We start from the raw sequence: 45,370 nt of genomic DNA on the forward strand, positions 1-45,370 counted from the left end.
CGCCCTGAGTGTGGTGCGGGAGAAAGAACTGGGGTCGATTATCAACCTTTATGTCACCCCGGTGACCAAAACAGAGTTTCTGATAGGCAAGCAGGTGCCTTATATCCTGTTGGGGATGTTTAACTTTTTCCTGCTCTGCGCCCTCTCGGTCTGGGTATTCGGTGTGCCGTTTAAGGGCAGTCTGCTGACGGTGACACTCGCGGCGTTCTGCTATATCACCATTGCCACCAGTATGGGGCTGCTGATTTCCTGCTTTATGAAGAGTCAGATTGCTGCGATTTTCGGGACTGCAATTATCACTCTGATCCCGGCCACCCAATTTTCCGGCATGATTGACCCGGTTTCATCACTGGAAGGTATGGGTTACTGGATAGGACATATCTATCCGACGGCCCATTTCCTGACCATCACCCGGGGAACCTTCTCCAAAGGGCTGGGGCTTATCGATCTGTATCAGGCCTTTATTCCGCTGCTGATCACCATCCCGGTTGTTCTCGGGTGCAGCATCTTTTTCCTGAAAAAGCAGGAGGGATAACATGCGGACACTGAAGAATATTATCTATCTCGGGATGAAAGAGCTGCGCAGCCTGATGCGGGATAAAGCAATGCTCGCGCTGATTGTATTTGCCTTCACAGTATCCATCTATTCCTCCGCAACGGTAACGTCCGGCTCGCTGCATCTGGCGCCGATTGCGATTGCGGATCAGGATCGCTCACAGCTCAGTGAACGTATTATCAACAGCTTTTATGAACCCTATTTTCTGCCTCCGGCCGATATTGATATCAGTCAGATGGACGGCCTGATGGACAGCGGTACCTACACGTTTACCATGGATATTCCGCCGGACTTTCAGCGTGATGTGCTGGCCGGACGCCGCCCTGCTATTCAGCTGAACGTCGATGCCACCCGCATGAGCCAGGCGTTTCTCGGCAACAGTTATATTCAGAATATTGTTACCGGGGAGGTGAATACGTTTCTGGCTAAAAACCGGCAAAACAGTGTGTTGCCGGTAGATCTGGATATCCGCGCCCGTTTTAACCCGAACCTGAATCAGATGTGGTTCGGGTCGGTGATGGCGATTATCAACAATATCACGATGCTGTCGATTGTCCTGACCGGGGCGGCACTGATCCGTGAGCGGGAGCACGGCACAATTGAGCATCTGCTGGTGATGCCGGTGACACCGTTTGAGATCATGATGTCTAAAGTCTGGTCGATGGGACTGGTGGTACTGCTCGCCTCGCTCTGCTCACTGCTGCTGATTGTCCGCTTTCTGTTACAGGTGCCGATAGAGGGCTCAATTACGCTGTTTATGTGCGGGGTGGCGCTGAGTTTGTTTGCCACCACCTCCATCGGAATTTTTATGGGGACGATCGCCCGTTCGATGCCGCAGTTCGGGCTGCTGATGATTATGGTGCTGCTGCCGCTGAATATGTTATCAGGCGGGATGACCTCACGGGAAAGTATGCCGCAGTTTGTGCAGGATATTATGCAAACCATGCCGACGACACACTTTGTCAGTCTGGCACAGGCGATTCTTTACCGGGGCGCAGATTTTCTGATCGTCTGGCCGCAGTTTATGTATCTGATCATCATCGGCGGGGCGTTTTTCGGTGCCGCGCTGTTACGCTTCCGCAAAACCATCAGTGCGATGGCATAACCCGGTCAATTCCGATGCCGCAGGCGACGGGGGCATTATAGGCTGTCAGTTCAGTGAATAACGGATAATGCAGGGATACGGATATGATTAACATTCTGCTGATGAGTGATACGGGGATTTCCCCGCAGATGCTGGCGCAAAAAATGCGTGATGAGGCACAGGTACGCGGTATTGATGCCAGCATTGAGTGCCGTTCTGTTTTTGATTACCGCGAATGCGCGGCAGAGTATGACGCCGCTCTGCTTGCCCCTCAGTCCCGCCATCACCTGCGCGAGTGTCAGCAAAGCGCGGCAGCTGCCGGAAAACCGCTGGCCTGTATCGATCCGGATATGTTTTGGGATCTGCAAAGCGCTGCGGTATTGGATTTGGCGTTGTCGTTACTGAAAAATCCGTGAAGCTGTAAGCAACTAAACTATCTTCTTTCAAACCCGGGCAGCGGGATAACCAGCAAAGCGGAAAGTCGCTGACACGTCCCTGTTCGCGGAATCTGCTGAATCATCCGGTTTGTGGCAAGGCGGCAAGGGAAGGATTCCGGGAAACCTATTTTGCCACAGTGCTTCGACTGATACCGTACAGAACGAAAAGGCGCTGTCACATCCCTGTTCGCTCGGGTCGCGCCATCCCTGGCGCTCTACGCTTTTCGCTCTTCTGTACGGCATCTGCCGTGTACATAAAGTCTGGCGTAAATAAAAACAGATTTTCTGAGCGCAGCCAACACAGCCACAGAGTGGAGGATGACGCAGATCCGCTAAATCATTTCGTTTGTGGCATGCGGCGAAGTGAGGATATCCCCAGGAGCATACACCAGTATGTGACCGGGGTGGACGAACGAAACCAACACAGCCACAGAGTGGAGGATGACGCAGATTCAGGATTTGAGGAGACCGCGCACAACCACCTTGCTCGCCGGGGCGCTGCGATCCGTCGCCCGCCGCACTGCCATGTTAATGGCCTGCCAGGCAATTTCCTGTAAATCATGAGAAATGCACGGAAAATTGAATCCGTAGATATCGGCATGAGAGACTTCATCGATACTGAACAGCGAGACATCTTTTTGCGGGATCAAATTGTGGCGGATACAGGCTTTGATAATCCCCAGTGAGATCTGGTTATTACAGCCGACAAAATAATCCGGTGCGGAATGGTATTTCAGGTAATGGTCGGTAACTTTGAAGGCTTCATCCATCAGGAAGTCCGCATGCAGTACATTGACACTGCTGACCTGACCGTGCAGACCAGCCACCATGCCGGTTACGCGATCCTGGGCCACGTTGGAATCCTCCGGGCCGGAGACAATCACCACATTATCCGCTTTTTGTGACAGCAGATAGCGCCCTGCCTGCAATCCGCAATCGAGGTTATCGATGTAAACGCCGCTGCATGCCTTGGCATCCAGCTCACGGTCAACCAGGATCACCGGAATATTAAGCAGCTCCAGTTGTTTCATGTACGCGGGGCGGTACACCCGCTCGGCAGAGACAACGGACAGGATGATAGCATCCACGTTGTAACCAATCAGCTTATCAATGATACGCGCTTCATTTTCACGGGATTCATAGGAGTCAAACATCAGGGTGTCATACCCGGCGTTATAGGCTTCCAGGGTGATGCGTTTAGCCAGCCCGCCGAAAAACGGGTTACTCATGTCCGGGCTGACAATGCCGATGGTACGGGTGGATTTCGCGCGCAGGCTGCGTGCCGCCGCATTCACCACATAACCGATTTTATCGGCAGCGTCGAGAATACGCCTGAGAGTTTCCGGGTGAACCTTATCCGGCTGCGAAAATGCGCGGGATGCGGTGATCTTACTGACATTCGCAATAGCGGCCACATTTTCCAGTGTGACTTTCTGTGTCCGGGGTTCCGCCAATTTTCTCTCCTTAGCAGCAACGTATCATTTTATACCATTATAATATCATCTAAATCGATTCAGTCACGTGAAAAACACGCTTTTTATCACTTAAACCGACACTAACAACTTTTTAACACGCGAGTCTTTTTATCCGCGGATCGGTAAAAATGTCGTATTCATCGGTGTTTTCTGTGGAGAACTCCGACACCACCGCGCCCTGCGGCCCGGCTTTAAACCAGTGGCGGGTATCCGGCATAATGGTGTATTGCTCTCCCGGGCGCAGCAGAATAAAGCGATCACAGGTGTACCATTCCTCATCCCCCTGCGGCGGGCGGCAGACCGGATTGCCTTGTGCATCCTGATTCAGTGTCAGCGCGGGATCATCCACAAACAGATACACCTCACCCCAGCGGCAACGGAAGGTTTCCTGCTTGCCCGGCCGGTCTTTGTACGGCGGATGGCGGTGCTCCGGACAGGTCTGGTCAGCAAAGAGAACCAGCTCTTTGGCGCAGTACAGCGGACTGTTGCAGTAAGTAAGCAGTTGCAGACCCGAGCGCGGGTAATCCGGCAGATTAAAGTGAGCAATTTCAATATGCTGCTTTTCCGCTTCTGTCAGAACGATATGTGCCTGTTCCAGAACCGCCAGTGATTCCGCGATGTACGGCTGTTTATTCATCTGCCTCTCTCCTGAATGATATCGTTATCATTATAGCCTTGTCACAGACAGCAAAAATGTGACCTGAAAGACCCTTTACCCAATACTACATGAGTAGATCAGACTTTATTTAATAAAAGTTTAACCATCATCACATAATTATAATAAACATTGCTCTATTATCCGCATCATAGTAATGATATCGATATCATTTTAATGAAAGGAAATGATCATGAAGGCATTAGTATTAGAGAAAGCAGGGAAAATCGCCATTCAGGATTGGCAGAGTAATGAAGTACTGGGCGACGACGATGTTGAGATTAAAATCCACACCGTCGGTATCTGCGGCAGCGATGTTCACTATTACCAGCATGGCCGTATCGGGCCGTTCGTGGTTGAGGCACCGATGGTGCTGGGTCACGAAGCGTCCGGTGTGATCACCGCTGCCGGTAAAAATGTGAAACACCTGAAAGTCGGCGATCGCGTGTGTATGGAACCGGGTATTCCGGATCTGCAATCCCCGCAATCCCGTGCCGGTATCTATAACCTTGATCCTGCCGTCCGTTTCTGGGCAACCCCGCCAATCGACGGCTGCCTGCGTGAAAGTGTGATCCACCCTGCCGCCTTCACCTTTAAACTGCCGGATAACGTTTCTTTTGCCCAAGGCGCAATGGTTGAGCCGCTGGCAATCGGTATGCAGTCCGCGACCAAGGCCGGGATCAAACCGGGCGATATCGGTCTGGTTATCGGTGCCGGGACCATCGGTATCATTACTGCGCTGTGCGCACTGGCCGGCGGCTGTTCGGATGTCATCATCTGTGATGTGTTTGATGAAAAACTGAAAGTGGCTGAGAAATATCAGGGTCTGCATGCGGTAAACAGCAAAGACCAGCAGGCGCTGGCAGATAAAGTCCGTGAACTGACCGGCGGCGAAGGCGTAAACGTCCTGTTTGAGTGCAGCGGTGCGAAACCGGTTATTGCCTCCATCTCTGATCATATCGCCCCCGGCGGCACCGCGGTTCTCGTCGGCATGCCTATCGACCCGGCACCGCTGGATATCGTGGCGGCACAGGCGAAAGAAGTCACCTTCAAAACCATTTTCCGCTACGCCAATATGTATCCGCGCACCATTCGTCTGCTGAGTTCCGGCAAACTGAATGTGGCTCCGCTGCTGTCCGCAACCTACAAGTTCAAAGACAGTGTCGAAGCCTATGAGCGTGCAGCCGAAGGCCGTGCGACTGACGTGAAAATTGTGCTGGAAATGGAGTAAACCATGACGCTCTATGCCGGTATTGACTGCGGAACACAAAGCACCAAGGTCATTATTGCCGATAACCGGACCGCGCGTATTCTGGGTGAGGGCTCAGCCCCTCACCCGATGATCAGCAAATCAGACGGAAGCCGTGAACAGGAAGCCGTCTGGTGGACTGATGCGCTGGAAACCGCGTTTGCTCAGGCGATTAAAAACGCCGGAATTGACGGGCGGGATATCCGCGCCCTCGCCGTTTCCGGTCAGCAGCACGGTTTTGTGCCGGTCAGTCATGACGGTACGGTACTTGCGCCTGCCAAACTGTGGTGTGATACCTCAACCAGTGCGGAAAATCAGTGGTTTATTGATGCGCTGGGCGGTGAACAGACCGCGCTTGACCGCCTGGGTGTGCTACCGCAGACCGGCTATACCGTGTCAAAAATTATCCGCTTTAAACAGCAGCACCCGGAGCTGTGGGAGCAATTACGCTATGTGCTGCTGCCGCACGATTACCTGAATTTCTGGCTCACCGGACAGGCCTGTGCCGAGTACGGTGATGCCTCCGGGACCGGACTGCTCAATATCCGTACCCGTGAGTGGGATAAGACCGCCGCTGATCTTATCGATCCGGAAGGCCGCTTATGGCAGGCGCTGCCGCCGCTGGTGCGCGCAGAGCAAATCATCGGCACGGTTCGTCCGGCGATCGCGGAGAAACTCGGCATTTCCCCGGACACCCGCGTGGCATCCGGCGGCGGCGATAACATGATGGCTGCCATCGGCACCGGGAATATCCGTCCGGGCATCACCACCATGAGCCTCGGCACTTCCGGTACGCTGTTTACCTTTGCTGAACAACCGGTTGTGGCGGATTCCGCGATGATCGCCGGGTTCTGTTCCTCCAGCAACGGCTGGCTGCCATTGATTTGCACCATGAATGTCACCTCCGCCACCACCACGGTTCAATCATTATTAGGCATGGATATTCAGGCCTTTAATGAGGCGCTTAACAGCAGTAAACCCGGTGCGGGTGGCCTTATTATGCTGCCGTTCTTTAATGGTGAGCGCGTACCTCAGTTACCTGACGCCCGCGCCAGCCTTCACAATATGGACGGCAGCAACCTGACTCCGCAGAACCTGAGTCAGGCCGTGGTGGAAAGTGCCACTTACGGGCTGCGTTTCGGTATCGATCTGTTCCGTCAGCAGGGCATTACCACCCGTGAGATCCGTCTGACCGGCGGCGGTGCCCGCAGCGTGAAATGGCGTCAGATTGTCGCGGATATCATGGCTGCACCGGTGGTGTGCGTCACCAACCAGGAAGCGGCGGCACTGGGGGCAGCTATCCAGGCTATCTGGAGTGATACCCTCACCACAGACAGCGCACCGCAGGCACAACTGGCTGCGCTTTGTGATCGCTTTGTGCAACTGGATGACAGCAGCCGCACACCGCCGGATCCGGCGAATGTGGCGGTGTATGAATCCCTGTATCAGAACTACCTTGCATTACTGACATCAGAATACCCGGAGGTCACCGTATGACAGCCACTGTCGCTGACACTGAGGAATTACTGCGGGTTGAAGGGGTGCGCAAAGCCTTTGGTCAGGTTGTTGCACTGAAGAACGCGCAGTTTTCACTGAAGAGAGGTTCCATTCACGCCCTGTGCGGCGGGAATGGTGCCGGTAAATCCACGTTCCTGAGCATCCTGATGGGCTTTATCCGTCCGGATGCGGGGGAAATCTATGTCAAAGGCAAACGCTGTGAGTTTCATCAGCCGATAGAAGCCCTGCACGCCGGTATCGCCATTGTTCAGCAGGAGCTGAGTTCCATTCCTGACCTGACCGTGGCGGAAAATATCTGGCTGGGGCGTGAGCCGCGCCGTTTCGGGTTTGTCGATTTTAAACAACTCAACCGGCAGACCGCTGAACTGCTGACCGATCTGCATTTTGAGATCTCCCCGTCAGAAAAAATGCGCAACCTGAGTGTGGCAGAACAGCAACTGGTCGAAATCGCCAAAGCCCTCTCCCACGCGGATGCGGATATCATCATTATGGATGAACCGACCTCCGCTATCGGTGAGGAAGATGCGCAGAAGATTTTTGATGTCATCAACCGCCTGACGGAAAAAGGTAAAGGCATTATTTATGTCTCACACCGCCTGTCCGAGATTTTTCAGATAGCCGATACCTTCACCATTTTCCGTGACGGTACCTTTATCACCGACGGCCCGCTGACAGGCATCACCCGTGAAAAGCTGATTGAGCTGATCATCGGCCGTGAAATCAAAGATGAATTCGCCAAATTTAATGCGCCGACAGATGAAACCATTATGGAAGTCCGCGATCTGTCCCGTGATGACCAGGTGCAGGACATCAGTCTGACACTGAAAAAAGGTGAAATTCTGGGGATTTACGGGCTGGTCGGTTCCGGGCGTTCTGAGTTCCTCGACCTGATTTTCGGCATCGAACACGCCGATAAAGGCACCATTCAGATTGGTGACCGCTTCCTCGACAAACACAGCCCGAAAGATTCCATAAATGCCGGGATAGCCTATGTCACCGAAGACCGCAAAGATACCGGGCTGATGCTGGGCCGCTCCATCAATGAAAACATCAATATCGCCTCGTTTGGTGCCATCAGCACCGGCGGCTTTATTCATGACCGCAAAGAGCGCGCCCGCGCGGACGACATGATCACACTGTTCAATGTCAAAACCCCGGATGCGGATCAGCTGGTCGGGAACCTCAGCGGCGGTAATCAGCAGAAAGTAGTTCTCGGACGCTGGGCGCTGATCGAGCCGGATGTGATGCTGCTCGATGAGCCGACACGCGGCGTGGATGTCGGTGCCAAGAAAGAAATTTATAAGTTTATGTCTGAGTTCGCCTTACAGGGCAAAGGCATTGTGATGGTCTCTTCTGAGCTGTCGGAGATTATCGGGATGAGTGACAGGATTATTGTTTTCCGTGACGGACGGATCGCCGGAGAGCTGACCGCCGCCACTGCCACTCAGACTGATTTAATGAAACTTGCGGTGTGATTTTACCCGCCAACGTATGCATGAATAAAGAGAAGTGACCATGAATACAACAAATACTGCACCCGCACCAGGGGTCTCATTTATCGCCCGTAACAAGAAAAATATGCACAAATACGGCATCATTCTGGCGTTCTTTGTGCTGTGTCTGATTGTGGCGGTTGTCGGTGAAGTTCAGGTCGCCCGCGGCGAATGGACTAATAACTACTTTCTGAGTCAGGACAACATGCTGATTATCCTGCGTCAGATTTCCATCAACGGTATTCTCGCCATCGGGATGACCTTCGTCATCATCACCGCCGGTGTTGACCTCTCTGTCGGTTCGGTTCTGGCTCTGAGCGGCATTGTGGCGGCGCGGTTTGCCACCAGCAATACCGGTCTGGCTATCGGTGATACCGCGAATGCCGTGATGATCCCGATGATTATCGCACTCGGCATCGGTATCATTTGTGGTCTGCTTAACGGGACGATTCTGGCGAAATTCAACCTTCAGCCGTTTATCGTCACCATGGGGATGCTGTCTGCGGCACGCGGTCTGACCCTGCTGACCACTGACGGTAACCCGGTTTCCCAGCTCAACAGCGATTTCCGCTGGCTGGGTAACGGCTATATCCTGGATATCCCGGTACCGGTGGTGATCCTGGCCGTTATCTTTATTCTCGCCTGGATTTTACTCAATAAAACCACCTTCGGCCGTTATGTGTATGCCGTCGGCGGCAACCCGAAAAGCGCCAGAACCTCCGGGATCAGCGTGATTAAAATTAAAGTGCTGGTTTACACCCTGTGCGGCGCGTTAGCCGGTATTGCGGGTCTGATTCTCACCGCCCGTACCGGGTCAGCACAGACCAGTGCCGGCAGCGCCTACGAGCTGGATGCAATCGCCGCAGTGGTTATCGGCGGCACCAGTATGGCCGGTGGCGTGGGGACATTAGTCGGCACCCTGTTCGGCGTGTTAATTATCGGTGTGATGAATAACGGTCTCGACCTGCTGGGCGTACAGTCGTATTACCAGCAGATTATCAAAGGCGCATTAATTGTTATCGCCGTACTTTTGGATCCGTCACGTAAGCAACGCCGTGACTGATGGCAGTACCGCGCAGATTCTTTCAGTTTAAGGCCAACACCGCCACAGGCTGAAGGATGAAGCGTAAAAAAGACGAAAACAGCAAAAAACAAAAGCAAAACTACCCTACACAATGAAGGAATGACCATGAAAAAACTGACCAAAATCGCTGCACTGACAGCCCTGATGATGGGCGGACAGGCATTTGCGGCACAGGACAACCCGGTGAAAATTGCCGTTCTGATGTACGGCATGAAAGCTGAATTTGTCCAGTTAATGGAAAAATCCGCAAAAGAGCATCCGGCTGTGAAAAACGGTGAAGCGATCATCACAGTTTATGATGGCCGTTATGACCCGATGGTGCAGAACAACCAGGCGGAAACCGCAATCCAGACCAAATCCGACGCTATCATCATCAACCCGATGGATTATGAAGCGAATATCGACGTGGTCACCATGGCAAATGACGCCAAAATCCCGGTTATCGTCACCAACGCCCGTCTGAACACCGATAAAATGACCGCAGAAGTGGTATCTGATGATGTCCTCGGCGGTTATATGGAAGCCAAAGCCGTTCTGGCAAAAATGAACTGTGAAGGTAACGTGGTGATTATCGAAGGGCCGAAAGGCGGCAGCGGTGAAATTCAGCGCGGCGAAGGTAATGACAAAGCGATTGCGGAATGTGGTCCGGGTAAAGTGAAAGTGCTGGAGCGCAAAACCGCTAACTGGTCACGCGCGGAAGCGATGCCGCTGATGGAAAACTGGTTGCAGAAACACCGTGGTAAAATCGATGGTGTCATCGCTCAGAACGACGAAATGGCACTGGGTGCGATTGAAGCAATCAAATCTGCCGGTCTGAATGTCAATGATTTCGCCATTGCCGGTGTTGACGGCGTATCTGATGCTATCCGCTCTGTTCAGGAGGGCGAAATGGTCTCCATTCTCCAGGACGCGAATGCACAGATGCAGGGTTCTATCGACCTGGCGATGAAAGCGGTCAAAGGCGATAAATACGAGCCACAGTCCCAAATCTGGGTTCAGTATGCTGACCAGCTGAAATGGAATGACGGTAAAGACAAACGTTACGCGATTCCGTGGACTCAGGTCACCAAAGAAAACGCACAACAGTTACTGGATGCCCGTCAATAAATACACTCCCGCCGTCTTCTTGTGAAGGCGGCGTTTTTTTATCCGTAATCTTCCCTGTTCAGGCGGTTTTATATACCATTCAAAAAAATCATGTCCGGAACGCGGCATGAACCACTGAATATTCTGTAACGCCATTTTCACTCTTTCCCTCACTCTGATTCACCGTATGATAGTCGTATCTGCCGGATAAATACGTGATAAGAAATGATGGATGACAGAGAAAAGGCGGTTGAAAAAGTCAGAAAGCTGATGTCTCTTGCCGAAAATGCCGGTAATGAGAATGAAGCCGCGAACGCCTTTTCAAAAGCGCGGATCTTCATGAAAAAATACCGCCTTGAGTTATCTGATATCTATTCCGCAGAACCCTCTCCGCCGCCGCCAGCACCACCCCGCAGAAAAACACCGCCCCGCCCGCTGACCCCGGAAGAGCAGCACCGGGAAATGACACGACTGCAACAGCAGGAAGAGGAGCGGCTGCGGGCATTTCAGAAAGTGGCAGAGCAGCAACAGCAACGGAAACAGCAGAGAGAACGGGAACAGCAGGCACTGCGCGAGCTGGAAAAACGCAGGGCGCAGCAATCCGGCCATGATACGCCGCCCGCCCCCTGCCCTGAACCTGAAACCGTGGCTCCGCCGGTACCGCCGGCTCAGCCGCGCCGTCCGCCGGAAAAGGAGCCGCGCCCGGTCAGATCGCGCGTCACCGGCCCGGCACTGATTTTCATCATACTGCTGTTATTTGTGGTGTATATCCTGTATTTACAGTAAATGGTCAGCCGGGATCAACACCGGTGACACACGAAATACCGAGAATTTCCCGCGCCAGTGTATTCCAGGCCAGACAACTGCGGCTTTGATACCCTTTCACATTAGCCAGCGCGAGATCATAAGAGAGCACCGGGTCCGCCACACTGACCGCCGCCAGACCGTCTGTCCGGTGAGCGCGCCACATACTTTCCGGCAGCAGCGTGACGCCGACCCCGGCACTGACCATCGCCATGATCAGATCCAGATGGTTACTTCTGCCTGCCACCGCCGGTTTGTAATGATAAATACCGCAGGCGTTGCGGATAAGTTCATTGATACGGAAATCGTCGGAAAACAGGACAAATTTTTCATCCGTTAATTCACGGAAGCTCACCTGCTCACTGTCTGCCAGCCGGTGCCGGGTACTCACCAGCAGCATCAGACGATCCGTTGCAAAGCGCTGTAAATCAAAGCGGGTATCATCAAACGGCAGCATCACCGCCGCCGTCTCGACACTGCCTTCCGCCATGGCCTCAGACATCTGCTCTGTTCCGAGTTCAAAAATCTTCAGTTCCGCCTGCGGATGACGGGTACTGAACGCCATAATGATCCCGGCAAAATAGGTTGAAGCGATAACCGGCGGTAATCCGACATTCAGAGTACCGGTCAGCGGGCCGGATTTATCCTGTAACGCTTTGTTCATACTGTTAAACTGCGCCAGAATACGGGTTGCGTGATCAAACAGAACCGCGCCCTCGTCTGTCAGCCGGACACCATCCGGTTCCCGTGTCAGCAGGGTAAATCCCAGTTCATCCTCCAGGCGGAGAATACTGCGGCTGATGGCCGGTTGTGTCACAAACAGAGCATCCGCCGCCCGGCTGAATCCGTTAAGCTGGACCACTTCCGTAAAATAGCGCAATGTCCGTATATCCATACCTGTCACCTATTACCTTTTGTTATAGCCCCGATGAGTATAAACTATTTCCTGTTTGCCGTAATTCCCGCTAAAACTCATTCATATTGTTAATCATTTAAAGCTGATAAATCAGCCACTGTATTACCGGAGATCATCATGACAAAAACAGTCGTTGAACATGTGCTGAGCCGCCTGCAGGATTTAGGTATCCGCCATTTCTTTGGTGTGGCGGGAGATTTTGCTTTCCCGATTGAGGACGCCGTCTGCGAAAGTCGGACAATGCAATGGATAGGCAACTGTAACGAACTGAACGCCGCGTATGCGGCTGACGGCTATGCGCGGGTTAACGGCATGGCGGCCCTCTCCACCACATTCGGGGTCGGGGAACTGAGTGCTATTAACGGTATTGCCGGATCGTATGCAGAAAATCTGCCGGTCTTTCATCTGGTCGGCATGCCCGCCAGCGGTGTGCAGAAGCGTGGTCGTCTGGTGCATCACACACTGGGCGATGGTAATTTCAGCCTGTTCTATGAGCTGGGACAGCGCCTTTCCTGTGCCCATGCCGTTATGACCCCGGAGAATTGTGTGGCGGAGACAGAACGCCTGATTGCTGCCGCGCTGCGTGAGCGCCGTCCGGTCTATATGGGCTTTCCGTTTGATTACGCCACACAGCCGGTTCAGATGCCGGAACACCTTACCGCGCCGGCACAGCCGGTCAGTGACAAAACCGCGCTCACTGAGGCAGTTGCCGCGATCAGGGCAAAACTGGCGGACAGCCCGTCTGCCTGTATTCTGCCGGGCATGCTGGCCGCACGTTCCGGACTGATTGATGACGTACAGGCGCTAATCCGCCAGACCGGACTGCCGTACGCCACCATGTTTATGGATAAAGCCATCATCAGTGAATCCGACCCGCATTACGCCGGGATGTATAACGGTCAGCTGATGAACCCGCAGGTCAGGGAATTTGTTGAAAACAGTGACTGTGTGCTGGGTATCGGCGCGGTGATGACAGACTTTAATACCGGCAGTTTTACCGCTGATATCGCACCGGAAAAGCGGATCAGCATTATGGCGGATCATGTCCGCATCGGCTCAGCGATGTATCAGAATGTGTATATGCGGGATTTACTGCCTGCCCTGACTGCCGTACTGCCGCACCGGGAATGTCATATTCCGGCAGCCACCGGGCTGGGTAAACCGGTCTCTGACGCTGCCGGTAATATTACCCCGCAGTATCTGTATCCCCGTTTTGAGCAAATGTTCAGAAAAGACGACATTATCATCGCTGAAACCGGTACGGTTTCGATGGGATTAGGGTTTGCGCTGCTGCCGGAAGGGGCACAATTCCATAACCAGACGTTATGGGGATCTATCGGCTGGGCAACACCAGCAGCCGTTGGCGCAGCCGTGGCGGCGCCTGATCGCAGACTGATTTTGATCACCGGCGAAGGCTCACACCAGCTGACCGCCCAGGAAATCAGTCAGTTTGGCCGTTTTGGTCTGAAACCGCTTATTTTTGTGCTGAATAATGACGGCTATCTCATTGAACGCCTGCTGTGCAAAGACCCGGAAGCTGTTTATAACGACCTGCCGCAGTGGCGTTACGTGCAACTGCCGCAGGCACTGGGATGCGATAACTGGTATTGCCGCCGCGTTACCACCTGCGCGGAACTGGATGAGGCAATCCGGGAAGCGGAAACCGGTGACCGCGCCGCGTATATTGAGATCATTACAGAGCGCTATGCCGCATCCGATCTGGCAAAAAAACTCGGTGAATCCGTGGCAACACTGTACTCGTTTTAACTCACCGGCAATCCGGATACAGCCCCGGATTAGCCGGTACCGGATTGCGCCGGATAGTATGCGGACAGATACACCCCTGTTTTTTGTTATCCCTTCACCAGAATCACTTCTGTACCGATCCGGCGCAATCCGGTCAGGCTTTCTTCGGGAATACCGTCATCGGTAATAATGGTATCAATACGCTGGGTATCGATTATTTTATGCAGGCTGGAGCTGTTAAATTTACTGGAATCCGTCACCACCACAATATGCCCGGCCACTTCGCACATCCGCCGGTTAAGACGCGCCTCATCTTCATTATGCGTGCTGATGCCGCGCTCAAGATCAATCGCATCCACCCCGAGAAACAGCATATCAAAGTGATAATTCTGTAATGACTGCTCCGCCTGGTCGCCGTAAAAAGAGAGCGACTGACGCCGCAGCTGACCGCCGGTCATCAGCAACTCCACGCCCGGCGCGTCCAGCAGGGCATTCGCCACATTCATGCCGTTGGTCATCACAATCGTGTCCTGATGGTGGCGCAGCTGACGGGCAATTTCACAGGTCGTGGTGCCGGAATCCAGAATCACACGCAGCCCCGGCCGGATAAGGTCGGCGGCTACCGCCGCAATATCGCGTTTGATGGTCGTGTGGCGGGTGCTTTTATCTTCCAGCGACGGTTCGCTAACCGGTGAAACCCCCTCACAAATCAGTGCGCCGCCATAAGCACGCACCGCGATCCCCTGCTTTTCAAGGAAAGCGAGATCATTGCGGATAGTCACGGTGGAAACACGGAACTGCTGCGACAGCGCATTAACCTGAACACTGCCGTGGGCGCGCAGAAGCTGGATGATATGCTCACGCCGCTCGCTCGTTCCCATCACCCGGTTATCCGTCCCGGCATCCGGACTGTTCATGATTTTATCCTTAACATTCATTTAAAAAATCTTTCGTTTCATTTCGTTTGGCATATTAACGCTTTTCTTTGTACAGAATGCAAGCCCATAAAAAGGGTGAACCCCGGATTACTCAGGAACAAACACTTTCATTATATTTCTTTTGTGATGAAGATCTGGATTTCACAACCTTTCATTTTGTTTTCTTTTTTCTGTATAGCAGTATGTTATTCAGACATCGAAACAAAAACAAACCACATCCGGCTGTAAGGAGAGGAAAGTGAAACTTTTAACTGATATCGTTGCCCGTCACAAACGGGGTGAGAAAACAGGGATTTATGCTGTCTGTTCTGCCCATCCGTATGTTCTGAAAGCAGCGGTATGTTTTGCCCGTGAACAACAGACGCCGTTACTGGTTGAAGCAACCTCCAATCAGGTCGATCAGTTCGGCGGTTATACCGGCATGACCCCGGCAGATTTCCGTGATTTTATGTGGACACTCGCCGATGAACATCACTTTTCCCGCGAAAACCTGATCCTCGGCGGCGACCACCTCGGGCCGAACCGCTGGCAGAACGAACCGGCTGAAGAGTCGATGGCAAAAGCCGATGAGCTGATCCGCACGTATGTTGCCGCCGGGTTCAAAAAAATTCACCTCGACTGCAGTATGTCCTGTGCCGGTGATCCGGTACCGCTGACGGATGAAATCGTCGCACAGCGTGCCGCCCGCCTGGCGGTGATTGCCGAGGAAACCTGTGAAAAACATTTCGGCGTCCGCGATCTGGTGTATGTGATTGGTACAGAAGTACCGGTGCCGGGCGGGGCTCACGAAGAGCTGAATGAGCTGGCGGTTACCACGCCGCAGGCCGCATCCGCCACTATTGCCGCACATCAGAACGCATTTGCGCAGCATCAGCTCACGGATATCTGGCCGCGCATTACCGGGCTGGTGGTACAGCCGGGGGTGGAATTTGATCATAATAATGTTATTGATTACCGTCCGGAAAAGGCCCGCGCACTGAGTGAGATGATTACGCATCATGACCACCTTGTGTACGAGGCGCATTCCACCGATTACCAGACCCCGCAGGCACTCAGTCAGCTGGTGAACGATCACTTTGCGATTCTGAAAGTCGGCCCCGGCCTGACCTTCGCCCTGCGTGAAGCGCTGTATGCTCTCGCCGGTATTGAAGATGAGCTGGTTGCTCCGGCGGTACGTTCCGGGCTGCGTCAGGTGCTGGAAGATGTCATGCTGAAACAACCGGGTTACTGGCAGAGTTATTACACCGGTGACGAGCAGACCCGCCGCCTTGCCCGCAGCTACAGCTATTCCGATCGCATCCGCTATTACTGGCCGGATGAGACCATCAGTGCGGCAGTAACCCGTCTGCTGGAAAACCTGACAGAAACGGCGATCCCGCTGCCGCTGATCAGCCAGTATCTGCCGTTACAGTATCCGCTGGTACGCGCCGGAACGATTTCCGCCGCACCGGACGAATTAATCATCGCACACATTCAGACTGTGCTGCGTCACTATCACGATGCCTGCCGATAAGAGCGAGAAACAGCCATGCCAAATATTGTGTTAAGTCGTATTGATGAACGGTTAATCCACGGACAGGTTGGTGTCCAGTGGGTGGGATTTGCCGGTGCCAACCTGGTGCTGGTTGCCAATGATGAGGTGGCGGAAGATCCGTTACAGCAGAACCTGATGGAAATGGTGCTGACTGAAGGGATTGCCGTGCGTTTCTGGCCGCTGCAGAAAGTGATCGACAATATTCATAAAGCCGCTGACCGCCAGAAAATTCTGCTGGTCTGCAAAACCCCGGCAGATTTTCTGACCCTGGTGAAAGGCGGTGTTCCGGTGGAACGCATTAACGTCGGCAATATTCACTATACCGAAGGAAAACGTCAGATTGCCAAAACTGTGTCTGTGGATGAGGCGGATATCGCCGCATTCCGCGGGCTTAACGAGGCCGGTGTCGCCTGTTATATCCAGGGCGTACCGACAGAACCGGCGCAGGATCTGTTTAAACTGCTCTGAGGATACATGTATGGAAATCAGTCTGTTACAAGCTATCGCTCTCGGGCTGGTAGCCTTTATTGCCGGATTGGATCTGTTTAACGGACTCACGCACATTCACCGTCCGGTGGTGCTGGGACCGGTGGTCGGCCTGATCCTCGGGGATCTCAATACCGGGATACTGACCGGCGGGACACTGGAACTGGTCTGGATGGGACTGGCACCGCTGGCCGGTGCCCAGCCGCCGAACGTGATTATCGGTACGATTGTCGGCACCGCCTTTGCTATCTCCACCGGGGTCAAACCGGAAGTGGCAGTCGGTGTTGCAGTCCCGTTTGCTGTCGCGGTTCAGATGGGGATCACCTTCCTGTTCTCAGTCATGTCCGGTGTGATGTCCCGCTGCGACAAAATGGCTGCCAATGCCGATACCAGAGGGATTGAGCGCATCAACTACCTCGCCCTGCTGGCGCTCGGTACGTTCTATTTTCTCTGTGCCTTCCTGCCGATCTATTTCGGGGCGGATCACGCCAAAACCCTGATTGATGTACTCCCTGCACGCTTAATTGACGGCCTGGGTGTCGCGGGCGGCATTATGCCTGCCATCGGGTTTGCCGTTCTGCTGAAAATCATGATGAAAAATGCCTACATTCCTTATTTCATTCTGGGATTTGTCGGCGCTGCCTGGCTTCAGCTGCCGGTTCTGGCAATCGCCGCCGCCGCACTGGCGATGGCAATGATCGATTTCGTCCGCAAACCGGCAGAAAGCGAACCGGCACAACCGTCACACGAGGAATTTGAAGATGGCATCTGAAAAAAATCATTCATCTGCCGCAGAAGCGGAAACCTTACTGCCGGCAGACTGTAACCAGAACGTGTATGAAGATCAGAGCACCGGTGCGGAACTGACCCGCAAAGATATCAACCGGGTCGCGTGGCGCTCCCTGCTGTTACAGGCCTCCTTTAACTATGAGCGGATGCAGGCGGCGGGCTGGCTGTACGGATTATTGCCCGCACTGAAAAAAATCCACACCAATCCGCGTGATCTGGCGCGTTCCATGAAAGGCCATATGGGGTTCTTCAATACCCACCCTTTCCTGGTGACCTTTGTTATCGGCATCATTCTGGCCATGGAGCGCTCCAAACAGGATGTAAACAGTATCCAGAGCACCAAAATTGCCGTGGGTGCGCCGCTGGGCGGGATCGGTGATGCTATGTTCTGGCTGACCCTGCTGCCTATCTGCGGCGGGATTGGTGCCAGCCTCGCCTTGCAGGGATCGATTCTCGGTGCAGTGGTGTTCCTGGTGATGTTTAACGTTGTTCATTTCGGCCTGCGTTTCGGCCTGGCGCACTATGCTTACCGGATGGGGGTTGCCGCCATTCCGCTTATCAAAGCCAATACCAAAAAAGTCGGCCATGCGGCCTCGATTGTCGGGATGACCGTAATCGGCGCGCTGGTGGCAACGTATGTACGGCTCTCAACCACACTGGAAATCACCGCCGGTGATGCGGTCGTGAAATTACAGAGTGATGTGATTGATAAGCTGATGCCTGCTTTCCTGCCGCTGGTATACACCCTGTCAATGTTCTGGCTGGTGCGCCGTGGCTGGAGCCCGCTGCGCCTGATCGTACTGACCGTGGCGCTGGGTATCATCGGCAAATTCGCCCATTTCCTGTGATAAGAGGAGCAACTGATGCCGGGAATTATTTTATGTGGTCACGGGGGCTTTGCCTCCGGACTGGAAAAAGCCATGTTACAGATTATCGGGGAGCAGGAGGATTTCGCGGCGGTTGATTTTCCGGCGGAATCCACCACCGCCCGCCTGACACAGGAACTGGAAGCCGCACTGGCGCTGATGTCACACTGCGACAGTGTGATTTTCCTGACCGATATCCTCGGCGGTACCCCGTTCCGTGTGGCTGCCACCCTGTCACAGGGCCGGGAAGACCGCGAAGTGATCACCGGCACCAATCTGCAGCTGCTGCTGGAAATGGCACTGGAGCGGGATTCGCTCTCTCCGGCTGAATTCCGCCGTGAAGCACTGGCCTGCGGACACCGCGGATTAACCAGCCTGACGGACGAGTTACTGCGCGAACGCTGCTGTGAAACGGAGGATGAAGGCATATGATCCGGCAAATCCGTGCCCGCCGGGTACTGACAGAATACGGCTGGCGGGAAAACCAGGCGGTGGCAGTATCAGACGGCATCATTACCGCCATCACGCCGCTGGCGGCAAAAGAAGCACAGTTTGATGCGGAGCAGCTCTGCCCGGCCTACATCGATACTCATGTCCACGGCGGGCAGGGTATGGATGTGATGGATGATAACCCGCAGGCACTGAAAACCATTGCCGCTTTCAAGGCACAACAGGGGGTCGCTGCGTGGCTCGCCACCACGGTGACCGCCCCGCTGCCGGATCTGGGCAGCACTCTCGCACGGATCGCCCGTTACTGTCAGCAGCAGACCACCACAGAACCAGTGGCGGAAGTGCTCGGCAGTTATCTGGAAGGGCCGTATTTCACGCCGCAGAACAAAGGCGCACACCCGCCGGAACTGTTCCGTGAATTACACATCAGTGAGCTGGATACCCTGATTGCCGATGCGCAGGGCACACTGAAAGTGGTCGCGCTGGCACCGGAAAAACCGGACGCACTGAATGCCATCCGCCATCTGAAACAGCGCGGGCTGAATGTGATGCTCGGCCACAGTGCCGCCACGTATGAACAGACCCTGGCGGCACTTGATGCCGGGGCTGACGGGCTGGTTCACTGTTTCAACGGCATGACCGGCCTGCATCACCGCGAACCGGGCATGGCGGGAGCCGGATTATCCGACCCGCGCGCCTGGCTGGAGCTTATCGCTGACGGGCATCATGTCCACCCGGCAGTGATGCGGATTGTCTGTCAGTGTGCCGCACACCGCACGGTGCTGATCACCGATGCCATGCGGGCGGCCGGACAGCCGGACGGCATTTATGATATCTGCGGCCATGATGTCACCATGAAAGCGGGCATTGTCCGGACCGCCTCCGGCGGTCTGGCGGGCAGCACCCTGGCACTGGATGACGCGGTCAGCCGGATGATCAGTGATACCGGTACGCTGCCGGAAACCGCCATTCGCATGGCCTCTCTGCAACCGGCACAACTGCTGGGGATCACCGCAACACACGGCAGTATCTCCCCCGGAAAACGGGCGCACTTCAATGACCTGAACAGTGACTGGCGGGTAACACAAACCTGGATCCACGGGCAGCCGGTACGCTGATTTTCTTTCATTCTGAGGTGCGGTTCTCTCTGCACCTTTCTTTTCCTTATGATTATCCGCCGGGTATTTTTATATAACTAACTAATAAACAATAGCTTAATCATTTCACTTGTGGTGTAAGTCACACTTTTCGTTTTCTTTTCATTACTGCATTGATCCTTCGTTTTCCTTCCTGTAAATTGAAATTAAACCTCAAAACGAAACCAACCGAAAGGTAATGACGGATCGAGTGATCTTTTGATTCATTTCACTTTCGGCTGAACGTCATGTAAAGGATGAAGCTATGCACGACCCTCTTTCTGCCGCCACACCCCGCTATTCCACCTGGACGGAAACGGAGATCCGCCAGCAACCTGATTGCTGGATGAGTGCATTACACTCAATCGACTCACAACGCGCACAGCTGGATGCCTTTCTCGCGCCGCTGCTGGCGCAGGACAACCTGCGTATCATTCTGACCGGTGCCGGAACCTCCGCCTTTATCGGTGAGATGATTTCTCCCGTACTGCGCCGCCTGACCGGCAAAAGCGTCACGGCGATCCCGACAACCGACATCGTCACCAATCCGGCGGATTATCTGCCTGAGCAGCAACCGGTACTGCTGGTTTCCTTTGCCCGTTCCGGTAACAGCCCGGAAAGCGTTGCCGCGTTTGATCTTGCTAATCAGTGTGTTGCCCGCTGTTCGCATCTGGTGATCACCTGTAATAAAGAGGGGCATCTGTACCAGCGTGTACAGGGCAGTGATAACGGTTTTGCCCTGCTGATGCCGCCGCAGACCAATGACAACGCCTTTGCCATGACCAGCAGCATTACCTCCATGATGTGCAGCTGCCTCGCCGCCCTCGCCCCGCAGACGTTCAGCACAGAACGCTTTGCCATTGTGGCGCAGCGGGCGCGGGATATTCTCGCCGCGCATGGCAGCAGCGGACAGATTCTGCCGGGTAATGATGCTTTTAAACGCGTGGTTTACCTCGGCAGCGGCAGCTTCCAGGGCCTGGCGCGGGAATCCGCCCTCAAACTGCTGGAACTGACCGCCGGGCAAATTGCCGCCTTTTATGACACGCCGACCGGCTTCCGCCACGGCCCGAAATCGCTGGTCGATGGCGATACCCTGGTGGTTGTGTACATCTCAAACCAGCCCTACACCCGTCAGTATGATTTGGATCTGCTGGCTGAACTGCGCCGCGACCGGATCGCCAAACAGGTGGTCGCAATAGCCGATCGGCCGGATGATGCCATCAGCGCTGGGACACACTGTTATCTGCCTGCCGGTGATGCCCTCAGCGATACAGAACTGCTGTTCTGTTTCCTGCCGTATGCACAGTTATTTGCCCTCAGTCAGTCTGTCAGAACCGGGATCACACCGGATACCCCGTCTGCCAGTGGCACCGTTAACCGCGTTGTTCAGGGCGTGACTATTCACCCCTTCAATAATCAGAACACAGGAGCGTAATCATGGGGATCATCTCAACCAAATATCTGCTTACACATGCACAGGCCAACGGTTATGCGGTTCCGGCATTTAATATCCATAATGCCGAAACGATTCAGGCCATTCTGGAAACCTGTGCGGAACTGCGCGCACCGGTGATTCTGGCGGGCACGCCGGGCACCTTTAAGCACATCAGTTTCCCGGAAATCTATGCCTTGTGTGATGCCTATTCCCGCTCATTTTCCATGCCGGTCGCCCTGCATCTTGACCATCACGAAACCCTTGACGATATCCGCACCAAAGTCGGTCAGGGTGTGCGCAGTGCCATGATCGACGGCAGCCATTTCCCGTTTGAGGAGAATGTCGCGCTGGTCAAATCCGTGGCGGATTTCTGCCACAGTCAGGATTGCAGCGTGGAAGCGGAACTCGGCCGTCTCGGCGGTGTTGAGGATGATATGGATGTGGATGCGGAAAGCGCCTTTCTGACCTCCCCGGATGAAGCGCGCCGTTTTGCACAACTGACCGGCATTGACAGTCTGGCGGTAGCTATCGGTACCGCTCACGGCCTGTATACCAGCCGTCCGAAAATTGATTTTGCCCGGCTGGAAAAAATCCGCAGCATTACGGATATCCCGCTGGTACTGCACGGCGCGAGTGATGTGCCGGATGCGGATGTCCGCCGCACCATTGAGCTGGGGGTGTGCAAAGTCAATGTCGCCACCGAGCTGAAAATTGCCTTTGCCGGGGCGGTCCGCGCCTGGTTTGCGGAAAATCCGGACGGCAACGATCCGCGCTATTACATGCGGGTCGGTATGGATGCCATGAAAGCGGTTGTCCGCGATAAAATCAGCGTCTGTGGTGCGGAAGGTCAGCTTCTGTAACCCGTCAGGCGGCACTGTGTTCCCCCGCAGTGCCGCCTTTTTCATCTGCGAAAAATAATAAAAAAACAACAATAAAAAAGACAGTTCCGTAACACCCCTTAACCAATAAATTATAAAGAAGCTGAGGAGTACTCTACGATGTCGCAGGAAAAGTCGTTTAAATCCAAACTCTGGGAATTTTTTCAAAGTCTCGGGAAAACCTTTATGTTTCCCGTCTCATTACTGGCTTTCATGGGGTTATTACTCGGGATAGGCAGTTCGGTCACCAGTCCTTCCGCTATCAGCAGTTTTCCGTTTCTCGGCAATGAATTTGTCCAGCTGACCTTTGGTTTTATGGCAATGGTCGGCGGCTTTGCCTTTACCTATCTGCCGGTGATGTTTGCCATGGCCATTCCGTTCGGGCTGGCAAACCGTAACAAGGCGGTCGGCGCCTTTGCCGGGTTTGTCGGCTATATGCTGATGAACATGAGCATCAATTATTACCTGACCGTCACCCACCAGCTTGCCGACCCGGCAATGATGAAGCAGGTCGGGCAGTCTGTGGTTCTCGGTATCCAGACCCTCGAAATGGGGGTGCTGGGCGGGATTGTGGTCGGCGTTATCACCTATTTTCTGCATGAGCGTTTCCAGGATACCGTCCTGCATGATGCTTTTGCATTTTTCGGCGGCATCCGTTTTGTACCGATTATCACCGCGCTGACCCTGTCACTGGTCGGCCTCGCGATCCCGTTCCTGTGGAAATATGTCGCCATGGGCATTGCCGGGATCGGCCATATCATTCAGAGTACCGATGTTTTCGGCCCGTTCCTGTACGGTGTCGGTGTGCTGCTGCTCAAGCCATTCGGGCTGCACCATATTCTGCTGGCCATGGTGCGCTTTACCCCGGCCGGGGGTACGGAATTTGTTGACGGCAATGAAGTCGCCGGAGCCCTGAATATTTTCTATGCCGAACTGAAGGCCGGTCTGCCGTTCAGCCCGCATGTCACCGCGTTCCTGTCACAGGGCTTTATGCCGACCTTTATCTTTGGTCTGCCCGCGGTGGCTTACGCTATCTACCGCACCGCAAAACCGGAGAACCGTCCGGTGATCAAAGGGTTATTACTGTCCGGGGTACTGGTTTCCGTCGTGACCGGAATTTCCGAGCCGATTGAGTTTCTGTTCCTGTTTATCGCGCCGGTGCTCTATATCTTCCACATTATTATGTCCGGTCTTGCCCTGCTGGTGATGGCACTGCTCGGCGTGACGATCGGGAACACTGACGGCGGGATTCTGGATCTGCTGATCTTCGGCATCATGCAGGGAACCGCCACCAAATGGTATCTGGTGTTCCCGGTCGGGATTATCTGGTTCGCTATCTACTTCTTTGTCTTCCGCTGGTACATTCTGAAGCATGATGTCAAAACACCGGGCCGTGAAGATGCCGCTGACGGCGCGGAACAGGCAGTGAAAGCCAATACAAAAGCACGCGGCAAAGCCAAATACGATCACAACCTGATCCTCACCGCGCTCGGCGGTAAAGAAAATATTGATTCGCTGGATAACTGTATCACCCGTCTGCGTCTGGTGGTGAAAGATATGGATAAGGTGGATCAGAAAACCCTGAAAGACGCCGGTGCCCTCTCTGTGGTGGTACTGGATGCCCACAGTGTGCAGGTGATTATCGGCCCGCAGGTGCAGAGTGTGAAATCCGGCATTGAAGCCTTAATTTAACAGGAACTGAGCATGTACGATTTTGATGAAATAATTGAGCGCAAAAGTGATCGCTGCCGGAAATGGGATCATCAGTATGTCTGTTCCCGTTTCGGGGATGTCCCGCAGGATTTCATTCCGCTGTGGATAGCGGATATGGATTTCAAATCCCCGCCCGCAGTGATTGAGCGGTTCACGCAGGTGGCACAGCACGGTACCTTCGGCTACACCTGGTGCTTTGATGAATTTTACGATGCGGTGATCCGCTTCCAGGCAGCGCGTCATCAGGTCACGGTTCAGCCGGAGTGGGTGACTCTCAGTTACGGCACGGTTTCCACCCTGCACTATCTGGTGCAGGCATTCTGTCAGCCCGGCGACTGCGTGATGATGAACACACCGGTGTATGATCCGTTTGCCCATGCGGTGACCCGGCAGAATGTGACGGTACTGACCAATCCGCTGGTGGCACGGGATAACCGCTATCACCTTGATTTTGACCATATTGAGGCGCAGATGCGCGAACACCGGCCGAAAGTCTGGCTGTTCTGCTCGCCGCACAACCCGTCCGGACGTATCTGGACAGCAGCGGAGATCAAACAGGTCTCAGATTTGTGTCTGCAATACGGCGTGCTGCTGGTGATCGATGAGGTGCATGCGGAACATGTGCTGTACGGCAGCTTCACCGGCTGTCTGCGCCCGGGATGTGCCGCGCCGGAGAACCTGATCCTGCTGACCTCGCCGAACAAAGCCTTTAACCTCGGCGGGCTGAAAACCTCTTACAGCATCATTCCGGATCCGGCACTGCGGGCACAGTTCCGCCGGCAGCTTGAGAAAAATTCGATTACCTCGCCTAACCTGTTCGGCGTATGGGGCATTATTGAGGCTTACAACCACGGCACAGACTGGCTGGATGAGCTGAACCGTTATCTGAGAGGCAATGCGGATTATCTGACACAGGCCGTGGCGGCACATTTCCCGGACTGGCAGATGATGCAGCCGGAGTCCTCTTACCTCGCCTGGGTTAATATCAGCGCCACAGGACGCACAGCGACAGATCTGACACTGGATTATGCCCGGCAGACCGGCGTGGTGGTTGAGGATGGCAGTCATTATGTGGCGGATGGTGAAGAGTATTTGCGGATTAATTTCGGTACGCCGCGCGCACTGCTGGCGGAAGCGGTAAACCGTCTGAAAAACGCCCGGTAACAGAAAAAAATTGGCGACCTTGCTGTATTCCGTCAACAGGGTCGCCATAATTACCGATGTTTTACCTTGTACTGACAACACTTAACTACCTTGATTTGTCATGCGTACTACAGTGAAAATCCATTTTCATCAGAGCATCGGGGCATGACACCTGTCCGCTCTTACTTCCTTGTAACGGTAAATTCCGTTTACCGTCCCCTTCCCGGGGTAAATCCGTTTATTACCTGTGGTGATAAAATACAGGCTCCCTGATAATACATCCGTGTGGTAAGTCCGTTTACACCGGCAACCTTGTCCGGTAACATCCGTTTATGTCCCTGAGGGATATATCCGTTATCCCGCTAAATCATTAAAAAATAATTCCTTTATTTTTTAAGATAATAACGTATCAGTCCGGTTATATTCGCATCCTTGCGGGTATATTACCTTATAACAATCCGGTTATAAGAAACATCTGTAATAACTGCATTTTTAATATTTTCAGGGGTATATCTGAATATTAACTTACAGTTCATGTCAGACATGAAATTATAAAACAACACTTCGGTATTTAATTAAAATTGAGAATAATAACGTGAACACACTTTCAATCTACATTTAAAACATCTAAAGGCCAATAAGAAAAGACTCAATTTAAAACAAGTTCTGTATTTACCTTACATATAACAAACATAACTCAGTTCCTTATTGCGATAAAGATTATCATCATAAAATATATCGTCAATAAGAAATGGATTAGCTTTATATGTAAATAGCGTGTTTTTTTCATCGTTATTCCTTTTATTAGTAATTCTTCTTCTTTCGCTTGTAACATAAAAAATCAACCATCAATGCAAATGCGGGATTAAATATCGAATTATCAGGATGGGGAGATGAAGAATCCGGGCAAGCATGTCATATGATTATTTTGATGAAATTTAAGACCGAATTTTTCCTTATGCTGCTTCTGTGTTTTTAGGATAATACTCATATGATGAATAAACGACCTCTTTATCAAAAGATACATAACATACTAATATAATTTATATTTTACATCTGCCGTTTTTTTTGCAATGAACAATAACAAGGCTGTCCGGTAACAAAAAAATAACAATGAAATGTTAATTTATATAATGATCACTCGTGTTATTACGTAATCCATTTTTACCTTTTCCCGTTTATTTAAGATAATTGTACATTCTTAATTGGTATATATTATTTAATAAACTAATGCCTAATATAATTCCATTAGCGAAAAATGGAAATATCTTATTTAAAGGAATTTTCATTAGCGGAATAGTCACTCCGCAGAATGCCTGAATGACCCGCATCCCTTTCCTGTGCTGGGTTCCGGGGGATACCATTATCACTGCCGTTTCATTATCAAAATGAGATGATATCATTCTCATACTGCACAAACCCTGTTCACACCGCTTTTTATCGGTCCGGCTGACCGTAGCGGAAAGCCCTTCGCAAATTCCGGTGATACATTTCACAAATCGCAGATGATTTAAGAGATCTCTCACATTTTTATTTCTTTGTCGCGCCGCTGGTTCAGTTATTGCTTTATTCCCTGTACCAAACGATCCGCTGAGGCCGACGTATGACCTCTCATTCCATTTATTATAAAGGAGAGAAGGATGTCAGATCTCAATCATCCAACCTCTGATCTAATCTATCAGCTGGACGACAAGCCCCCGTTTTTCCAGGCCCTTCTTGGTGCGGTAACCCATTTATTGGCCCTGTTTGTTCCGATGGTGATGCCTGCCCTGATTGTGGGCAAAGCCCTGGATTTATCCGCCGATACCACAGCCTATCTGGTTTCTATGGTCATGATTGCCTCCGGCATCGGTACCTGGATACAGGTTCACCGCTACGGCCCGATGGGCTCCGGCCTGTTATCTATTCAGTCCGTCAATTTCTCATTTGTGACTGCCATGATTGCTATCGGTACCGCCATGCGCAGTGACGGGATCCATGAAGAACTGATTTTGTCCTCTCTGCTCGGCGTCTCTTTCGCCGGTGCTTTCCTGGTTGTCGGTTCCTCTTTTGTACTGCCTTATCTGCGCCGGATAATCACCCCGACAGTCAGCGGCGTGGTGGTGCTGATGATCGGTCTGAGTCTTATCAAGGTCGGGATTATCGACTTCGGCGGCGGTTTCTCCGCCAAATCGGCCGGTACATACGGCAACTATGAAAATATCGGTGTGGGATTACTGGTTCTGCTGGTGGTGATTGGTTTTAACTGCTGCAAAAGTCCGCTGCTGCGGATGGGCGGGATCGCCATTGCCCTGGTGGCGGGCTACATTGCTTCGCTGTTCCTCGGACTGGTGGATTTCAGCACTTATCAGAACACCGCATTTATTACGGTCCCGGTGCCGTTTAAATTCGGCTTCTCATTTAATTTCACCCACTTCCTGGTGGTCGCCATTATTTATATCCTCAGCGTGCTGGAAGCGGTCGGCAACCTGACAGCGACAGCCATGGTGTCCAATCAGCCGATTAACGGTGAGGTGTACCAGAACCGGCTGAAAGGCGGTGTGATGGCGGATGGTGTGGTGTCCGTTATCGCGTCAGCTCTCGGCTCACTGCCGCTGACCACCTTTGCCCAGAACAACGGTGTGATCCAGATGACCGGTGTGGCCTCCAGTTATATCGGGCGCTTTATTGCTGTGATCCTGGTGTTCCTCGGCCTGTTCCCGAGTATCGGCTGGTTCTTTACCACCATTCCGGCACCGGTACTGGGCGGGGCAATGACACTGATGTTCTCCATGATCGCCATTGCCGGGCTGCGCATTATTATCTCCAACGGCCTGCGCCGCCGCGAAACCCTGATTGTGGCAACATCCCTGGGTCTCGGGCTGGGGGTTTCTTATGATCCGCAGATCTTCAGTATCCTGCCGCCGTCTTTATATATCCTTGCCGAGAACCCGATTTGCGTCGGCGGTCTGACGGCGATTATCCTGAATCTGCTGATCCCGGTCGGACAACCGCGTGGTGCAGCCAATGAGGAAGAGCCGGATGTGCTGGCAGAGGAGCTCGGGGCAATGCTGGATATCCCGGATGCAGAGCGGGACCTGCCGGATATGGCCATGAGTGCGGAGAACAAACGCGTTATCTGACCTCTCTGATTTTTGCCCGTAAAAAAACCGCGATAATAATTATCGCGGTTTTGTTTTTACGGCTTTCTGTTATGCGTTACTGACCATAGCCTGTGGTGACTGTGCCTGTTCATCGAACATACTCAGCATCTCGCGGGCGGCCTGACGACCGGCAGCCATAGCGGTGACCACCAGATCCGCGCCGTGTACCGCATCACCGGAAGCAAAGATTTTCGGGTTGGTGGTCTGATTACTCATGCGACCGTTGCCGCCGGTTTTAATCTGTCCCCATTTATCCAGCTGGACATTATAACCGCTGAGCCACGGCATCGGATGCGACTGAAAGCCGAACGCCATAATCAGCACATCCGCATCAAGGATAAATTCAGACCCTTCCACCGGTTTCGGACGGCGGCGGCCATCCGGCCCCGGTTCACCGAGTTGCGTACGGATAAGCCCGATACCGCTGACCGCCCCCTGTTCAGTGCGGTCAATAAACTGCGGCTGCACGTTATAGAGGAATTCCACCCCCTCTTCACGGGCGTTGATCACCTCTTTCTTCGAGCCCGGCATACTCGCCTCATCACGGCGGTAAGCGCAGATAACACTCTCAGCACCACGGCGGACAGCAGTACGGACACAGTCCATTGCGGTATCACCGCCGCCGAGTACCACCACTTTTTTCCCCTTCACATCAATCCACGGGTATTCATCCGCCACCGGCAGCCCCATCACCTCACGGGTACTGGCGATCAGGAACGGCAGTGCCTGCACCACGCCCGGGGAATCCTCATGCTCCAGCCCGGCTTTCATCATGCCGTAGGTGCCGACTCCCAGCAGTACTGCATCATACTCACTCATCAGACGGCTGAACGGGATATCTTTACCGACCTCACAGTTCAGACGGAAGGTGATCCCCATATCCGTGAAAATCTGCCGCCGCTGTGCCATCAGCTGCTTGTCCAGCTTGAACGGCGGGATCCCGAAGGTCAGCAGGCCTCCGATTTCAGGATGGCGCTCAAACACTTCCGCTTTCACTCCGGCACGGGTCAGCACATCCGCACAGCCAAGTCCGGCTGGCCCGGCACCGATAATCGCGACACGTTCCGGGCGCGGAACCACATCCTCCGCCACCGACGGACGCCAGCCCATCTCAAAAGCGGTATCCGTGATATAGCGTTCAATATTCCCGACAGTGACCGCGCCGCCGTGGTTACGCAGCGTACAGCGGCTTTCGCACAATCTGTCCTGCGGGCAGACCCGGCCGCAGATTTCCGGCAGTGAACTGGTCGAATTGCTCAGCTCCGCCGCCTCAATAATTTTACCTTCACGCACCAGACGGACAAAGTCCGGAATCGCGTTATGCAGCGGGCATGACATATTACACATCGCCTTTTGTGAGCAGTACAGACAGCGCTCACTTTCATAACCGGCACACTGTTCATTCAGCCCGATATAAATTTCGCCGAAATGATTTTTACGCAGTGCCGCACTCTGTTTCTGTGTTCCTTCACGCGGCGGACGTTTGAGGATCTCAAAACGGATTTCCGACTGACGCGCCTGATTGTATGCGCCGGTGGCTGCCCGCATCAGGCGGTCATTACGCAGGATCACCAGTTTCTGTTCATCCAGGATGCTGAGTGCGTTGGTCGGGCAGTTAGCCACACACGCGGGTGACCCGCCGGTGGTATCACATAAATCGCATTTCTGCGCCAGTTCGTGCGAGTGATCGAACGTCATCACCATTTCCATCGCCCCGAACGGACAGACCAGCACACAGCTTTTACAGCCGATACATTTTTCCTGATCCAGTTTGACAATATTGTCCGCCACATACAGGGCATCCACCGGGCAGGCAGCGGCACAGGGGGCGTCTTCACACTGGCGGCAGGTGACAGCGAGGCTGTCACTCTCTTTGAACATGACGCGGATACGGGGGGTGTAATCACGGCTGTCATGTGGCCAGTGGTGATCATTATGCGCGACAACGCAGGCAATTTCGCAGGCGTGACATCCGATGCATTTCCGGCTGTCCGCAACAATACATTTATTCATGTTCACCTATCGCTTTCCGGGTTTTCAGTATTGGTAACCATGCAATAACCGGGCACATCCGGCCCATCGTAGTCTGTTTTATGGTCATTTTGCGGGGCGGGTCAAATTCTGCGGATGCAGGAAGGCAATAACACACGCGCAACAGGGCTACCGGATTTTTTTTACTTTAACGGGGAGCGGGATTTGGTTTTTTGACCTGACGCGGTCTTAAGCGGAATAAAAAAAATTGAATCGTATCAGCTGGTAACAGCCGCGTCCTTTATAAGGAAGCGGCTGTAAATACCGGACATTCATCTGAACCGGTCAGACACCCGGTGCCACGGCCAGGCCGATAAACAATCCGGCAATAGTGGCACTCATCAGGTTGGATAAGGTCGCTGCCAACAGTGCGCGGACACCCACACGGGCGATATCCGATGCCCGCTCCGGTGCAACCGCGCTGAACGCCCCGACCACCACCGCAATCGAACCGAAGTTGGCAAAACCGCATAAGGCAAAAGAGATCACCGCAATCGTTTTGGCATCCAGCGTGCCGTCGTGTAAATGCGGGGAGAAATCCACATAGGCCACGAACTCGTTGATCGCCAGTTTTTCGCCGATCAGGCTGCCCGCCAGCGCAATATGCTCACTGCTCACACCCATCAGATACGCCAGCGGTGAGAAAATATAGCCGAACAGACTTTGCAGGCTGACCCCCTCAAATCCCATCACGCCGCCGAGGCCGCCAATCAACCCGTTAATCAGGGCAATCAGGGCCACAAACGCCAGCACCACCGTTGCCACACCGACGGCAATTTTCAGCCCGAGCATCGCACCGCCTGCCGCCGCCTCAATAATACTGGCAGGGCGTTTTTCACTGAAAGAGATTTCAGTGAATTCCACGGTGGACTCCTGTGTCGCCGGGCTTAACATCCGTGCAAACAGGATCCCGCCCGGAATTGCCATCAGGGATGCCGCCAGCAGATATTCAATCGGTACGCCCAGCCCGGCATAACCCACCAGCATTGATCCGGCAATGGAGGCCATGCCGCTGCAAATCACGGTGAATAATTCATTGTTATTCATCCGGCTGACAAAGGGTTTCAGTACCGCCGGTAACTCATTCTGCCCGAGGAAAATGGTGGTTACTGCCGCAAAGGATTCGATCTTGCTGATTTTCATGGTCTTCTGGAAGACATACGCCAGAATGTTGATCACCCAGCGCATAATGCCGAGGTAATACAAAATTGCGATCAGAGAAGTGATAAAAATAATGGCCGGTAAGACGCGGAATGCGAAGATAAACCCGGCGCCGTCAAATAACACATCCATTTTCGGGCCGACCAGGCTGCCGAAAATAAAGGCGCTGCCCGCATCACTGTAGGCAATAACGTTGTTCACGCCCGACGCGATGGTCTGAATAAACCATTTCCCCGCCGGGATATACAGCATGATGGCACCGAGTGCCACCTGTAACAGCAGTGCCGCGCCGACAGTGCGCAGACTGATTTTCCGCTTATTCACCGAAAAGAGAAATGCTATCAGTAATAAGACGCCGATCCCCGCCAAACTCCGTAATAAATCCATAATCCGGCCCCGTGGTTATTATACTCATCAGTTGTATGCTGCAATGCCCGGTAAAGGCTGATTGTGAGATCAGCACCTTACCGGGTCAGGTATTTCATTTGTTGTTATGACCGGTTACCGGTCAGCCGCTTACAGTTGCTGATAAGCGGAGGCGATACGGGCAGCCAGTTTCGCGTTATTGAACACCAGCTCAATGTTAGAATTCACACTGTTACCGCCGGTCAGCTCTGCCACACGGGCCAGCAGGAACGGTGTGCTTGCTTTGCCGTTAATGCCCTGCTCATCCGCTTCGCGTACTGCCTGTGCGATCGCGCTGTTGATGGTTTCTTCCGGCATGGCAAACTCATGCGGGATCGGGTTGGCAATGACCATGCCGCCGTTCAGGCCGGTCGCCCACTTGGCGTGCAGTGCTTTTGCCACAGTTTCCGGGGTTTCCATGCGGATGGTGACCGGGAATTCGCTTTCACGGCAGAAGAATGCCGGTAATTTATCCGTCTGATAGCCGACAACCGGTACGCCGTAGGTTTCCAGATATTCTGTGGTCAGCCCCAGATCCAGGATAGATTTGGCCCCCGCGCAAACAACCGCGACATTGGTTTGTGCCAGTTCCTGTAAATCCGCTGAGATATCAAAGGTGTGTTCCGCACCACGGTGAACACCGCCGATCCCGCCGGTGGCAAAAACAGCAATCCCGGCCATTTCCGCGATAATCATGGTGGAGGCAACGGTCGTCGCACCGTGGATGCCCTGGGCGATCACAAACGGCAGGTCGCGGCGGCTCACTTTCATCACCTTGTGGCCTTCTTTGCCGAGCATCTCAATTTCGTCATGAGACAGACCTGCTTTCATACGGCCGTTAATCACCGCAATCGTCGCCGGGATCGCACCGTTGTCGCGGATACGCTGTTCCACTTCCAGTGCCATTTTCACGTTGTCCGGATACGGCATGCCGTGAGAAATAATGGTGGATTCCAGTGCCACAACCGGCTTTTTCTCCGCGAGCGCCTGTGCAACCTCAGGGGAAATGTCCAGATATTCTGCGTTCAGTTGTTGAGTTTTCATGCTTGTGATTCCATTAGTTTGTGAACACTGTCTTTTGACAGACCGGGATTATTTGTCAGCTCGCTGGCGAGCGTCAGGGCGGAGCAGCCCTGGGAAAAACGGATACTCTGTGACAGCGGCTCGCCTTCGAGCCAGCAGCGGGCAAGGCCTGCCATCATGGCGTCACCGGCACCGGTCACATTGACAATGTGGACACTGAACGGCTTCGACCAGCCGTTTTCACCGCCCGCCTCGCTGTAATAAACGCCTTCACCGCCCATACTCAGGGCAATGCGCTGCACACCCTGCTCATGCAGAGCATTGGCGGCACGCACCACATCCTGTTTATTATCTACTTTGATACCGGTGAGAATTTCCGCCTCAAAGCGGTTCGGTTTCAGGGTGTGGATATGACTGAGCCACGGCTTGATTTTGTTTGCTTTGAACGCGGAAACGGTATCGACAAAGACCGGGACATTGCCCGCATTGGTAAACAGCCACTCCAGCGCACCTTCTGAGAGATTGCAGTCCGCCACCAGCACACCGGCGTGGCGGATCAGATCGCGGGAGGTTGCCAGCAGCGCCGGGGTCAGTTTTTCCAGGATGCGCATATCATTGATGGCAGTGATCATTTCACCCTGCGGATCCAGCAAAGACAGATAGGTGGAGGTGGTTTCCCCGTGCAGACGATGCAGATTACTGACATTCACACCAGCCAGTTTTGCCTGTTCGTACAGGGTGTTACCGTAGAAATCATCACCGATAACCGAGATAAAATGCGATTCGCAGCCCAGCAGGGCAATATTCTGGGCGATATTGCGCCCGACCCCGCCGGGTGAACATTTAATGTGACCGGGATTAGAATCTTCATACACCAGATTCAGGTCAGAATAACCACAAACATCCATATTGGCTGAACCGACAGTCACCACATAGCGGTGCTCGGAGAGGATGTATCCTTTACCCTTGATGTAGCCTTTATTCATCAGATTCATGATATGTCCGGCCACCGCAGAGCGGCTGATACCTAATACGCCGGCCAGTTCCTGCTGCGGAATGAGCGGGTCACGCCGGAGGATCTGAAGGATTTGTTTTTCTCGACTGGTCATAAGCGGACACTTGTTAGTTATTAAACATGTGCTTGTTTTATTTTTTGCCCGCGACAAAGTAAAGCGCTGAAATAAAGATTTCACCGGAATTTGAGTCATGATCGTAAAATGCAGGGTATGGGTTTTCAGCAAAAAAACCGGAAGGCGATCATGTTTTTTATATCTTCAAAAATAAAATAAAAAACACAAAATAATAACCTTCAAAAATAGAGGATTTAATTAAAAATAATTTTCATATCTATCAATCTGTTATACATTGGTTGTCATATTAGCAAACATGTGTTTGTTTTCATGATCTTAGAAGAACAATATTGAAATATGTGTTTTATCGTTACATACATACTGTGATTGATATCAAATAAATCAGTCCGGAATAAAACCAGAAAACATCGGGTGTTTATTGTGGTAACGCTGTTTAAACTGATTAGCTGAATCGCTTATTCTTATTTTATTTTGAACTGACACGATTAATCAAGTTTTATATTAATCTGTTAATGAAATAACAAAACAGCCCGGAAACAGAGATTGTTTCCGGGCTGTCGGTTTTATAGTGCTGTGCCGCTTTGCTGTCAGTGGTGCAGCATGTCGTGAACGATATCTTTTCCGCTCATCGTATAAGGGTAATACGTCGGCCAGTTGTCCAGTTGAGTCAGCAGAGCCTCCTGGGATTCATTGCCCATATACAGGTGGAAATGACCGGCTTTTTCCGGCGCAATGATATGGTCGCTGAACTGGATATATTTCGGTGCATGACTGTTTTTATCTTTGCACTCAAACAGATAACGCGCCCCTTTCTTGCCGGAGGTGTAATTCAGGATCCGGTAACCGGCATACTGATACTCACACTGATCCACCTTATCCCCGCGATGGAATTCGATGATATTATTTTCAATACCAATCATATCCACATCGGTTTTATATCCCTTTGTATAATATGCACGATACTCTTCTGCCGTTTTATCGCCATTCTTCGCAGCTTTCGCCTGCATCACCGGATCCAGCTCACCGCTGGCCAGATAAGGCGCAACCGACTGCCAGACCCCGTCCCAGTCACTCAGCTGCCGGTCTTTGACATCCTTATCCGCAAAAATCCCTTCTGCGGCCTTGCGCTGTGCTTCTGTCTGCGGTTTGTCGTGATGGTGTCCGTGTGCCGCTGCCGCGCCGCTGAATAATCCCGCCAGCAACAGTAACGGAAGAACTGATTTAGCTGTCATAATCACCCCTGTACGGCTTTAAAACGCGGATTGGACTTACAAATCACATAGATACGACCGCGACGGCGGACAATTTTGCAGTCCGGATGGCGCTGTTTCGCACTTTTCAGTGAACTTAATACCTGCATCGGTTTTTCCTCTTCTTTTAATGGACAAAACGCCCGAAGCGCTTGGTAAAACGGGCCACATTCCCTTCCTGAGAGTGTGTTTTCTGTTTGCCGGTATAGAACGGGTGAGAATGAGATGAGACATCCAGAGTGACATAAGGATACGTCTGCCCTTCAAACTCAATGGTTCTTTCCGTTCTGATGGTGGATCCGACTTTGAAATACACGTCTGCGGCGGTGTCGTGGAAGATGACAGTCCGGTAATCCGGATGAATATCGGGTTTCATGGTTGCCTCATTTTGTTATGTTATAATATAACAATAATGATTTTTATTGTGGTTGACCACTGTTTTTTAACCCTGATTTTTATACGGGAAAGGAGTGCGTTCGCGGAAAGAAAGGAAATATAAATCAGATCAAAAGGATATAAAAACGGGCAGCCACCGGCGAATACGGGGCTGCCCGGGAAAAGTATCACTGTAAGAAATCAGTTCTCTGCCAGAAAGTCCTTATCCTCCAGTACCCGCAGCGGCTCAATATCACTCTCTTTTTTAATAACCAAAGACGGATCCGAACGCAGACAGACACCACCGTAGTGACCACCGACCGTAAAGGCGCACATCTGGATATAGCGGCCTGCCACTTTCGGTAAACACCAGAGCTGCTGATAGACATTTTCCTGCTCACCGAAACGACCGCAGGTTTCATCCAGCACTTCATCGCGGTGATCCACCAGCCCGATATTGCTGCCGCAGCGTCCGGCAATCGGCTTAACCGCATAACCGGTCCGGCGCAGTTCGTCGCTGAGTTGAAATTCCGTATCCAGCAGATAAGGATGATGCGGGAACAGCGACCACAGGATCGGCAGAATCGCTTTGTTGCCGGGGATCACCGTCCACAGTGGTTCAAATACCCGGATTTCCGGGCGCAGCAGCACATCAATCAGCCGCACATCATTTTCATGGCGCGGATGACCGGTACGGATAGGCAGCGCGGAGTATGTCCGGTCGCTTTCGCTTTCCTGACGCAGTTGTTCCAGCGCCGTTTCCCACGCCCAGGTTTTCCAGACACATTTGAGCACACGCCCTTCGCCGTCGATGACCTGTCCGCTTTCATTCCAGCTCAGTTCATCCAGCCCGTGAATGATCCGGTATCCGTACCCTGCCGCCGTAATGGCCTGCGCCATATTGAGGGCGTGGTAATCTTCTTCGCTGTCTTTATCCTGCATAATATGGATAAACGGCTTGGCTGAGGTGTGTTTCCAGATATCCGCCAGCATGTCTGACAGGCGTTCCCCCGGATCCCAACCTTCGGTCAGACCACCCTGTTTCGCCCATTTTTCAATAATCCGCCCGGTTTCCGCATGGCAGGAAGCAGAATCCGCATTGTATTCATACACCTTCAGCCCGCGCTCATCCATGCAGAAATCCAGTCTGCCGGTCACCATATCGTGACGGCGGTTCTGCCAGGAGAGCCGCAGTCTCGGCCAGAGGATTTCCGGGATATTGAATAATTTCAGCAGATTATCATCTTTCAGCACTTTTTCGGTGGCGTGCAGATACATCAGATGAACTTCGTTGGTCGCCTGCATCAGGGCATTTTCGGCGGTTTCCGAAATGGTGAAATACTCGTGCGGATCCGCATTCAGATTGTGACCGTGATTCGCTTTGACATAGGCTTTTTCCATCGGATCCGACTCATCCAGCCATTTTCCGGTGAAGTCGGCTTTCTCGTCCAGGCGGGCGGCATGCAGTGTCATCAGCGCCGGGTTCACCGCCGGTTCGGTCCACGCATACTCATCATCAATTGTCTGGATCATCCAGCCGAGGATCTGCGTATCCGGGAACGTATCGGACAGGGTGTAATAACCGTCTTTGACATGCATCGGCAGCTCACGGGTCCATTGCTGACCGCGCGGCAGTTTATGGTGAATGACATTCTGTTCCACAATCCGGACTTTATCCGCACACACCTGGGTTATCACCGCCACATGACCGGTGCGTTTAAACTCTCCTCCCTCCTGCCAGATAAGCAATGCCCCGGCTACCGGTGCCTGCTGACAGCCATTTTTAAACGCCCGCAGCGGCAAAATGCTGTCATCCACCACATGACGCAGAAAACGCAGGGAAAAAATCTCGTACGCCATCCCGACATCGGTAAACACCACACCGTAATTGAGATACAGGAAGCGGCGGGCAAATTCCACACACTGCCATTTGTATCCCATATATTCATTTCCGATATAACTGCGGAAGGAAATATCATCCTCTTTCTCTGCGTCCGTGATGGTATCGTAGTCAGAGGAATAGATAGCCACACCGCCGGGCGCATAGCCCAGTAATGTGCCGAAAGGTTCATGCTCCGTGATGATTCCACTCATAGTACGGCCTTACTGATATGATTTAGGTTGCCAATAATTGTGCTTACTAATAATTCAGTATACGCCCGTCCATAAAAAAACACCGATGCTTTTCTGCATCGGTGTCAATCACCACTTCGGGTTATGCTTAGTGATTCATATCACGTTGCCGGACTTTCCTTTTTCGGATGATAACCGTTAAAAAACAGGTTGAGGATCACCGCACTGACCGTCGCCAGCAGGATCCCGCTGTGCAGCAGCGGCTGTAAGAACATCGGCAATTTGGCAAAGAAATTACCGGAGAGTGTCGGCGTCAGCCCGACCCCCAGGCTTATCGCCACAATATAGAGATTGTAATTATTGCCGCTGTAATCAACACGGGACAGAATGCGGATCCCCGTCGCCAGCACCATGCCGAACATCACCAGCCCCGCACCGCCGAGCACAAACTGCGGAATAGAGGCGATCACCACCGCCATTTTCGGCAGCAGACCAAAGATAATCAGGATAAATCCGGAGACCACACACACCCAGCGGCTGTGGACTTTCGTCACACCCACCAGCCCGACATTCTGGGAAAATGAGGTATGCGGGAAACTGTTGAACAGACCGCCGATAATTGTCCCGATCCCGTCCACCCGCAATCCGCGCACAATATCGTCTTTTCCGACCGGGCGGCCGACAATTTCCCCGAGCGCCAGAAACATCCCCATCGATTCAATAAAGACAATCAGCAGTACCACACTGAGGGTGATAATAGAGATAGGCTCAAACGTTGGTGTGCCCAGTGCCATCGGGGTAACCAGTTTAAACCAGGGCGCATCCGTATAGCCGTCGAAACTGACCTCATTGCACATCAGCGACAACACAAAACCAAAGATAATCCCCAGTAATACCGAGATATTACAGAGAAAGCCCTTGCAGAATTTGGTAATAAACAGGATAAACAGCAGAACAGCAAATGAGATACCAAGGTAGAGCGGGTGACCATATTCCGGGTTACCTTTGCCCCCGGCTGCCCAGTCAATTCCCACCTGCATGATACTCAGTCCGATAGAGGTGATCACAATACCGGTGACCATATTGGGGAAAAGCGGCATCAGTTTTCCCATCAGCGGGACGATCAGTGTTGTCAGCACCCCCGCTGCAATAGTGGCACCGAAAATCCCCATCAGGCCGATATCCGGGTTGGCACCGATAGCCAGCATCGGCGTCACCGCAGCGAACGTCACAGACATAATCACCGGAAGACGGATACCGGCAAATTTCCCGATACCGATACACTGCAACAGTGTTACGATACCACAGCAAAACAGATCTGAACTGATAAGCAGTGTCACCACTTCCTTGCTCAGCCCCAGCCGGTCACCGATAACCAGCGGTACCGCCACTGCACCGGCATACATCACCAGCACATGCTGTAATCCCAGCATCATCAGTTTTCCCGCAGGTAATATTTCTTCAACTTCGTCAATAACGGGCTTAACCGGTTCCTGTGCTTGATCCACACTATGATTGCTCATGAAACAGACTCCCTTACAACCGGGACTCCCCGGCTTCGATTCGAAGATCTCGGAAAATGACCCCTGGCGTCAGGGTGTCTCACTATGATGACGAACCCGGCCCGGGTATCGGTTCATCATTTAAACGATTGAGCAAAATTCAGACCAGCGCGATTTTCTGTCAGCATAAATGCTGTGTTTCGTGACCGGTTTCCGGTTTTTTCAGGCATTTTTCCGCTGAAAACGAGATACCCGCCGCATTTTTATGACACCTGTAAAATGTCATTTTTCAGGCCGGACGGCATAACAATCGATTGCCTTCTCAATTTAATAATTCCGGTTATCACATTGATAGCGGCGTATCACCGGGCGTTTCCCGCTCCGCATAATAAAACGGGCCGCCGGTCATGATGACCGGCGGCCCGTTCTGTTTGTTGTTCTGCGAATCAGAACAGTGTGGTCTGCGCCTCTGTTAATGACGTCAGATCCTGATTCACCATATCATGTGCTGTAAATTCCGCTGACGGCTGAAAATAGTCCGGTGCAGCAGCGGCCGTATTACTATGTTCTGCCGGGATATCCTGTTCCGGTAACTGACTCAGCAGTTTGTCCAGATTCACGGAGCCGTCATGACCGGAGAGCAGCCCGGTGGCAGCCAGGGCTGCCGCATCTTCAGACCCGGGCAGCGCAGGCATTTCTGTTCCTTCGTGCTGACCGGTGGTGTCATAGTGAATGCTGAACGGATCGGATTCCGCGCCGCTCACACCATTACCTTCAACACGCGCGGTGTAATGGTAAGTCTGTCCCTGCTCAAAATCGCCGGAGGTATCATTGAATGTCCATTTACCGTCATTCTCCACCGTGGCATACCCCGCCACATGACCATCACGGGAGATGACCACCACCTGACCTTCCGTCAGTGCATTATCAATATGTCCGGTTAATACCGGTGTCATTGCTGACAGGTTTTCAGGATCAGCCCCGGCAGAATCCGTAACATCATCAATGGCGGCAATCGCGGTAATATCAGCCGGTACATCGGCACTCTCCTGCTCATCCGCAGCAGTATTACCGTTATCATTTGTGCCGGTATTATTGTTATCCTGCTCATCCGCACCGGTGTGATTGTTACCGCCGGTCTCTGTTCCGGTGTTTTCTGTTCCGGTATTGCTGTTACCTTTATCGTCGGTACCCGTGTTACCGTTACCGCTGTTTTCGGTTCCGGCGTTACCGTTACCCTTATCATCCGTACCGGCATTGCCGTTGCCGGTATCATCGGTGCCGGTATTTCCGTTATCTTTATTATCAGCGGATGAATCATTATTTTTATGATCATCATCTGAATGATTATTTTTGGCGATCGCCGCAGCAGTCCCGCCGGCCACAGCCAGCCCCAGGAAAGTCAGCAACTCCCAGCCCGGGCCGGATGATTCCCATGTAATCGGTGCCAGCAATTTTTCACCCGGCTGCTGAACTGCCGCCTGTTTATCTGCCATACTGCCGATATTGTCATGCTCCACCGCAGATTGCGGCGTGTAGTCATGCACCTGTTTATCCGCTGCTTCGCCGATAATCTGACCGGGAACCAGATAATAATCCTCAATGACCACCGATGGATCTTCTTCTCCCATCAGAAATAACTTCAGGTTATTACCGTCACGGATCATGATCGCTTTCTGCGGTGCTGTTCCGGTTTGCTTATCGACCAGCACATAATCCACTCCCGGAACGGCTTTCAGCACATTAACCCCGTCTTTGACTGAGGTTACTGCTTTTTTTGTCACGCGCGTTGCTTTATCAACAACGCCGATAACGATAGGCATATTACATAACTCCTGTATATAAAATGAAGCAGGTGCTCACCGAACCTATTTCAGAACAATAAATTCTGCTTAATCCCTGACTCAGAAATTACCCTGCATCATTATCCGGAAATGAAAAATGAACATAAAATGAGATAAATACCGGATATCTGATGATGGTTCACAATAACGATCTGCAAGTAAGAATGGTATTAATATTACCGACAATATAACGCGAATTGAATAATGTTTTACCCTTTGAACATTCCGATTATTCTTAAATATAAAACCTGACACCATCATAAATGAAAATTATATTTTCATTTATGATAAAAAATAACGATCAGCCGCAGTAAAAGCCTGTCTGAACCGCCATAAGAAATATCAACGGAATATCACGCTGAAAACAGAAGGCAATGTGTATTTTTAAAAAGCAACATAATCAGGACTTATCTTATAATCCGCCTGCCGTCTGTAAGCCATTTTTATTCTCTCTGATATAGTGATAGCATTCTGAATAATAAATGTCTGAACAGGAATCTCATTACCCTCTGAATATCCGGGCGATAACATTATGGAAAATAAAAAATCATCTGAATTTGAAATCTGTACAACCCGCGGTGACCACCGGTTCCTGCTGACTTCCGGCCCCGATTACATCAGTGGTGTATTACGCGGCGGAGAACTCTGGAATGCAACCTCAATCAATATCAGTCAGCGCCTGCTGGAATTTTCGGCGGCACCGGTTATTTATGATATTGGTGCCAACCTCGGCTCCTGGACAATCCCGGCAGGCAATTATTTTCAGCACCGTAATGGTATTGTTTATTCCTTTGAGCCTCAGCGTCAGGTCTATAATCAGCTCTGTGGTAATATCTATCTGAATAAACTGAAAAACTGTTATACCTTTAACTCCGCCCTTGGCGATTATGATGGTGAAATCGATGTCCCGGTACCGAATCCGTATACCGACAATAATCTCGGTGCCGTCTCCCTGGATAAAACCATCTTCCTGGAGCAACGCTGCGGCTCAGAATTTCCCACAGAAAAAAGGACAATCAATACACTGGATACACTGAATATGCCACATGCCAGCCTGATTAAAATCGATGCCCAGGGCCTGGAACTGGAGGTTCTGAAAGGCGGCAGAAAATGGATACAGGCATCCGGTTACCCTTACATTATTTTCACCACATGGGGCGACTATATGAAATCCACCATAGAGAAAAATAAACACCTTTTTTCTTTATTACAGGATGAAATGGGGTATGAGTTGCTTCAGATAGAGAATTTCTTTGTTGCTCAGCATAAAAACAATGAAGGCGGAAAACTGGTGATGACACCAAACGGTTATATTGTAAAACGTGAGACATCACAGTTTGGTATGGATTTTTTAAGTCTCTGATCTGCATTGAAAAATAAAAAGGAAGCTGACGCTTCCTTTTTATTTCAGCGGTAATTCAGACTAACCTGCTGAGTTTCCATATCATAAGAACCTTTGATACGCAGATCCAGCGGATAAGGATCCCAGTAAACCAGTGTTCTTATTTCAAAAACAATAATGCCATACTGCGCATACTGATCTTTTCCCGCCAGCGGCGTAATAATCAGAGAGTCAGGAATAACCCGGCTTTCAAAACGCAGAATAGCCCGGCGCAACTTCTCCTCAACCTGTTCCCAGCTCAGCTGTCTGGCATAGACGCCGGTTAACGGCGCAATACCATAATTAATGACTGAGTCGACAACCGGTGATTTGCTGTAACGCTGTAATTCACCTTCTGTATTTTCAGTACTGAAAATCGTCAGGAGATCACGCAATATCACCTCACGCATTTTGCGTGAATCGAAATAGAATTTATCGGCAGGCTCACGCCGCTCTTTCGGATGATCATCAATCAGCCGGTCAAGCAATGCAGGCATATATTGCTTTTTATTATCCTGCATGTTCAGTTTCAGCACCGGCCATTGTCATGGAAACCTTATTCAGTTCAGATAACGGATATTCTCCCTGGTCAGTAATGACCATTTTTCCGCCTTTCCCTGTCAGGAAATATTCTGATACCTGCTCCCATTGTGTTTCAAAACCCAGCTTAATTTTGTCACTGTCTGTATCACGGACAGGATAACGGGCCGGAATATAGCCGTAAAAAATATCATTTTTTACTTTAACCTGGGCATGAATCCAAACCAGATCCAGTAAATCCCGCGGTTTAACAATATTGATAGTTTCAATATCCGCAAACGGTACCCAGCGGTAGCCGCCGGCGACAATAAATTCACAGATAGGCCCCAGGCGGCTGTCATTATCTGCCATCCAGGCAAAATCACCGATTTTCTCACCGTTGCCGCCGGCTGCCGGGGCATTTTCAAATGCCTGTAAGCGCAGTGCCTCCGATTTATCCGGCTTATTCTCAATCAGTAATTTATTGGCTTCCCAGACCGATTTCATCCATTCAGGTAATTCCTGCTGTAATGTCATCGGCTCGCGTTTTCCTTTCAGAATCTCTTCGCGCAGAATTTCACTGAATACCAGGTTTTTATACAACTCAAGCTGACGGTCATCATCCTGACCATCAATTAATGACCAGGTTTCCAGCTGAACCATTGCCTTTTCCCAGTAACCTTTCAGGCAACACAATTTAAATAAAGTCTCACGAATAACTAAGTCGTTCGGCTTCTGTTTTACCTTATTGAGAGTGTCATCAAAAAATTCATCCAGCGATGAGTTGGCAAGAATATCGGAGAGTTTTTGTGTTGTGGCCATGTAAAAATCCTTAAGTGATTATAAACGGCTGTCTAAGCCTAATTTATAAAGTTCCTTTGAAACAAGTGAGGAAACAGAGTCTTTTGCATACGGAATAATTCCGTTCGGCGCCAGCATTCTCAGAATGTCATAGTCCTCATGCTCGTCCTGTGTTAAATCAACTTCTTCCATTGTGGACAATTCACGCCAGACACGATCCATAAATGCCGACGTTTCAAAAATACACTCTGTCAGATTCAGATCTTTTATCTGCTCACAGAGTGAATCAAAACTGCCGTCATCATCCGCGGCAGATAATTTTGCCTCTTCTGTGACTGCATGATTTTCAGTTTGCGGGGAATCAATTTCTCCCCATAACAGAAACTTTTTATACTCTATTTCCAGTTTTTTTAATTCATCACCGCTTTTCCGGCTCTCTTCTGCGGCATATTCTATGGAAATAAATCCCGCACCCTGCGGTAATATTTCATTAATTTCAAGATTGGTGAAATCAACCTTTGTCGGTGTCAGTTCTGTTAATGCTTCTATAACTGATGCTGACTGATTATTTTCCGCCGCGACAAAAGTCAGTGAAAAATGACCAATCTGAATGGCAGAACCGTATATCAGCCGGATTTTTGAACCAAATGCGACCTGCTGTTTATTGACCACGCAAACCAGTTCCCGGCAGATATTCTGCAAAACAGGACCGGTGTTGGTGTAATAAAACAGAACATCGGTATCCTGCGATTCACCGGCATGTAATGTAACATCCGCAGTAAACGCATTAATCACCACCGGATTATCGATGGTGTTCAGCTCTGTCAGTTTGACCGACCCTTTACGGGTCGGCCAGTTAAAATGCAATAGCATGATTAGGGGCCGATAAATACATTACATGAACCCGTTGATACCACTGTCCCGCAGCCACCACAATCCCCGGCGCGTGCCGCCGGGATATTATTGACAAAGACGGTACAGGATGCGGTGCATATGCAACTTTTAACATGAATAGCACAACATACCGGCGCCCCCAGGAAGGTTTGCGGGATACAGTTGGTAAACACGTTACATGAACCCAGTTCCACCACACCGCAATGGCAGGCTAAGTCGCCCATTCTTGCTGCTGGTAACATATTGTCTCCTTATATCCACTATCTGATACAGCCCCCTGAGGGGCTGTGGTAACTCAAGGCTCCCCGGTAATAATCGGAGTCGTCGTTGGTTCCGGTGTCGTTGGTTCCGGTGTCGTCGGTTCCGGTGTCGTTGGCTCCGGTGTCGTCGGTTCCGGTGTCGTCGG

40 protein-coding genes (1 of these 40 only partly in view) are annotated in these 45,370 nt (G+C 51.9%); 22 read left to right on the forward strand and 18 right to left on the reverse strand.

Features of this window, described 5'->3' with window-relative positions:
- From rbbA to ACF8OF_RS18455, 3 genes are all read left to right on the forward strand, one after another.
- On the forward strand, positions 1-535 hold the 3' end of the coding sequence (rbbA, locus tag ACF8OF_RS18445; RefSeq protein ID WP_392497338.1) for a ribosome-associated ATPase/putative transporter RbbA. It extends 2,225 nt beyond the left edge of the window; the window shows 535 of its 2,760 coding nt (coding positions 2,226-2,760); the start codon falls outside the window, past its left edge; its stop codon occupies positions 533-535.
- 1 nt (position 536) lies between these two features.
- Positions 537-1,661, forward strand: a complete 1,125-nt coding sequence (locus ACF8OF_RS18450; RefSeq protein WP_392497339.1) for an ABC transporter permease — start codon at positions 537-539, stop codon at positions 1,659-1,661.
- Between the two features lie 83 nt (positions 1,662-1,744).
- Positions 1,745-2,056, forward strand: a complete 312-nt coding sequence (locus tag ACF8OF_RS18455; RefSeq protein ID WP_108656398.1) for a PTS sugar transporter subunit IIB — start codon at positions 1,745-1,747, stop codon at positions 2,054-2,056.
- A 473-nt stretch (positions 2,057-2,529) separates the two neighbouring features.
- Here the strand turns inward: ACF8OF_RS18455 and ACF8OF_RS18460 are convergent, their stop codons facing one another.
- Both ACF8OF_RS18460 and ACF8OF_RS18465 read right to left on the reverse strand, forming a co-directional pair.
- A complete protein-coding gene (locus ACF8OF_RS18460; RefSeq protein ID WP_262882243.1) occupies positions 2,530-3,531 on the reverse strand; it encodes a LacI family DNA-binding transcriptional regulator in 1,002 nt (333 codons plus the stop codon).
- Positions 3,532-3,643: 112 nt separating this feature from the next.
- Positions 3,644-4,189 carry a D-lyxose/D-mannose family sugar isomerase gene (locus tag ACF8OF_RS18465; protein WP_392497340.1) on the reverse strand — a complete coding sequence of 182 codons (546 nt, stop codon included), beginning with the start codon at positions 4,187-4,189 and terminating at the stop codon, positions 3,644-3,646.
- A gap of 211 nt (positions 4,190-4,400) precedes the next feature.
- Between ACF8OF_RS18465 and ACF8OF_RS18470 the strand changes: the two genes are divergently transcribed.
- The 6 genes from ACF8OF_RS18470 (at position 4,401) to ACF8OF_RS18495 (ending at position 11,423) form a co-directional block, all read left to right on the forward strand.
- Entirely contained in the window at positions 4,401-5,438 is a 1,038-nt protein-coding gene (locus ACF8OF_RS18470; protein WP_015422928.1) for an NAD(P)-dependent alcohol dehydrogenase, read from the forward strand.
- A gap of 3 nt (positions 5,439-5,441) precedes the next feature.
- Positions 5,442-6,953: a xylulokinase gene (gene xylB / locus ACF8OF_RS18475; RefSeq protein WP_392497341.1), complete on the forward strand. Its 1,512-nt coding sequence runs from the start codon at positions 5,442-5,444 to the stop codon at positions 6,951-6,953.
- Entirely contained in the window at positions 6,950-8,449 is a 1,500-nt protein-coding gene (locus ACF8OF_RS18480) for a sugar ABC transporter ATP-binding protein (protein WP_262862286.1), read from the forward strand. Before xylB ends, ACF8OF_RS18480 begins: the two co-directional genes overlap by 4 nt.
- A gap of 40 nt (positions 8,450-8,489) precedes the next feature.
- Positions 8,490-9,530 (forward strand): ABC transporter permease, encoded by a 1,041-nt coding sequence (locus tag ACF8OF_RS18485; RefSeq protein ID WP_025152700.1) that lies wholly within the window; start codon positions 8,490-8,492, stop codon positions 9,528-9,530.
- A gap of 165 nt (positions 9,531-9,695) precedes the next feature.
- Positions 9,696-10,658 carry a substrate-binding domain-containing protein gene (locus tag ACF8OF_RS18490; protein WP_262859559.1) on the forward strand — a complete coding sequence of 321 codons (963 nt, stop codon included), beginning with the start codon at positions 9,696-9,698 and terminating at the stop codon, positions 10,656-10,658.
- Between the two features lie 204 nt (positions 10,659-10,862).
- Positions 10,863-11,423 (forward strand): DUF2786 domain-containing protein, encoded by a 561-nt coding sequence (locus tag ACF8OF_RS18495; protein WP_279799889.1) that lies wholly within the window; start codon positions 10,863-10,865, stop codon positions 11,421-11,423.
- 4 nt (positions 11,424-11,427) lie between these two features.
- On the opposite strand, the gene ACF8OF_RS18500 is transcribed toward ACF8OF_RS18495, so the two are convergent.
- A complete protein-coding gene (locus ACF8OF_RS18500; protein ID WP_392497342.1) occupies positions 11,428-12,336 on the reverse strand; it encodes a LysR family transcriptional regulator in 909 nt (302 codons plus the stop codon).
- A gap of 138 nt (positions 12,337-12,474) precedes the next feature.
- On the opposite strand from ACF8OF_RS18500, the gene ACF8OF_RS18505 reads away from it, so the two are divergent.
- Entirely contained in the window at positions 12,475-14,124 is a 1,650-nt protein-coding gene (locus tag ACF8OF_RS18505) for an alpha-keto acid decarboxylase family protein (protein ID WP_392497343.1), read from the forward strand.
- 86 nt (positions 14,125-14,210) lie between these two features.
- Here ACF8OF_RS18505 and ACF8OF_RS18510 read toward each other — a convergent pair whose 3' ends face one another.
- Positions 14,211-15,020: a DeoR family transcriptional regulator gene (locus tag ACF8OF_RS18510; protein ID WP_025152695.1), complete on the reverse strand. Its 810-nt coding sequence runs from the start codon at positions 15,018-15,020 to the stop codon at positions 14,211-14,213.
- Positions 15,021-15,279: 259 nt separating this feature from the next.
- Between ACF8OF_RS18510 and kbaZ the strand changes: the two genes are divergently transcribed.
- The 11 genes from kbaZ (at position 15,280) to ACF8OF_RS18565 (ending at position 28,593) form a co-directional block, all read left to right on the forward strand.
- Complete coding sequence (kbaZ, locus tag ACF8OF_RS18515; RefSeq protein ID WP_392497344.1) at positions 15,280-16,554, forward strand: tagatose-bisphosphate aldolase subunit KbaZ; 1,275 nt, start codon at positions 15,280-15,282, stop codon at positions 16,552-16,554.
- Positions 16,555-16,569: 15 nt separating this feature from the next.
- Positions 16,570-17,043, forward strand: a complete 474-nt coding sequence (gene agaV / locus ACF8OF_RS18520) for a PTS N-acetylgalactosamine transporter subunit IIB (protein WP_004237714.1) — start codon at positions 16,570-16,572, stop codon at positions 17,041-17,043.
- Positions 17,044-17,053: 10 nt separating this feature from the next.
- Positions 17,054-17,833 carry a PTS N-acetylgalactosamine transporter subunit IIC gene (agaW, locus tag ACF8OF_RS18525; protein ID WP_004237713.1) on the forward strand — a complete coding sequence of 260 codons (780 nt, stop codon included), beginning with the start codon at positions 17,054-17,056 and terminating at the stop codon, positions 17,831-17,833.
- A complete protein-coding gene (gene agaE / locus ACF8OF_RS18530; RefSeq protein ID WP_004237712.1) occupies positions 17,823-18,698 on the forward strand; it encodes a PTS N-acetylgalactosamine transporter subunit IID in 876 nt (291 codons plus the stop codon). The genes agaW and agaE overlap by 11 nt, the downstream gene beginning before the upstream one ends.
- A 15-nt stretch (positions 18,699-18,713) precedes the next feature.
- Positions 18,714-19,148: a PTS galactosamine/N-acetylgalactosamine transporter subunit IIA gene (gene agaF, locus ACF8OF_RS18535; RefSeq protein WP_279799880.1), complete on the forward strand. Its 435-nt coding sequence runs from the start codon at positions 18,714-18,716 to the stop codon at positions 19,146-19,148.
- The gene (gene nagA, locus ACF8OF_RS18540; RefSeq protein ID WP_279799878.1) at positions 19,145-20,284 is read left to right on the forward strand and encodes an N-acetylglucosamine-6-phosphate deacetylase; all 1,140 of its coding nucleotides are present in this window, start codon (positions 19,145-19,147) and stop codon (positions 20,282-20,284) included. The genes agaF and nagA overlap by 4 nt, the downstream gene beginning before the upstream one ends.
- A 283-nt stretch (positions 20,285-20,567) precedes the next feature.
- Positions 20,568-21,737: an SIS domain-containing protein gene (locus ACF8OF_RS18545; protein WP_262862289.1), complete on the forward strand. Its 1,170-nt coding sequence runs from the start codon at positions 20,568-20,570 to the stop codon at positions 21,735-21,737.
- Positions 21,738-21,739: 2 nt separating this feature from the next.
- Positions 21,740-22,597: a tagatose-bisphosphate aldolase subunit KbaY gene (gene kbaY, locus ACF8OF_RS18550; protein WP_392497345.1), complete on the forward strand. Its 858-nt coding sequence runs from the start codon at positions 21,740-21,742 to the stop codon at positions 22,595-22,597.
- Between the two features lie 138 nt (positions 22,598-22,735).
- Positions 22,736-24,307: a maltose/glucose-specific PTS transporter subunit IIBC gene (gene malX, locus ACF8OF_RS18555; RefSeq protein ID WP_279799874.1), complete on the forward strand. Its 1,572-nt coding sequence runs from the start codon at positions 22,736-22,738 to the stop codon at positions 24,305-24,307.
- Between the two features lie 12 nt (positions 24,308-24,319).
- A complete protein-coding gene (locus tag ACF8OF_RS18560; RefSeq protein WP_279799872.1) occupies positions 24,320-25,492 on the forward strand; it encodes a PatB family C-S lyase in 1,173 nt (390 codons plus the stop codon).
- 1,619 nt (positions 25,493-27,111) lie between these two features.
- Complete coding sequence (locus tag ACF8OF_RS18565; protein WP_262883669.1) at positions 27,112-28,593, forward strand: nucleobase:cation symporter-2 family protein; 1,482 nt, start codon at positions 27,112-27,114, stop codon at positions 28,591-28,593.
- Between the two features lie 69 nt (positions 28,594-28,662).
- On the opposite strand, the gene ACF8OF_RS18570 is transcribed toward ACF8OF_RS18565, so the two are convergent.
- The 10 genes from ACF8OF_RS18570 to ACF8OF_RS18615 form a co-directional block, all read right to left on the reverse strand.
- Positions 28,663-30,627: an FAD-dependent oxidoreductase gene (locus ACF8OF_RS18570; RefSeq protein WP_279799925.1), complete on the reverse strand. Its 1,965-nt coding sequence runs from the start codon at positions 30,625-30,627 to the stop codon at positions 28,663-28,665.
- A 303-nt stretch (positions 30,628-30,930) separates the two neighbouring features.
- A complete protein-coding gene (locus tag ACF8OF_RS18575) occupies positions 30,931-32,193 on the reverse strand; it encodes a NupC/NupG family nucleoside CNT transporter (protein WP_262859554.1) in 1,263 nt (420 codons plus the stop codon).
- A gap of 129 nt (positions 32,194-32,322) precedes the next feature.
- Positions 32,323-33,255 carry a pseudouridine-5'-phosphate glycosidase gene (locus tag ACF8OF_RS18580; protein WP_004237699.1) on the reverse strand — a complete coding sequence of 311 codons (933 nt, stop codon included), beginning with the start codon at positions 33,253-33,255 and terminating at the stop codon, positions 32,323-32,325.
- A complete protein-coding gene (locus ACF8OF_RS18585) occupies positions 33,252-34,343 on the reverse strand; it encodes a PfkB family carbohydrate kinase (protein ID WP_262883671.1) in 1,092 nt (363 codons plus the stop codon). Before ACF8OF_RS18585 ends, ACF8OF_RS18580 begins: the two co-directional genes overlap by 4 nt.
- Before the next feature lie 569 nt (positions 34,344-34,912).
- Positions 34,913-35,557, reverse strand: a complete 645-nt coding sequence (zinT, locus tag ACF8OF_RS18590; RefSeq protein ID WP_262860489.1) for a metal-binding protein ZinT — start codon at positions 35,555-35,557, stop codon at positions 34,913-34,915.
- Between the two features lie 2 nt (positions 35,558-35,559).
- Entirely contained in the window at positions 35,560-35,685 is a 126-nt protein-coding gene (gene ykgO / locus ACF8OF_RS18595) for a type B 50S ribosomal protein L36 (protein WP_004237696.1), read from the reverse strand.
- Positions 35,686-35,702: 17 nt separating this feature from the next.
- Positions 35,703-35,951, reverse strand: a complete 249-nt coding sequence (locus ACF8OF_RS18600) for a type B 50S ribosomal protein L31 (RefSeq protein WP_024474782.1) — start codon at positions 35,949-35,951, stop codon at positions 35,703-35,705.
- Positions 35,952-36,151: 200 nt separating this feature from the next.
- A complete protein-coding gene (gene gss, locus ACF8OF_RS18605) occupies positions 36,152-38,044 on the reverse strand; it encodes a bifunctional glutathionylspermidine amidase/synthase (protein ID WP_262860490.1) in 1,893 nt (630 codons plus the stop codon).
- Between the two features lie 140 nt (positions 38,045-38,184).
- On the reverse strand, positions 38,185-39,546 hold the full coding sequence (locus ACF8OF_RS18610; RefSeq protein ID WP_274370943.1) for a nucleobase:cation symporter-2 family protein: 1,362 nt from the start codon (positions 39,544-39,546) through the stop codon (positions 38,185-38,187).
- A gap of 425 nt (positions 39,547-39,971) precedes the next feature.
- Positions 39,972-41,348, reverse strand: coding sequence for a hypothetical protein (locus tag ACF8OF_RS18615; protein ID WP_392497346.1), 1,377 nt, complete (start codon positions 41,346-41,348; stop codon positions 39,972-39,974).
- A 553-nt stretch (positions 41,349-41,901) separates the two neighbouring features.
- On the opposite strand from ACF8OF_RS18615, the gene ACF8OF_RS18620 reads away from it, so the two are divergent.
- Positions 41,902-42,732 carry an FkbM family methyltransferase gene (locus tag ACF8OF_RS18620; RefSeq protein ID WP_262860493.1) on the forward strand — a complete coding sequence of 277 codons (831 nt, stop codon included), beginning with the start codon at positions 41,902-41,904 and terminating at the stop codon, positions 42,730-42,732.
- 44 nt (positions 42,733-42,776) lie between these two features.
- Here the strand turns inward: ACF8OF_RS18620 and ACF8OF_RS18625 are convergent, their stop codons facing one another.
- From ACF8OF_RS18625 to ACF8OF_RS18640, 4 genes are read right to left on the reverse strand one after another with little or no spacing between them, the layout of a single operon-like run.
- The gene (locus tag ACF8OF_RS18625) at positions 42,777-43,271 is read right to left on the reverse strand and encodes a type VI secretion system baseplate subunit TssE (RefSeq protein WP_025152677.1); all 495 of its coding nucleotides are present in this window, start codon (positions 43,269-43,271) and stop codon (positions 42,777-42,779) included.
- Positions 43,261-44,091: a type VI secretion system accessory protein TagJ gene (locus ACF8OF_RS18630; protein ID WP_025152676.1), complete on the reverse strand. Its 831-nt coding sequence runs from the start codon at positions 44,089-44,091 to the stop codon at positions 43,261-43,263. The genes ACF8OF_RS18625 and ACF8OF_RS18630 overlap by 11 nt, the downstream gene beginning before the upstream one ends.
- A gap of 18 nt (positions 44,092-44,109) precedes the next feature.
- Positions 44,110-44,943: a TagK domain-containing protein gene (locus ACF8OF_RS18635; protein ID WP_392497347.1), complete on the reverse strand. Its 834-nt coding sequence runs from the start codon at positions 44,941-44,943 to the stop codon at positions 44,110-44,112.
- Positions 44,944-44,945: 2 nt separating this feature from the next.
- Positions 44,946-45,206, reverse strand: a complete 261-nt coding sequence (locus tag ACF8OF_RS18640) for a PAAR domain-containing protein (RefSeq protein WP_029990819.1) — start codon at positions 45,204-45,206, stop codon at positions 44,946-44,948.
- Between the last annotated feature and the right edge of the window lie 164 nt (positions 45,207-45,370).

It is taken from the genome of Morganella sp. TYF_1 (genome assembly GCF_043105645.1).
GTDB lineage: Bacteria > Pseudomonadota > Gammaproteobacteria > Enterobacterales > Enterobacteriaceae > Morganella > Morganella morganii_B.

Excerpts from the sequence above, each read along its gene's own strand:
- ACF8OF_RS18465 (WP_392497340.1), bottom strand. The coding sequence starts at position 4,189 with ATGAATAAACAGCCGTACATCGCGGAATCACTGGCGGTTCTGGAACAG.
- nagA (WP_279799878.1), top strand. The coding sequence starts at position 19,145 with ATGATCCGGCAAATCCGTGCCCGCCGGGTACTGACAGAATACGGCTGG.
- ACF8OF_RS18620 (WP_262860493.1), top strand. The coding sequence starts at position 41,902 with ATGGAAAATAAAAAATCATCTGAATTTGAAATCTGTACAACCCGCGGT.
- ACF8OF_RS18545 (WP_262862289.1), top strand. The coding sequence starts at position 20,568 with ATGCACGACCCTCTTTCTGCCGCCACACCCCGCTATTCCACCTGGACG.
- ACF8OF_RS18640 (WP_029990819.1), bottom strand. The coding sequence starts at position 45,206 with ATGTTACCAGCAGCAAGAATGGGCGACTTAGCCTGCCATTGCGGTGTG.
- ACF8OF_RS18510 (WP_025152695.1), bottom strand. The coding sequence starts at position 15,020 with ATGAACAGTCCGGATGCCGGGACGGATAACCGGGTGATGGGAACGAGC.
- ACF8OF_RS18490 (WP_262859559.1), top strand. The coding sequence starts at position 9,696 with ATGATGGGCGGACAGGCATTTGCGGCACAGGACAACCCGGTGAAAATT.
- agaF (WP_279799880.1), top strand. The coding sequence starts at position 18,714 with ATGCCGGGAATTATTTTATGTGGTCACGGGGGCTTTGCCTCCGGACTG.
- ACF8OF_RS18585 (WP_262883671.1), bottom strand. The coding sequence starts at position 34,343 with ATGACCAGTCGAGAAAAACAAATCCTTCAGATCCTCCGGCGTGACCCG.
- kbaY (WP_392497345.1), top strand. The coding sequence starts at position 21,740 with ATGGGGATCATCTCAACCAAATATCTGCTTACACATGCACAGGCCAAC.
- ACF8OF_RS18455 (WP_108656398.1), top strand. The coding sequence starts at position 1,745 with ATGATTAACATTCTGCTGATGAGTGATACGGGGATTTCCCCGCAGATG.
- agaV (WP_004237714.1), top strand. The coding sequence starts at position 16,570 with ATGCCAAATATTGTGTTAAGTCGTATTGATGAACGGTTAATCCACGGA.
- ACF8OF_RS18580 (WP_004237699.1), bottom strand. The coding sequence starts at position 33,255 with ATGAAAACTCAACAACTGAACGCAGAATATCTGGACATTTCCCCTGAG.
- ACF8OF_RS18480 (WP_262862286.1), top strand. The coding sequence starts at position 6,950 with ATGACAGCCACTGTCGCTGACACTGAGGAATTACTGCGGGTTGAAGGG.
- xylB (WP_392497341.1), top strand. The coding sequence starts at position 5,442 with ATGACGCTCTATGCCGGTATTGACTGCGGAACACAAAGCACCAAGGTC.
- ACF8OF_RS18485 (WP_025152700.1), top strand. The coding sequence starts at position 8,490 with ATGAATACAACAAATACTGCACCCGCACCAGGGGTCTCATTTATCGCC.
- ACF8OF_RS18630 (WP_025152676.1), bottom strand. The coding sequence starts at position 44,091 with ATGGCCACAACACAAAAACTCTCCGATATTCTTGCCAACTCATCGCTG.
- ACF8OF_RS18575 (WP_262859554.1), bottom strand. The coding sequence starts at position 32,193 with ATGGATTTATTACGGAGTTTGGCGGGGATCGGCGTCTTATTACTGATA.
- ACF8OF_RS18625 (WP_025152677.1), bottom strand. The coding sequence starts at position 43,271 with ATGCAGGATAATAAAAAGCAATATATGCCTGCATTGCTTGACCGGCTG.
- gss (WP_262860490.1), bottom strand. The coding sequence starts at position 38,044 with ATGAGTGGAATCATCACGGAGCATGAACCTTTCGGCACATTACTGGGC.
- agaW (WP_004237713.1), top strand. The coding sequence starts at position 17,054 with ATGGAAATCAGTCTGTTACAAGCTATCGCTCTCGGGCTGGTAGCCTTT.
- malX (WP_279799874.1), top strand. The coding sequence starts at position 22,736 with ATGTCGCAGGAAAAGTCGTTTAAATCCAAACTCTGGGAATTTTTTCAA.
- ACF8OF_RS18450 (WP_392497339.1), top strand. The coding sequence starts at position 537 with ATGCGGACACTGAAGAATATTATCTATCTCGGGATGAAAGAGCTGCGC.
- ACF8OF_RS18615 (WP_392497346.1), bottom strand. The coding sequence starts at position 41,348 with ATGCCTATCGTTATCGGCGTTGTTGATAAAGCAACGCGCGTGACAAAA.
- ACF8OF_RS18495 (WP_279799889.1), top strand. The coding sequence starts at position 10,863 with ATGATGGATGACAGAGAAAAGGCGGTTGAAAAAGTCAGAAAGCTGATG.
- zinT (WP_262860489.1), bottom strand. The coding sequence starts at position 35,557 with ATGACAGCTAAATCAGTTCTTCCGTTACTGTTGCTGGCGGGATTATTC.
- ACF8OF_RS18610 (WP_274370943.1), bottom strand. The coding sequence starts at position 39,546 with ATGAGCAATCATAGTGTGGATCAAGCACAGGAACCGGTTAAGCCCGTT.
- ACF8OF_RS18565 (WP_262883669.1), top strand. The coding sequence starts at position 27,112 with ATGTCAGATCTCAATCATCCAACCTCTGATCTAATCTATCAGCTGGAC.
- ACF8OF_RS18470 (WP_015422928.1), top strand. The coding sequence starts at position 4,401 with ATGAAGGCATTAGTATTAGAGAAAGCAGGGAAAATCGCCATTCAGGAT.
- ACF8OF_RS18560 (WP_279799872.1), top strand. The coding sequence starts at position 24,320 with ATGTACGATTTTGATGAAATAATTGAGCGCAAAAGTGATCGCTGCCGG.
- ykgO (WP_004237696.1), bottom strand. The coding sequence starts at position 35,685 with ATGCAGGTATTAAGTTCACTGAAAAGTGCGAAACAGCGCCATCCGGAC.
- ACF8OF_RS18505 (WP_392497343.1), top strand. The coding sequence starts at position 12,475 with ATGACAAAAACAGTCGTTGAACATGTGCTGAGCCGCCTGCAGGATTTA.
- ACF8OF_RS18600 (WP_024474782.1), bottom strand. The coding sequence starts at position 35,951 with ATGAAACCCGATATTCATCCGGATTACCGGACTGTCATCTTCCACGAC.
- ACF8OF_RS18500 (WP_392497342.1), bottom strand. The coding sequence starts at position 12,336 with ATGGATATACGGACATTGCGCTATTTTACGGAAGTGGTCCAGCTTAAC.
- ACF8OF_RS18635 (WP_392497347.1), bottom strand. The coding sequence starts at position 44,943 with ATGCTATTGCATTTTAACTGGCCGACCCGTAAAGGGTCGGTCAAACTG.
- agaE (WP_004237712.1), top strand. The coding sequence starts at position 17,823 with ATGGCATCTGAAAAAAATCATTCATCTGCCGCAGAAGCGGAAACCTTA.
- ACF8OF_RS18570 (WP_279799925.1), bottom strand. The coding sequence starts at position 30,627 with ATGAATAAATGTATTGTTGCGGACAGCCGGAAATGCATCGGATGTCAC.